47 protein-coding genes (1 of these 47 running past the window's edge) are annotated in these 57671 nt (G+C 46.0%); 23 read left to right on the top strand and 24 right to left on the bottom strand.

The genetic code is table 11. The annotated features are described in order from the left end of the window. A protein-coding gene (locus NDI35_RS23950; protein ID WP_445314896.1) for a response regulator crosses the window boundary here: on the bottom strand, nt 1–981 show its 5' portion. It extends 306 nt beyond the left edge of the window; 981 of the gene's 1287 nt are visible here — the first part of the coding sequence; it begins with the start codon at nt 979–981; its stop codon lies off the left edge, out of view. Nucleotides 982–1403: 422 nt separating this feature from the next. Between NDI35_RS23950 and NDI35_RS23945 the strand changes: the two genes are divergently transcribed. Further along, nucleotides 1404–4430: a PAS domain S-box protein gene (locus NDI35_RS23945; RefSeq protein WP_445314895.1), complete on the top strand. Its 3027-nt coding sequence runs from the start codon at nt 1404–1406 to the stop codon at nt 4428–4430. 453 nt (nt 4431–4883) lie between these two features. Here NDI35_RS23945 and NDI35_RS23940 read toward each other — a convergent pair whose 3' ends face one another. From NDI35_RS23940 to cobA, 7 genes are all read right to left on the bottom strand, one after another. Next, entirely contained in the window at nt 4884–5060 is a 177-nt protein-coding gene (locus NDI35_RS23940; RefSeq protein WP_445314894.1) for a hypothetical protein, read from the bottom strand. Between the two features lie 305 nt (nt 5061–5365). Continuing rightward, complete coding sequence (locus tag NDI35_RS23935; protein ID WP_445314893.1) at nt 5366–5944, bottom strand: Uma2 family endonuclease; 579 nt, start codon at nt 5942–5944, stop codon at nt 5366–5368. An 87-nt stretch (nt 5945–6031) separates the two neighbouring features. After that, complete coding sequence (locus tag NDI35_RS23930; RefSeq protein ID WP_445314892.1) at nt 6032–7222, bottom strand: trypsin-like peptidase domain-containing protein; 1191 nt, start codon at nt 7220–7222, stop codon at nt 6032–6034. An 81-nt stretch (nt 7223–7303) separates the two neighbouring features. Next, nucleotides 7304–8512: a trypsin-like peptidase domain-containing protein gene (locus tag NDI35_RS23925; protein WP_445314891.1), complete on the bottom strand. Its 1209-nt coding sequence runs from the start codon at nt 8510–8512 to the stop codon at nt 7304–7306. Between the two features lie 237 nt (nt 8513–8749). Beyond that, the gene (locus NDI35_RS23920) at nt 8750–9106 is read right to left on the bottom strand and encodes a type II toxin-antitoxin system death-on-curing family toxin (protein ID WP_445314890.1); all 357 of its coding nucleotides are present in this window, start codon (nt 9104–9106) and stop codon (nt 8750–8752) included. A gap of 16 nt (nt 9107–9122) precedes the next feature. Further along, on the bottom strand, nt 9123–9314 hold the full coding sequence (locus NDI35_RS23915) for a hypothetical protein (protein ID WP_015177921.1): 192 nt from the start codon (nt 9312–9314) through the stop codon (nt 9123–9125). Nucleotides 9315–9346: 32 nt separating this feature from the next. Beyond that, entirely contained in the window at nt 9347–10912 is a 1566-nt protein-coding gene (gene cobA, locus NDI35_RS23910) for a uroporphyrinogen-III C-methyltransferase (protein WP_445314889.1), read from the bottom strand. A gap of 184 nt (nt 10913–11096) precedes the next feature. Between cobA and NDI35_RS23905 the strand changes: the two genes are divergently transcribed. Next, nucleotides 11097–14300 carry a glycosyltransferase gene (locus NDI35_RS23905; protein WP_445314888.1) on the top strand — a complete coding sequence of 1068 codons (3204 nt, stop codon included), beginning with the start codon at nt 11097–11099 and terminating at the stop codon, nt 14298–14300. A gap of 73 nt (nt 14301–14373) precedes the next feature. On the opposite strand, the gene NDI35_RS23900 is transcribed toward NDI35_RS23905, so the two are convergent. Genes NDI35_RS23900 through NDI35_RS23885 form a run of 4 tightly spaced genes read right to left on the bottom strand, consistent with a single transcriptional unit; the run spans nt 14374 to nt 26517 of the window. Next, a complete protein-coding gene (locus NDI35_RS23900; RefSeq protein WP_445314887.1) occupies nt 14374–24231 on the bottom strand; it encodes a tetratricopeptide repeat protein in 9858 nt (3285 codons plus the stop codon). Nucleotides 24232–24281: 50 nt separating this feature from the next. Next, complete coding sequence (locus tag NDI35_RS23895; RefSeq protein ID WP_445314886.1) at nt 24282–24485, bottom strand: hypothetical protein; 204 nt, start codon at nt 24483–24485, stop codon at nt 24282–24284. Beyond that, entirely contained in the window at nt 24470–25528 is a 1059-nt protein-coding gene (locus NDI35_RS23890) for a homogentisate phytyltransferase (protein WP_445314885.1), read from the bottom strand. Before NDI35_RS23890 ends, NDI35_RS23895 begins: the two co-directional genes overlap by 16 nt. Nucleotides 25529–25563: 35 nt before the next feature. Next, a complete protein-coding gene (locus NDI35_RS23885; RefSeq protein WP_445314884.1) occupies nt 25564–26517 on the bottom strand; it encodes a methyltransferase domain-containing protein in 954 nt (317 codons plus the stop codon). Nucleotides 26518–26739: 222 nt separating this feature from the next. Between NDI35_RS23885 and NDI35_RS23880 the strand changes: the two genes are divergently transcribed. Together NDI35_RS23880 and NDI35_RS23875 are read left to right on the top strand one after the other, a co-directional pair. Continuing rightward, nucleotides 26740–28074: a TrkH family potassium uptake protein gene (locus NDI35_RS23880; protein WP_445314883.1), complete on the top strand. Its 1335-nt coding sequence runs from the start codon at nt 26740–26742 to the stop codon at nt 28072–28074. Nucleotides 28075–28214: 140 nt separating this feature from the next. Beyond that, the gene (locus NDI35_RS23875; RefSeq protein WP_445314882.1) at nt 28215–28913 is read left to right on the top strand and encodes a potassium channel family protein; all 699 of its coding nucleotides are present in this window, start codon (nt 28215–28217) and stop codon (nt 28911–28913) included. Between the two features lie 336 nt (nt 28914–29249). On the opposite strand, the gene NDI35_RS23870 is transcribed toward NDI35_RS23875, so the two are convergent. Further along, entirely contained in the window at nt 29250–29483 is a 234-nt protein-coding gene (locus NDI35_RS23870; protein WP_445314881.1) for a hypothetical protein, read from the bottom strand. Nucleotides 29484–29793: 310 nt separating this feature from the next. On the opposite strand from NDI35_RS23870, the gene NDI35_RS23865 reads away from it, so the two are divergent. Beyond that, nucleotides 29794–30393, top strand: a complete 600-nt coding sequence (locus NDI35_RS23865; protein ID WP_445314880.1) for a sulfite oxidase-like oxidoreductase — start codon at nt 29794–29796, stop codon at nt 30391–30393. A 623-nt stretch (nt 30394–31016) separates the two neighbouring features. Then, nucleotides 31017–31709 carry a PEP-CTERM sorting domain-containing protein gene (locus NDI35_RS23860; RefSeq protein ID WP_445314879.1) on the top strand — a complete coding sequence of 231 codons (693 nt, stop codon included), beginning with the start codon at nt 31017–31019 and terminating at the stop codon, nt 31707–31709. 407 nt (nt 31710–32116) lie between these two features. Here NDI35_RS23860 and NDI35_RS23855 read toward each other — a convergent pair whose 3' ends face one another. Both NDI35_RS23855 and NDI35_RS23850 read right to left on the bottom strand, forming a co-directional pair. Beyond that, on the bottom strand, nt 32117–32332 hold the full coding sequence (locus NDI35_RS23855; RefSeq protein WP_445314878.1) for a hypothetical protein: 216 nt from the start codon (nt 32330–32332) through the stop codon (nt 32117–32119). Between the two features lie 29 nt (nt 32333–32361). Beyond that, nucleotides 32362–32637 carry a mechanosensitive ion channel domain-containing protein gene (locus tag NDI35_RS23850; protein WP_445314898.1) on the bottom strand — a complete coding sequence of 92 codons (276 nt, stop codon included), beginning with the start codon at nt 32635–32637 and terminating at the stop codon, nt 32362–32364. 360 nt (nt 32638–32997) lie between these two features. On the opposite strand from NDI35_RS23850, the gene ahcY reads away from it, so the two are divergent. From ahcY to NDI35_RS23835, 3 genes are all read left to right on the top strand, one after another. Next, on the top strand, nt 32998–34275 hold the full coding sequence (gene ahcY, locus NDI35_RS23845) for an adenosylhomocysteinase (protein ID WP_333035008.1): 1278 nt from the start codon (nt 32998–33000) through the stop codon (nt 34273–34275). Between the two features lie 174 nt (nt 34276–34449). Beyond that, on the top strand, nt 34450–35052 hold the full coding sequence (locus NDI35_RS23840) for a DedA family protein (RefSeq protein ID WP_333291967.1): 603 nt from the start codon (nt 34450–34452) through the stop codon (nt 35050–35052). Nucleotides 35053–35218: 166 nt separating this feature from the next. After that, nucleotides 35219–36643 carry an NADP-dependent isocitrate dehydrogenase gene (locus tag NDI35_RS23835; RefSeq protein WP_445314877.1) on the top strand — a complete coding sequence of 475 codons (1425 nt, stop codon included), beginning with the start codon at nt 35219–35221 and terminating at the stop codon, nt 36641–36643. 262 nt (nt 36644–36905) lie between these two features. On the opposite strand, the gene NDI35_RS23830 is transcribed toward NDI35_RS23835, so the two are convergent. Further along, a complete protein-coding gene (locus NDI35_RS23830) occupies nt 36906–37514 on the bottom strand; it encodes a glutathione S-transferase N-terminal domain-containing protein (RefSeq protein WP_445314876.1) in 609 nt (202 codons plus the stop codon). Nucleotides 37515–37651: 137 nt separating this feature from the next. Between NDI35_RS23830 and NDI35_RS23825 the strand changes: the two genes are divergently transcribed. Beyond that, nucleotides 37652–38044: a C6orf136 family protein gene (locus tag NDI35_RS23825; protein ID WP_445314875.1), complete on the top strand. Its 393-nt coding sequence runs from the start codon at nt 37652–37654 to the stop codon at nt 38042–38044. Nucleotides 38045–38344: 300 nt separating this feature from the next. Beyond that, nucleotides 38345–39517, top strand: coding sequence for a TRC40/GET3/ArsA family transport-energizing ATPase (locus tag NDI35_RS23820; protein WP_172188640.1), 1173 nt, complete (start codon nt 38345–38347; stop codon nt 39515–39517). A gap of 159 nt (nt 39518–39676) precedes the next feature. Here NDI35_RS23820 and NDI35_RS23815 read toward each other — a convergent pair whose 3' ends face one another. The 4 genes from NDI35_RS23815 to NDI35_RS23800 all read right to left on the bottom strand — a co-directional run bounded on the left by NDI35_RS23815 (nt 39677) and on the right by NDI35_RS23800 (nt 40996). Continuing rightward, nucleotides 39677–40123, bottom strand: coding sequence for a GNAT family N-acetyltransferase (locus NDI35_RS23815; protein ID WP_445314874.1), 447 nt, complete (start codon nt 40121–40123; stop codon nt 39677–39679). A gap of 26 nt (nt 40124–40149) precedes the next feature. Continuing rightward, nucleotides 40150–40551: a nuclear transport factor 2 family protein gene (locus NDI35_RS23810; RefSeq protein WP_445314873.1), complete on the bottom strand. Its 402-nt coding sequence runs from the start codon at nt 40549–40551 to the stop codon at nt 40150–40152. 114 nt (nt 40552–40665) lie between these two features. Next, nucleotides 40666–40851, bottom strand: a complete 186-nt coding sequence (locus NDI35_RS23805; RefSeq protein ID WP_445314872.1) for a hypothetical protein — start codon at nt 40849–40851, stop codon at nt 40666–40668. Between the two features lie 10 nt (nt 40852–40861). Then, nucleotides 40862–40996: a type II toxin-antitoxin system HicA family toxin gene (locus tag NDI35_RS23800; protein WP_445314871.1), complete on the bottom strand. Its 135-nt coding sequence runs from the start codon at nt 40994–40996 to the stop codon at nt 40862–40864. A 336-nt stretch (nt 40997–41332) separates the two neighbouring features. Between NDI35_RS23800 and ffh the strand changes: the two genes are divergently transcribed. From ffh to NDI35_RS23785, 3 genes are all read left to right on the top strand, one after another. Then, entirely contained in the window at nt 41333–42772 is a 1440-nt protein-coding gene (gene ffh / locus NDI35_RS23795; protein WP_445314870.1) for a signal recognition particle protein, read from the top strand. Between the two features lie 979 nt (nt 42773–43751). Next, nucleotides 43752–44177 (top strand): 5-formyltetrahydrofolate cyclo-ligase, encoded by a 426-nt coding sequence (locus NDI35_RS23790; protein WP_445314897.1) that lies wholly within the window; start codon nt 43752–43754, stop codon nt 44175–44177. Between the two features lie 102 nt (nt 44178–44279). Further along, complete coding sequence (locus NDI35_RS23785) at nt 44280–45056, top strand: fumarylacetoacetate hydrolase family protein (protein ID WP_445314869.1); 777 nt, start codon at nt 44280–44282, stop codon at nt 45054–45056. A 97-nt stretch (nt 45057–45153) separates the two neighbouring features. On the opposite strand, the gene NDI35_RS23780 is transcribed toward NDI35_RS23785, so the two are convergent. Both NDI35_RS23780 and NDI35_RS23775 read right to left on the bottom strand, forming a co-directional pair. Beyond that, nucleotides 45154–45627 carry a Tic20 family protein gene (locus NDI35_RS23780; protein WP_333077581.1) on the bottom strand — a complete coding sequence of 158 codons (474 nt, stop codon included), beginning with the start codon at nt 45625–45627 and terminating at the stop codon, nt 45154–45156. 142 nt (nt 45628–45769) lie between these two features. After that, nucleotides 45770–45967 carry a hypothetical protein gene (locus NDI35_RS23775; RefSeq protein ID WP_006631916.1) on the bottom strand — a complete coding sequence of 66 codons (198 nt, stop codon included), beginning with the start codon at nt 45965–45967 and terminating at the stop codon, nt 45770–45772. 168 nt (nt 45968–46135) lie between these two features. Between NDI35_RS23775 and glyA the strand changes: the two genes are divergently transcribed. From glyA to NDI35_RS23735, 8 genes are all read left to right on the top strand, one after another. Further along, nucleotides 46136–47419 carry a serine hydroxymethyltransferase gene (gene glyA, locus NDI35_RS23770; protein WP_333184014.1) on the top strand — a complete coding sequence of 428 codons (1284 nt, stop codon included), beginning with the start codon at nt 46136–46138 and terminating at the stop codon, nt 47417–47419. Nucleotides 47420–47872: 453 nt separating this feature from the next. Next, entirely contained in the window at nt 47873–48928 is a 1056-nt protein-coding gene (locus NDI35_RS23765) for a glycosyltransferase family 4 protein (RefSeq protein WP_445314868.1), read from the top strand. Beyond that, the gene (locus NDI35_RS23760; protein ID WP_445314867.1) at nt 48894–49166 is read left to right on the top strand and encodes a hypothetical protein; all 273 of its coding nucleotides are present in this window, start codon (nt 48894–48896) and stop codon (nt 49164–49166) included. The genes NDI35_RS23765 and NDI35_RS23760 overlap by 35 nt, the downstream gene beginning before the upstream one ends. Continuing rightward, the gene (locus NDI35_RS23755; protein WP_445314866.1) at nt 49124–50380 is read left to right on the top strand and encodes a competence/damage-inducible protein A; all 1257 of its coding nucleotides are present in this window, start codon (nt 49124–49126) and stop codon (nt 50378–50380) included. Before NDI35_RS23760 ends, NDI35_RS23755 begins: the two co-directional genes overlap by 43 nt. 299 nt (nt 50381–50679) lie before the next feature. After that, nucleotides 50680–50817 (top strand): hypothetical protein, encoded by a 138-nt coding sequence (locus NDI35_RS23750; RefSeq protein WP_333054680.1) that lies wholly within the window; start codon nt 50680–50682, stop codon nt 50815–50817. A 112-nt stretch (nt 50818–50929) separates the two neighbouring features. After that, a complete protein-coding gene (aroQ, locus tag NDI35_RS23745; RefSeq protein WP_445314865.1) occupies nt 50930–51370 on the top strand; it encodes a type II 3-dehydroquinate dehydratase in 441 nt (146 codons plus the stop codon). 174 nt (nt 51371–51544) lie between these two features. Beyond that, complete coding sequence (locus tag NDI35_RS23740) at nt 51545–52693, top strand: ADP-ribosylglycohydrolase family protein (protein WP_445314864.1); 1149 nt, start codon at nt 51545–51547, stop codon at nt 52691–52693. Between the two features lie 432 nt (nt 52694–53125). Continuing rightward, a complete protein-coding gene (locus NDI35_RS23735; protein ID WP_445314863.1) occupies nt 53126–55684 on the top strand; it encodes an HD family phosphohydrolase in 2559 nt (852 codons plus the stop codon). Between the two features lie 129 nt (nt 55685–55813). On the opposite strand, the gene NDI35_RS23730 is transcribed toward NDI35_RS23735, so the two are convergent. Continuing rightward, complete coding sequence (locus NDI35_RS23730) at nt 55814–55966, bottom strand: hypothetical protein (RefSeq protein WP_445314862.1); 153 nt, start codon at nt 55964–55966, stop codon at nt 55814–55816. A gap of 90 nt (nt 55967–56056) precedes the next feature. Then, nucleotides 56057–56974: a carbohydrate ABC transporter permease gene (locus NDI35_RS23725; RefSeq protein WP_333294360.1), complete on the bottom strand. Its 918-nt coding sequence runs from the start codon at nt 56972–56974 to the stop codon at nt 56057–56059. Between the two features lie 15 nt (nt 56975–56989). On the opposite strand from NDI35_RS23725, the gene rpsF reads away from it, so the two are divergent. Next, on the top strand, nt 56990–57325 hold the full coding sequence (rpsF, locus tag NDI35_RS23720) for a 30S ribosomal protein S6 (RefSeq protein WP_015176119.1): 336 nt from the start codon (nt 56990–56992) through the stop codon (nt 57323–57325). The last annotated feature ends 346 nt before the right edge of the window (nt 57326–57671 follow it).

Below are 57671 nucleotides of genomic sequence, written 5' to 3'. Positions count from 1 at the left end.
GATCGCCTCAATTAGTCGCTGCTCAAATCCTCGACGGTTGATTAAACCCGTCAGAGCATCGTGACTGGCTTCCCAAGACAGTTGACGAGCAAGATTGCGCGATTCGGTAACATCATGAAAGACGATGACTGCCCCGATAATTTGACCTTGGCAGTCTCGAATTGGTGCTGCTGAGTTCTCAATGGCATACTCCGTCCCATCGCGCGCAATCAGTATAGTATGGTTAGCTAAGCCCACAATTCGCTTCTCCAACAGAGCCTTGTTGATCGGATTCTCTACTGGCTTTCGCGTTACTTCATTGATAATTTTAAAGACTGTAGACAGAGGGAGTCCCTGAGCCTCATGAGCCTTCCAGCCTGTCAGTTGCTCAGCGATAGGATTGAAAAATCGCACATTACCTTGAGCATTGGTAGTAATCACTGCATCACCAATCGATTGGAGAGTCACTTGAGCGAGTTCTTTTTCGGCAAAGAGGGACGCTTCGAGACGTTGGCGTTCTTCCATTTCTCTCAAGAGACGTAAATTCTGCTCTTGGAGGCTTTGCTGCAACCGTCGGATGGTTAGGTGAGTTTCGACACGAGCTAATACTTCTTCGACTTGAAACGGCTTAGCAATATAATCTACGCCACCAACAGCCAGCCCCTGAACCTTATTGAAAGTTTCATTGAGAACACTCAAAAAAATTATCGGAATGCCTGTGGTTTGCTCGTCAGATTTTAATTGTTTACAAACTTCATAGCCATCCAAATCTGGCAATTTAATGTCGAGTAAAATTAGTTCCGTCCCTGGCGATTGGGCGGCTCGGATCGCCATTTCACCTGTTGTGGCACAGCGAACTTTATAACCATGTGCGCTCAAAGTACGGCCCAGAAGACGCAGGTTATCAGGCCGATCGTCAACAATTAAAATATTGCCTCGGTAGTTGGTAGCTGGATCGCTAACTATATCGCTAGTTATATCGAGAATCCTACTGCTTTCCATACTTTTCTGGTAGAGGACTACAACCCTATGAACAAGAGTATACTTGAATTATTAGGTTATCCACTCACTTGACGTAGAAACAAGTCATGCGATCGCAGAGTTCTAGGAGTGGCACGCTGGCACAGCCCCTACAATATCTGACTTGTTGAGGTAGGGATAATCCCCCCGTGGTTGCCCTTATTCGTTTCGGGTAACATGAGGAGAAGATTTTTTCAACCCAAGCAGCCGATTTATGAACAAGCACATTTATTAAAGGGCAAGCCTACTCGTCATTGCGATCGGATGTCTCGTACTGCTGGGTTGGCAATTTGACATCTCCCTACTCAAAAGTGGTTTTCCCGGTATGACTTCGACCATGAAGCGGGCAATGGCAGAACTCAATCGCTAAGCACTTCAGCACTCATGAATAATGCAGGTTAGATATGATTACACAATTTTTTGAGACTGGAGAATTCATTCCTCATGGTCACTGCTATCTCTGGCAAACAAACTTAGTAGGATTACATATTTTATCCGATGGTTTAATTGCTTTAGCTTACTACTCCATCCCAATCATGCTAATCTACTTTGTGCGACAGCGCCAAGATACTCCTTTTCAGAAAGTATTTTTTCTGTTTGGCGCCTTCATAATTGCCTGTGGTACAACTCATATCATGGAAATTTGGACGCTTTGGTTTCCTACTTATTGGGTTTCTGGAGGACTTAAAGCTATTACTGCTCTGATTTCTATATATACTGCATCTGAGCTAGTTTTGTTAATTCCATCAGCCTTAGCTTTACCTAGTCCAGCTCAACTTATTGCGGCCAATCAAGCCTTAGAGAAGGAGATCAACGAGCGCAAGCGGGCTGAAAACGAACGCAAACAAATTGAGGTGGCATTACGAAACAGTGAAGAGCAGTTTCGCAATGCCTTTGAAAATGCGTCTATTGGAATGGCGATCGTTTCACTTGATGGGCACTGGGTTAAAGTCAATCCTGCTTTATGTCAGATTCTTGGCTACTCCTCAGAAGAGTTGTTAGCGTTAACTTTCCAAGACATTACCCATCCCGACGATTTAGACCTGGATCTTAGCTATGTACATCAGTTATTAGCAGGAACAATTTCAACTTTCCAAATGGAAAAACGGTATTTCCATAAACAAGGACATATAATTTGGATTCTTCTTGATGGAGCGATAGTACAAGATGAACAGGGAAATCCACTGCATTTTATTGCTCAAATCCAAGACATTACCGCTCGAAAAGAAACTCAAAAGACGCTCGAACTTCAGAGTGTTATTATGCATAACATGGCAGGTGGAGTGTGTTTAATTAAAGCCTCAGAGCTGACGATAGTCTACACCAATCCCAAATTTGACGCTATGTTTGGCTACACAGATGGCGAACTCGCAGGTCAACCCGTTGGTATCTTGAATTATGTCGATACAGAGATTACACCAGACGCAAGCGTTCTAGATATTGTCACTCAAATTGAGCAGAAAGGAGAAGCAAAATATGAAGTGTACAATAAGAAAAAAAATGGAAGACTTTTTTGGTGTAGGGTTCATACATCTAGGTTTGAGCATCCTGAATATGGAACTGTATATGTTGCGGTTCAGGAGGACGCAACAGAGCTAAAACTGGCTGAGCAAGCCTTGCAAGCTACCACAAATCGCCTCAACTTTCTCCTGAACTACAGCCCAGTCGTTATTTTTAGCTGTAAACCTGGTGGGAATTATGAAGGAACGTTCATCAGCGAAAATATCAAAGATGTATTGGGCTATGAAAGCATTGCGTTTTTAGAAGATTCTGAATTTTGGGTGCATAACTTACACCCAGATGATGTAGAACGAGTGCTTAATGGCTTAGCCAATCCATTCATCAATGATTTTTATTTACATGAATACCGTCTTCGTCGCTCAGATGGGGTTTATCGCTGGATACTCGGTCAACTCAGACTAATTCGAGATCCTGCAGGTAGACCAGTGGAAATGTTGGGATATTTAATTGACATTAACGATCGCAAACAAGCCGAGTTGGAACTTCAGCAAGCTAAAGAAGCAGCAGAAACAGCAAACCGAGCCAAAAGTATGTTCCTGTCCAATATGAGCCACGAACTCCGTACTCCTCTCAATGCTATTTTGGGATTTACGCAATTGATGAGTTACGATCCGGTTCTGACTCCCGAACTCCAACAAGATCTGGCGATCGTCAATCGTAGCGGCACACATTTATTGGAATTGATTAACGACATTTTAGATTTATCCAAAATTGAGAGCGGACAGATGACACTCTCTCTTTCTGATTTTGACCTCAAATTTTTGCTGATTTCTATTGAAGAAATGTTGCAAATTAAAGCCCAATCGCAAGGATTGAAACTAATTGTCGAGCGAGAACCCAATCTGCCCCCATTTGTGCATAGCGATGAGAAAAAACTGTATCAAGTCTTAGTCAATCTGCTCGGTAATGCGATTAAGTTTACTAATCAAGGAAGCGTCACCTTACGAGTAAGATCAGAACAGATCGACCCAACGTCCTGTCGCCTATGTTTTGAAATTGAGGATACTGGAGTGGGAATTGATCCAACAGAACTTGACAGTTTATTTAAGGCGTTCGTGCAAGCTGAAGCTGGGAATAAATTGAATCAAGGTACTGGTCTAGGTCTAGCTATCAGCCAAAGATTTGTCCAACTCATGGGTAGTCAGATTCGGGTTCAAAGCACATTGAATCAGGGCAGCATTTTTTACTTTGAAGTTGGGGTAAAGTTACCTCAAACAGTCTGCCTTGCCTCAGAATTCCTTAAACAAAGAGTGATTGGTATAGATCGAGGACAACCAACTTACCGCATCCTTGTGGTTGAAGATGTAGAGGAAAATCGCCGCTTATTGGTCAAACTCCTTACCTCAGTCGGTTTTGAGGTGCGCCAAGCAACACAGGGAGTTGAAGCACTATCCCTGTGGGAAAGTTGGTCCCCACACCTGATTTGGATGGATCTACGAATGCCGATTATGGATGGCTACACAGCTACTAAACGCATTAGAGAACACCCTCATGGACAAAAGACTGTCATTATTGCTTTAACTGCCAGTGCTTTTGAAGAAGAACGAGAGAAAGCTCTTATTGCTGGTTGTGACGACTTTATGAGCAAGCCATTTCAGGAAGATCTCGTCTTTGACAAACTCGCTCAACACTTGGGAGTAGAGTACATCTACACAGTGGTAGGAAAAGATTCCCAAAAACTATTTGTTGATTATTTATCTCCAGAAGATCTAGCCGTGATGTCTTCTCAGTGGTTAGAACAAATGTATCAAGCTGCCTACTATGTTGATCCTGAAGTCATGAACGAGCTAATCAAACAAATTCCCGCATCTAAATCAACCCTTTCCAGTGCGCTAATTGATTGTGTGAATAACTTTAACTATGACAAAATTGTGGAGTTAATTCTACCTCTGCTCCCGAATCCAGTTTAGTTATCGAGTTTGTGGCTATATCTCCAATAAACCTCTCCCATAATTCCCAATCTCTTTACCCGCTGGGTTTTCGGCAGGTACCTTAAAGGCTCGGCAGCCTCCATAAACCCACGCTTAAATAAGGGTTTTAACGGTCGATCAATAATACTAAATGCGGCTTAATTATCTTTTTTATAGATGGATAAAAAAATTACCCTAGGTATTATTTTAACACACCCAATATGTGGTAAAGTTGGAATAAAAACTGTCACAAACTGTAGTAAGTATGCTGTAACTAGGTTTGTCCGGGTTGGGATTTGCCAGCATATAAGCTAAGATTTGCGCCAAGCCCGCTTCGAGCGAAAACACAACTCATTTCGATTCTATTACCATCAGCAAAAACTGCTCTTTTAAAACTTAAGTGTTGATGCTGCCTTTGATGATAATGCCTTCATCTGCTTCGGAAATTTAGACTTATTTTTTGGGTTTAATGTAGAAAGGATGCAGATAAAACTCGCCGACAAATAACAGCGGATAGGCGAGGGACAAACTGATGGTTTTTTCCAGCATTGGCGGATACTCTAGCAAGTTGAAGTAACCCGCTTTAATCTGATCTAGCTGTCGTTTTTGAAAGTCGGTGATTTCTGGCAATTGGTCTTGCCATTCTCTAAAAAACTGGTCGTCTGTGACAAGTTGCAGGTCAAGAAGCGTTTTTAATTCTTCTAATGTGACATTTTTAGCGTGAATTGTTTGAACTCTAATTCTAGCACATTAATTTTATGGATACTTATAATTTTATCCCATTCCCAGCTAATATTATCTCGCTCAAACGATAGCGAAATTGGTTCGTAGTTAAGACGAAGAGTCGCGCTCCAAATCGCTCTGACTTCCATTCTTTAGTACGAAATGGTAACGGTTATTTTACCGAAGATGATATAAGTCAAAATTAAATTATTCTACTTCCAAATTTTTTGCAAATTGAGAACAAATCCAGGCAAAACATTTTCCCCAGAAAGGATGAGAGGAGATTGTAAAACTTCCACTTCTTGACCGGGACGATAAATTTCTACTTCTTGTTTTTTGCGGTTAATCAACCAACCCAAACGGCAGCCATTTTCCATATATTCTTGCATTTTTTCCTGAGTTTTTTTCAAACTGTCGCTGGGCGAGACTAATTCAATGACAAAATCGGGACAAAGCGGGATGAATTTTTCTCTTTGTTCGGGCGTCAAAGCTGACCAGCGGGATTTTTCTACCCAGGAGACATCAGGAGATCGATCGGCTTTATTGGGCAGAGTAAAACCTGTGGAGGAATCAAACACTTCTCCGAGTTCGGTTCGATCGTTCCACGTCCAGATTTGAGCATTCGCTGTTGAGTTGCTTTTTCCCGTTTCTCCTCCGGTTGGGGGCATGACAATTAATTCTCCGTTGGCATTCCGTTCAAGTTTCAATTCCGGGTTTTCTTCACACAGTTGATAAAACTGTTCTGAAGTTAGTTTGATGATGGAATTGAGGTTTAAGGTGATAGCAGTCATTGTTATTTACCTGCTGTTTGTAGGAACTTGATTAAGAATTAAAAATGGGATTAGTCATTTTTAATTCTTAATTATTAACTTCTCATTCTACTGCAATTGTTTGATTCTGCTGAGCGCGTCTTGATAGGCACTCGTTCTGCCGCCTTGCTTGTAAAGTTCTGCTGCTTTTTGAAAGTCGGCAATTGCTTTCGGTTGGTCTTGGTTGTCCAGGTAAGCTAAAGCTCGGTTGTAGTAAGCGTCCGCAAAACCGGGATTGGCTGCGATCGCCCGCGTGTATGCTTGAATCGCAGTGGAACCGCGTGTGGGTTCGGTTTGAGGCAAGCCGGCGGTGATGAAAGTGCGGGCATTACCGATATTAAAATACAATTCAGGGGTATATTTGGGCTTGAAAGCGAGTGCTCTGGTGAAATCCGCGATCGCCTCCCAAGCATCTCCTTGATCTAACAGCGAAAGTCCTCGAAAATAATAGGCTTGGGCGTCTTGGGGATTGGCGGTGGATACCGGGCCGATCGTTGCGGGAGTATGGTCTACTTTCAACTCAGATTTGTTGATTCCCGCCGCCACCAGCTTGGCGATAAATGTATTGATGGGAACTGCTGCGTTAAATCCGGTTTTAATCGGGGCGACTTCGCCGGAACTCGTTTGCGCGAAACCGAATTCGCCTTGTCCGTGTAAACCGATAACTCGACCTTCGGAGTCAAAAACTGGGCCGCCACTCATGCCACTCCAAGTTACTGCCTGATACCGCAAAGTGTAACCTTCCGGGCGGTTGCCGGGGCGGCTGGTAACGAGTCCGGGAGAGAGTTCTGGTTCTCGTTCGGCGCCGAAAAGTCCGCCCGTAGCGGGATAGCCGTAAACGAAGATTTGAGTGCCGATGACGGCTTGATCGGAATCTGCGATCGTCGCGACTGGATATTCTTCGGGGCTTTCAAATTTGACTACGGCTAAATCCGGGTCAGTTTCGGCGGTTTGCAAGCGGGTGACGGCAGTTGCTTGATAGTTTTTGCCTTTAGAGGTGCGAACGGTGTATTTCACGTCTGCTTTTTCTACGACGTGATTGACTGTTAAAACTGTGTAAGTTTTGCCTTTTTTGGCAATAATTACGCCAGAACCGTCTCCGAGGGAACTGTTAATTTGTACTGTCAGCGGCCCGGCAATGCTGGCGACTTCTTGGGGCGTTTTGGCGATCGCACTTTGGCTGATGACTATGGTTAAGGCTGCTGTAGTTCCTGCTAGCAGGGTGGTTAAGGTGTCGTAACGAGAAAAATTTATATTCATGGCTATTGCTAATTAGTAGTTGGGTAGGGATAATTTGCGGATTTAGGGCGATCGATCGTTTTAATTCTTAATTCTTAAATTCTAATTCTCCTGCAATTGTTTGATTCGGTTGAGCGCGTCTTGATAGGCACTTGTTCTGCCGCCTTGCTTGTAAAGTTCTGCTGCTTTTTGAAAGTCGGCAATTGCTTTGGGTTTGTCTTTTTTTACAAGGTAAGCTAAAGCTCTGTTGTAGTAGGCGTCGGCAAAACCGGGATTGGCTTCGATCGCCTTCGTGTATGGTTCAATAGGGTTTGGATAGCGGCCGTTGTCCAATGCGGGATCGAGTAGGGCGACGTATAAAGTGCGGGCATTACCGATATTAAAATACAATTCAGGGGTATATTGGGGCTTGAAAGCGAGTGCTCTGTTGAAATCGGCGATCGCCTCCAAAACCCCCGAAGCATCTCCTTGATCTAACAGCGAAAGTCCTCGAAAATAATAGGCTTGGGCGTCTTGGGGATTGGCGGTGGATACCGGGCCGATCGTTGCGGGAGTATGGTCTACTTTCAACTCAGATTTGTTGATTCCCGCCGCCACCAGCTTGGCGATAAATGTATTGATGGGAACTGCTGCGTTAAATCCGGTTTTAATCGGGGCGACTTCGCCGGAACTCGTTTGCGCGAAACCGAATTCGCCTTGTCCGTGTAAACCGATAACTCGACCTTCGGAGTCAAAAACTGGGCCGCCACTCATGCCACTCCAAGTTACTGCCTGATACCGCAAAGTGTAACCTTCCGGGCGGTTGCCGGGGCGGCTGGTAACGAGTCCGGGAGAGAGTTCTGGTTCTCGTTCGGCGCCGAAAAGTCCGCCTGTAGCGGGATAGCCGTAAACGAAGATTTGAGTGCCGATGACGGCTTGATCGGAATCTGCGATCGTCGCGACTGGATATTCTTCGGGGCTTTCAAATTTGACTACGGCTAAATCCGGGTCAGTTTCGGCGGTTTGCAAGCGGGTGACGGCAGTTGCTTGATAGTTTTTGCCTTTAGAGGTGCGAACGGTGTATTTCACGTCTGCTTTTTCTACGACGTGATTGACTGTTAAAACTGTGTAAGTTTTACCTTTTTTGGCAATAATTACGCCAGAACCGTCTCCGAGGGAACTGTTAATTTGTACTGTCAGCGGCCCGGCAATGCTGGCGACTTCTTGGGGCGTTTTGGCGATCGCACTTTGGCTGATGACTATGGTTAAGGCTGCGGTAGTTCCTGCTAGCAGGGTGGTTAAGGTGTCGTAACGAGAAAAATTTATATTCATGGCTATTGCTAATTAGTAGTTGGGTAGCGGGATTTGGTGGAGGAAGGGCGATCGGCGGTTTGTGCTTTTTTCTGTTTAGTTTTATTACTGATTTGACGCAAAGGATCTCGGCTTTGTTCTTTAGTGATGATAATTTTACTCGCTTTTTTGTTCCGCGATTCCCTTTTTCACTATATGGTGCGGGGGTGCACCTTAATTAATCCCAATGTAGCGCACTGCCCAACTTACTTATTAAAACTAAACAATACATGACTCAAACTCGGTGGTTAGTTCTTCCTTAGTCATGGTTCCCCGTGCGACTCGCATGACTAAATCATATGCTCGATCGTCCGTCAAATTCAGAGTGGAACCATTTAAACGCAAAAAAGTATCTGTCACCGCAAAAGCCGATCGCTTGTTACCGTCAATAAACCCATGATTCATCGCTATGTGATAGAGATAAGCAGCAGCTTGTTCGGCAATTGTCGGATGCAACAATTGACCGCTAAAAGTTGCTTGCGGTTGAGCCAAAGCCGACTCTAACAAGCCTTCATCTCTGACGCCGGGAGTGCCACCAAATCTTTCTACCTGTCTGGCGTGGATATTGACAACCATACTTTTGCTGACAAAATTAGGAGTTGGCAAGGCGACGATAAACCTCCTTTCTTTCGCGTTCTGAATCTAGATATGCCTGCCATGCTTTGGCTTCTAGTTTTTGTTGTTCTTCTTCAGTCTTTAAGGAACGGACAAATTCAAGCACTTTCAGCAGCAAGGGTTCTGGCACTTGGTCGAGTTCTTGAAGAAGTTGGTCTTTTGCGGTCATGTTTCTTTCCTCCTAATGATCGTACAACTATTTTACAACCTCGCTTGTGCCCATTCAACGATCGCCTCAGTCAGCCCATCCAAGGTATATTCCTTAGCTTCCACATCTAACTTACCCAATAAATTTTGGCAGCTTTTGGAAGTTTCCGGGCCAATGGATGCAATGCAAACGCTTTGCAACCAATCCTTAGACAAGGACAATTTTGGGCTTTGTTGTATGAGATTGCAAAAGTTATGTACGGTTTTGGAACTGGCAAATGTTATGATATTTACGGCTTGATTTTGGAGTGCGGATAGGGCGATCGGCTCGATAGTTTCGGGACAGCAAGATTGGTAAGCTGGTACTTCTATTACTTGCGCTCCTTTGGCGGTGAATTCTTTAACTAAAACTTCTCGGCCGCCGCTTTCTACTCTCGGAAATAGGATTTTGCAGTTTTGCAAGTTATCGGGGAAGTTCTCGACTAGGGAATCGGCGACAAAGTTGGGGGGAATAAAGTCTGGTTGTAGAGAGTGCGATCGCAAACTTTCTGCTGTTTTTTTCCCGACTACTGCGATTTTAATACCAAACAAGCTGCGGGCGTCTTTGCCTTTTGCTTGTAATCGTTGAAAAAAGCAGTCTACAGCGTTGTGGGAAGTGAGAATTAACCAGTGAAAGCTTGACAATTGTGCGATCGCACTGTCTAATGGTTCCCAAGTGGACGGCGGCCCAATTACCAAGGCGGGCATTTCGATAACGCGGGCTCCTTGTTGCTGGAGTCGATCGCTAAATTCAGCCGACTGAGAAACCGATCGCGTGACTAAAATGGTTTTTCCTGCTAGTGGCAATTTGCTGCTATTAATGGTGACAGGTGTATCGATCATATTTGTGGTTTCTGGCTGGATTAAATATTCGCGCAATCTAACTACTTCGCCAATTACGATCACGCAAGGCGATAGAGATTGACCGGCTGTTTGGTGTACAATGTTGGAGAGAGTGCCGAGCCAAATTTGCTGTTCGGGGCGGCCGCAATCTCGGATAATGGCGATCGGAGTTTCGGTCGATCGTCCGTGCTTTTGCAATTGCCAGATGATCTCGCTTAAATTGCGCCCTCCCATCAATATTACCAAAGTTTCTATCTGCACTAGAGCTTCCCATTCAAGAGCATCAGGTTCGTGGGCGCTCATCACGGCAAAACAGCGACTCATTACCGGATCTGTGAGAGGAATTGCTGCTAGTAAAGGTGCGGATAGGGCGGAAGAAATTCCGGGTATTACTTCAAACTCGCAGCCCGCTGTTTTTAATGCTTGAATTTCGGAACTGGAACGACCAAAAATAAACGGATCGCCACTTTTTAAGCGGATTACTTGTTTTCCTAATTGGCAATGTTCTACCAGCAAGCGGTTGATTTCTTGCTGCTGCGTGGAAGGTTTGCCGCCGCGTTTACCGACTTCGATTTTCCGACAAGTTGCTGGGATTAATTCGAGTTGCGGGATGTCGATTAGAGCGTCGTAGATTAAGACTTCGGCTTGGGATAGCAGTTTGTGCGATCGCACTGTCATCAAGTTACAATCTCCTGGCCCGGCACCGACTAGATAAACTTTCCCTTTGTCGTTTTTCACAATTCCTCCTCCGTGGTATACTTTCTCTCAGAGTAGTTGGTTATATCTCAAATATTTCACCATTCTCAAGAAGGGGCAAGATGCCCGTTCCACAAAGAGTGAATTTTCTTGTGGCGTGGACCGAAGAGCCCGCCCATAAAAAGCTTCTTGAGAATCGTGCAATATCTCAGTTATATTTAATTTTATGCAGATTATCATCATTACGGCCGCCGATGCAAATTACTTTGAATTGGTGCAAGGTACTATTTTATCGGTGCGGGAAAAACCAGAGGGTGAAAATGTGGCGATCGGCTTTTTCGATCTCGGCTGCACTCCCGAACAGTTGCAGTGGCTCAAAACAAAAGTTAATATCATTCAAAAGCCCGATTGGGACTTTGACTTTCCTGGCAGAAATGAAGCTCCCGAACATTTAAAAGGACTATTAGTTAGACCTTGTTTGCGAAAATACTTTCCCAATTTTGATATATACCTTTGGATAGATGCAGATGCTTGGGTTCAAGACTGGTCAAGTGTCGAACTGTTAGTTAAAGGCGCGGCGAAACGGGGGCTGGCAATAGTTCACGAATTAGATCGAAATTATAATTTACCTTACGGCAAACAGGCTTGGTACTGGCAATTTGTTTACCGCGATTATCAAGCAGTTTTTGGAGATGAAGTAGCCCAGCAGTTATACAGCTACCCTACCATCAATGCCGGGGTGTTTGCCCTGCACAAAACCGCGCCGCACTGGAAAATTTGGGCAGAATACTTGGAACAGGGATTGCAAAATTCCGTTTTAATGACAGATCAAGTAGCATTAAATCGGTTAGTTTACGGTACTGAAATGTTCGACAAAACAGAGATACTTCCAGCTCGCTGCAACTGGAGCTGCAACTTTGGATTGCCGATTTGGGACAAGCAAAAAGCCTGTTTTGTGGAGCCGTACTTGCCGCAGGAAAAAATTGGTATCCTGCACCTGACTGGATACAAACACGATCGAGTTAAACTAACCGCAACAGACGGAGATACAGTAGAAATTAGCCTCCGCTACCAACCCATTAAAGCGAAAAAAATGACAGCACAAGGACAGTCGCAAATCGCCAATAATACTTTATTACCTACTGGAGATTACGTCTCGCCCGGATTGAAAGTTATTCTCCCAGATGCGTACTTTCCAAACATGATTGTTGGGGATACTCAGACTTCTTCGTGGCCTTATTTGCGCCGGGAAATCAAGCACAATTGGTATGTCGATCGCCGTGCTAATTCAGTCGGATTTCTCAGCCGCGACGAAGCACACATTCTTTACAATACAGCACTGCAATTCAAAGGTAAAAAAGCCTTAGAAATCGGCTGCTGGCTGGGTTGGTCTGCTTGTCATTTAGCACTCGCCGGAGTTGAATTAGATGTTGTCGATCCGCTGTTAGAAAGAGAAGACATCAGACAAAGCGTCATCGCTTCCATTCAAGGCGCTCTCAATGCGTCGGGAGTTCAAACGACCGTCGAGCTAATACCGGGCTACAGCCCCCAAAGAGTCGAAGAATTTTCCGCTCAATTCAACCGCAAATGGTCGTTAATTTTTATTGACGGAGAACACGGAGAACCGGGGCCGTTAAATGACGCAATTGTTTGTGAAAAATTGGCGGAGGAAGATGCAATAATTTTATTTCACGACTTAGCGTCTCCCGCTGTTGCTAAAGGTTTAGATTACTTGAAAGAAAGGGGATGGAATACTGTAATTTATCAAACAATGCAAATTATGGGGGCTGCTTGGCGGGGCAAGGTCGAGCCAGTAAAACATCAACCAGACCCCAATATTTCCTGGCAGTTGCCAGCACATTTGCACGGCTACAATATTAGCAGTTTAGAGGCAATTAATTCTCAAACAGGCCGCCAAACAAATCAAAACCAACAGTCATCTTATACAAGAAATTTTTACCAATTAATCGGAGAAGGAACTCGCACTTCTGCTAGAGAAATTATTCCCCTGCTGTTAGACTTGCTGCAACCCATTTTACCTAAAAGTGTGGTGGATGTGGGCTGCGGTACGGGAAGTTGGTTAGCTGCTTTTCACAAGTTGGGAATTGCTGATTGTTTGGGAATAGATGGCGATTATGTCGATCGCACTCTTTTAGAAATTCCTTTAAATCAGTTCCAATCCGCCGATTTAAAGCAACCGCTGCAAATAAACAGAAAATTTGACTTAGCAATTTCTCTGGAAGTTGCCGAACATTTGCCGGCTACCTGTGCCGAAAACTTTGTTCATTCTCTCACTCAACTAGCACCAGTAATTTTGTTTTCAGCAGCAATACCATTTCAAGGCGGTGTCGAACACGTTAACGAACAGTGGCCACAATATTGGGCTTATTACTTTCAGCAAAATGGTTTTGCAGTCATTGATTGCTTGAGAAAAAAAATCTGGAACAATGAAAAAGTAGAGCCTTGGTACGCTCAGAATATCTTAATCTTTGTCAAACAAGAATACTTATCGAAATATCCCAGGTTAGTAAATGAGTATCAAAATACCGATTTAAATCAATTAGCGATTGTTCATCCAAAGATTTATTTTTACGGCTTACAAGCGGCTCGAAATTCTAGCGAAAATTCACATTCACACCATCCTGAAAGCGTTCAGCAAATTGCGGCTTCGCCACAGCTTGAAAGTCAACCTTTGATATCTGTGATTATTCCCTGTTACAATCAAGCTCATTTTTTGTCGCAAGCAGTAACTAGCGTTATCAATCAAACTTACAAAAATTGGGAAATAATCATTGTCAATGATGGCAGCTTAGATACTACTAGCACAGCAGCCAAAAATTTGATAGCAGCCAATCCCCAGCATCAAATTAGGCTAATAGAACAAGCTAATCAAGGGATATCAATGGCTAGAAATACTGGCATATCGGCAGCAAACGGCGAATACATAATTCCCTTAGATGCCGATGATATTTTAGCTCCAAATGCCTTGACTTGTCTTTTAGAAATTTGTCTAAAATCCAAAGTACCTTGCATAGCATTTGGTTCTTATAAACTTTTTGGCGGCCCGGAAAATCACACAATACCCAGCTATGATTTATATTCACCAAAAAAGATCAAACAATTTAATATGATTTGCACGTCTTCATTGTATCACAAATCAGTTTGGAATTTGGTCAACGGTTACAAAGCAGAGATGAAAGAAGGTTATGAGGATTGGGAATTTTGGGTTAATTGTCACAAACATAGTATTCCTTTTTTTGGGACGAGAGAAATAGTTCTTAATTATCGTCGCGTTCATGGTTCTAGGAATGAAACTGCTCAAAGTTACCATCATAAATTGGTAGCACAAGTTGTTTCTTACAATCCCGAACTATACGATGTTGAAAGTGTAAACAGTGCTAAGAAACTATTGGAATCAATTGGAAATTAATCTTTTTTATAAGGACTAAAGTCTTTACTACGAACAATTTTCCTAAATTTTCTAGTCAGGACTTTAGTGTTATCTACATATCGGCAATCACATCCAAAAAACGCTTAACCTGTTTTTCCCAAGTCCAATCCAGCATATAGTTAGCCGCCGCTAAACCGATCCGTTTTGATTCTTCGCGATTAGTATAAACTTGTTCCAAAGCCTCGACAACTTCTGCAACCTCAGACTCTCCCCAACCTTCTACACCGGAAAAAGGAGCAGTAAGTTTAACTCGTCCTTGACTCCATAAAGGATAGCAAATGTTGCTGTAAATCAAGTCTAAATGACCAGTGTTTGCTGATAAAATAGTCGGAATTCCGCAGGCCATACTTTCCATCGCGACTAAATTAGTGCCACCTTCGCAGCGGTTAGTGAAAACAGCACAGTCGGCTTCTCGCAAAATTTGTCCCGCGAGGTGATTGGGAATTAAGCCGATGTCGATAAAAGAGTCAACCGGCAAACCATTAGCCACTAACCATTGGGAAATTCCTAAACTTCCGTCGCAGTTGATATTGGGAAGTCCCGCAACGTTTCCGGTTTGTTCGATTCCTAGCATATACTGAGGCCAGAAGTTGTGCCATGTTGTTAGTAACAAAGCCTCTGGATGTTTGGCGCGAAATCGTTTGAAAGCGGCAATTACAATATCTTGACCTTTGCGATATTCCAGTTTGCCGCCGGAGAAAATGACGAAGCGATCGCCAAATAGATTAGATTTAGGTGCAGGATGGAAAATTGTTGGGTCAATTCCTTGATGTACCATCGCCACATTAGTCAAGCCACAGCTTTTCAAAACATCCGCATTCCAGTTGGAACCTGCGACAATCGCGCTATATTTTTTGGCTGTTTCTAGTGCTTCTGCTGTGATTCGCGTGTCTTCAAAAAATATGACTCCTATTTGACAAGCGCTGGTAATTTGATTGTCTACTCCAGAGGATGCTAAATTATTCCCCAAAGCGTAAAGTACGGGAAAATTACAACTGATTTGTTTGTCGGAATTTGCTCCTACTAATTCCTGAAAACTTTTTTGCTTTTCAATTACAGGTAGTAACAGGGATTTATGCAGCGGATTCATCGATTCGGAGGTGATTGATGGCGGTGCTAAAAGTGCAACTTCCCAGGCGGGCTTTTGCCGCAGTTGTAGGGTTAAATTCAGGGCGTAAATTCCCCAGCCGCTGGTTATACTGAGGGGCCAAGTAATGCCGATTCCGGTAATTTGTGCGGGAGTTTCTGGGGGTTGGATTTGAGGCTGAGCCTCTGGATTGGCGTTACCAGGCTGAGCCTGGGAACGAGTAGATTGTAGAGGTGGTGCCCCGGTGTCCGCTTTTATAGAACTAGAAATTAACTCTTCTAAGGCTGCTTTTATACGATCGCAAACTCCATCCCAATCACCGGCTTTTTGCTGCCTAAACAACCGCGCAGTGGGATACCAAGGGCTATCTTCGCGTTCCAGCATCCAGCGCCAATCGGGAACAAAAGACAGCAAAATCCAGACGGGTTTGCCCAAAGCACCGGCCAAATGCGCGACAGAAGTATCTACGCAAATTACTAAATCGAGTTGCGAAATAATTGCTGCTGTGTCGGCAAAATCGACGCAATGTTCGCTCAAATCTTCAATTTGGTGCTGCTTTAATAAAGTGCGTGAAGCGCAGCTATCCTGTAGGGAATCCCCCGCTGACAAATCTTTCTGAAGACTGTAAAAACTCACTCCCGGAACATCTACAAATTTCAGAAAATCGCTCAATTTACACGATCGCCGATGATTGTTGCGGTGCAGCGGGCCGCCTGCCCACACAATACCTACTTTTAGTTTATTGTTCGGCTGTAGGGAAAATTTAAAATCCTGTGGCGGAGCTAAATAAGGAATATTCGCCGGTATATTTTCCAAAGTCGTTCCCAGAATTCTGGGCAAACTTAGCAGCGGGGCTTGCACTTGAAAATCTATCAAATCGCTCGGCCTGACTCCTACTCGATCGACTCCTGCAATTCCTTCAAATAAACGCTTCAGCAACACATGACAAGCAACAATAATTTTGCCACCTTTTTGCTTAACTAAAGGAGCGTAGCGGATAAACTGTATCGTATCGCCAAAACCTTGTTCAGGGTGCAATAAAATTGTTTTTCCCTGCAAATCCGAGCCGTCCCAAAGTGGTTTCTCAAAAGAGCGCCGATCCAATTGTTGAGTTTGCCAGCGCGATTCGTACTCTGCAAAACCAGCATCAAAATTCCCAGTTAAAAGCAAAGCTAATGCTAGTCTCAAGCGCCAATTTGGGGAGTTGGGACGTAGTTGAATTGCCTTATTATAAAAGTCGATCGCCTCTGCGACTTGTCCCTGTTCTTCGAGGGCAGAACCCAAGTATAAGTTTGTTTCGCTCAGGTTGGGATTGGTTTCTAGCGCTTGTTTGTAGTGCGAAATAGCCTCGCCTATTTGCCCGTTTTCCTGTTTGAGATAACCTAAATAACTGTGGGCTTCGGCGTGGCTAGGTGAGGCGGCAATTACTTGTTCGTAACGAGCGGCTGCCTCTGCTTTTTTACCTTGTTTTTCTAAGGCATTTGCTATGTGAAATTGTACCTGTGCGGGCGATAAAGAAAATCGAGGCGGAGCCTCTGGATCTGCGTTACCAGGCACAGCCGGGTAACGAATAGAGATTAGGTGTTTTAAGGCTATTTTTACGCGATCCAATACTTCCTCCCAATCGCCCGGTGTTTGCTGCCGAAACAGTCGCGCCGTCGGATACCAAGGACTGTCTTCGCGTTCCAACATCCACCGCCAATCCGGCATAAAACACAGCAAAATCCATACGGGTTTACCCAAAGCACCGGCTAAGTGCGCGACAGCGGTATCCACGCAAATTACTAAATCTAGTTGCGATATCACTGCCGCCGTATCGGCAAAATCGTTCAAATTGTCGCTCAAATCTATCACGGGAATTTGAGTTAACAAACTACGATTGTCAGCAGACACTTCTTTCTGAAGACTGTAAAAACTTACACCGGGAATATCTAACAATTGCAGGAAATAGCTTAAATCGCTCGATCGCTGAAAATCCTTCAAATGTTCCGCACTTCCCGCCCACGCAATCCCAACTTTAAACTGACCATCGGAATTTAGAGAAAATTGCCAATTCGGCGGCGCAGCTAAATAAGGAACATTTGTCGGTATATTTTCTAAATTTGTTTCGAGAATATACGGCAAACTCATCAGCGGTGCTTGCACTTGGAAATTCGGCAATTCATCCATCCGAATCACCACTTGTTCAATCCCAGGAATCTGCTTAAATAAACGCTTCAGTTCGTGATAGCAAGAAAGGATTACTTTGCCGCCTTTTTGCTGCACAATTGCGGCGTATCGCACAAATTGAATGGCATCGCCCAAACCTTGTTCGGAGCGGAGCAAAATAGTTTGCCCATTCAAATCTGAACCGTCCCAAACTGGTTGGTTAAAATTCAACCGTGGCAATTTTTTCGCCTGTTCTGTTTGCCACCGCCACTCGTATTCTGCTAAACCGCGCGACCAGTCACCAGTCAACAGCAAGACTAAGCTTAAATTGAAGTGAGCTTTAACACAATTTCCATCAAGTTCGATAGCTTTCCTGTAACACCAAATTGCTCGATTTACGTCTCCTAATTGTTCAACAGCACTGCCTAAATTAGTAAGAGATTCTAGATAATTAGGGTTCAAAGATATGGCTCGTTCCAAGCTCGAAATTGCCTGTTCTATTTTTCCCGCCCCCAAGCATAACGTTCCCAGGTGATAGTGCCCTGTAGGATTGTTTGGTTCTACTCCAATTGCACGCTCGTACAGCCGTTCAGCGTCGTCTAGCTGAGATTGTGTTTGCATCGCCGCACCCAAATTTACCAGCGCAGGCACGTAATTGGAATTGACAGAAAGTGCTTGATGAAAACACGCGATCGCACTCGGCAACTCGCCCTGCTGCTGGAGTATCGCGCCGAGATTGTTGAGAGCTTTGACGTAAACGGGATTCAGGGCGATCGCCTTTTGAAAGCAAGATATAGCAGCCATTATATTGCCTTGATCTTGCAGCAAAATACCCAAGTTATTGTGAGATTGAGCGCAATTATGGTCGATTTCTATCGCGCGCTGATAATAGGCGGCAGCTTCGGCTAAATTGCCTGTTTGGTGCAGCGTTACTGCCAAATTAGTGGTAGCCTCTATCGAATTCGGCTGCAAAACCAAAGCATTTTTAAAATAAACTATCGCCTCGGAAAATCTTCCTTGCAACTTGAGAATATTGCCCTGAGTGAACTGTTTTTGAGATAGTTCAATATTAGTTTGAGTTTCTATTTGCGGTAGAGCTTTTTGATGCTGACAAATTCTTTCTCTCAGCGCCAAAGCAGCCCGAGCTAAAACTCCTTCCCAATCTCCCGCTGTTGACTGCCGAAACAGCCGCGCCGTGGGATACCAAGGACTATCTTCGCGTTGCAACATCCACCGCCAATCCGGCACAAAACAGAGCAAAATCCACACGGGTTTGCCCAAAGCACCAGCCAAGTGTGCCACACAAGTATCTACAGAAATCACTAAATCCAGAGCGGAAATTGCCGCCGCAGTATCCGCCAAGTCGTGCAAATAAGAGCTTAAATCTGTTACAGGCATTGGCTCTAACAAAGCGCGATCGTCTGCTGTCATTTCCTGTTGCAAACTGTAAAAATCTGCTCCCGGAATATCTAACAGTTTTGTCAACAAATTTAAGGGTAACGATCGCACCTTATTTTGGGAATTTTTAGGATTTCCAGACCACACAATCCCCACTTTCAAATTAGTAGTTGGATTGAGAGTAAATTCCCAACCGGGCGGCGGAGCTAAATAAGGAACTTTCGCCGGTATAGTTTCTAAAGTTGTTCCCAGAAGGTGTGGCAAACTCATTAGCTGCGCCTGAACTTGAAAATCCGGCGCATCCTCTGGATTAACTATTAGCCCATCGATTCCCGAAACTTGTGCAAACAAGCGCTGCAAGTGCGGCAAACACCAAACAATTACCCTACCGCCTTTTTGCTTGACTAAATCTGCGTAGCGGATAAACTGAATTGCATCGCCTAAACCTTGTTCCGGGCAAAGCAAAATAGTTTTTCCCTGCAAATCTTTGCCATCCCAAAGCGGCTGAATAAAGTTGTGGGAGCGGAACTGTTTTTCTTTAACTAGGAGCCGCCATTCGTACTCGTAAAAACCGCGCTGAAAGTCTCCCGCCAGCAGCAACGCTAAACCTAAATTTAGGTGAGATTCAGGATGGCCGACATTAAATTTAACTGCTTGGCTGTAGCAGGTGACAGCATCTGCAAATTGGCCGCGATCGTGCAAAGCAGTTCCCAAATTGGTGAGGGGATTGATATAACCGGGTTTGAGTTCGATCGCCCCACGGTAACAATCGATCGCCTCTGCCATTTTTCCCGATTCCTCAAAAGCTTTGCCAAGATTGTTCAAAGCTTCAGGAAAGTCGGGTTTCAGGCTCAAAGCTTGCTGATAGCAACCGATCGCATCTTCAATTTTGCCCTGTTTGTGCAGGACAATTCCCAGATTGCAGTGAGCCTGTGCGCTGGCTGGCAATTGCTGAATCGCTTGCTGGCAAACAGCTAGAGCCTCATCTAACTTGTCTTGCTGTTGCAGGGAACTCCCCAAACCGATCAGAGTTTCTGCTAAATCCGGTTGCAGTGCAGTCGATCGCTCGTAGTATGCGATCGCGCGGTCAATTTTGCCCTGTCGGATCGAGGCGTATGCTAAGTTGTGCAGGGCCTCCACATAATTTGGATCGATCGCGATCGCCCGTTCATAATTCGCGATCGCCTGTTCGTAATTCGCGCCCGCTTCCTCCCCTTGTGCCTCCAAAGCAATTCCCAAATTCAAATAAGCCACCGCGCAGTTAGGATTGACTTGAATCGCTTGCTCGTAGCAGCTTATAGCCTCCGCCACATCCCCTTGCTCTTCCCGCAACAGGCCCAAATTAATCAGCGCTTCCGCGCAATTCGGGTTCAAAGAAAGCGCCCGCTCATATTGTGCGATCGCCTCTTCAGTCTCTCCTGCTTCCGCGAGCGCGCTGCCCAAATTGCTCGCAGTTTCCGCCAAATTCCCGTCGATTGCTAGCGCTTGTCGGTAGTGCGCGATCGCCTCTGGGAGCCTGCCCGCTTGCTGTTTGACAACGCCTAAATTGCTGTGCGCGGCTGCGTAATTAGGATCGATCGCGATCGCTCGCTCATAACATTCGATCGCACCGCCCAAATCGGCTTGCTGTTGCAAATCCACCCCCAACCGAAACTCTGCATCCGCCGAATCCGACGGCACAAATGCTGCAGCAACCGCGCCTAGAGCTTCCGCCACCCGATCGAAAACATCCTCCCAGTCGCCCCGCTGATGCTGCCGGAACAGCCGCGCCGTCGGATACCAAGGACTATCTTCGCGCTCCAGCAGCCACCGCCAATCCGGCGAAAACGCCAGCAAAATCCACACTGGTTTGCCCAAAGCGCCCGCCAAATGGGCGACAGCGGTATCGACACTAATGACTAAATCCAGTTTGGCGATCGCAGCCGCAGTATCGGCCAAATCGCCAAAATACGGGCTCAAATCTACGATCGACGTTTGATTCAACAGCGCGCGATCGGCCTCGGAAACCTCTTTCTGCAAGCTGTAAAAACTTACCCCCGAAACCTCTAAAAGCGGCAGAAACTGGCTTAAACTGCACGAACGCTGCTTGTTTTTGCGGTGTTTTGGATTCCCCGCCCAGACAATGCCAACTTTCAAAGTCCGATCGGGCAGAAGCGTAAATTCAGCACCCGCAGGCGGAGATAAATAAGCAGTATTTGCCGGTATTGTTTCCAGCTTTGTACGCAGAATATACGGCAAACTCAACATCGGCGCTTGCACGTCAAATTCCGGCAGTGGCTCGCCTTTAACTATTAGCAAATCAATGCCATCAACCGTTGCAAATAAACGGTGCAATTGCGGGTAACAGCCAACAATGACCCTACCGCCTTTCTTTTTGACGATCGCAGCGTAGCGGATAAACTGAAGCGAATCGCCTAAACCTTGTTCGGCGTGCAGCAAAATAGTCTTTCCCACCAAATCAGAACCGTCCCACAGCGGTCGGTATTCTCTCGCCGAAACAGTATTATCCGGCCCCGTCAAAAAACACGAGTGACCAGTGTGAAATTCTTTGATTTGCCAGCGCCACTCGTATTCAGCGAGACCATTTTCCAAATCTCCCACCAACAGCAAAGCCAAGGATAAATTCAGGTGAGCGCTAGCGTGATTAGGACTTAAATGAATTGCTCGTCTGTAGCAGGATATCGCATCTTCTACCGCGCCTTTTTCCAGAAATGTCCTGCCTAAATTGTTGATAGCTTCCACAAAATCCGGCAGCAATTCTAGAGCTTTGTGATAATACTCCAGCGCCTCTTCTAAATTGCCCTGTTCTTGCAACACTGTTGCCAGATTGTTGTAAGCTTCCCAGCTATGCGGATGAATTTCCAGCGCTCGTCTATAAAGGTTTACAGCCTCTAAAAGTTCGCCTTTTTCTTGCAGCGCCACGGCTAAATTAATCAGGGCGGGTACGAAATCCGGTTGAGCTACAAGAGCTTGCTCGTAATGTGCGATAGCCTCTTCCACTTGACCTTGTTCCTCAAAAATCTTTGCCAAGTTGTAAGCTGTTTGAGGAATATTTGGATCGATGGCTAAAGCTTCTCGGTAATGGGGGATAGCGGCTTCCAATTCGCCATTTTCCTGCTTGAGAAAACCAAAATTAATCCGCGCTTGAACGCAATTTGGCTCAAGATATATGATGTGTTCGTAAAGGGCGATCGCCTCTTCCCGATCTCCTGTTTCCATTAAGTGTTCTGCTTGTCGCAATAAATCCTCTAAAACAACCGGGTTATCCCCACCCGTTGCGATCGCAACCGATGTCTCAATTCCCTGCGATTGCTTAGCTGCGGAGCCTTCTGCTAAGCCTTCGCTCGCCATCACAAATATTTGTTTACTCTCTTTAACCACGCTTGCATCTGTCATTGTGAGCGCCACATAATCGAGGGAAGCCGTATGATTAGCACTCATTGCGAGCGAAACGAAGTCAAGCTGCTTGTGGGCAGAATCCTCGGAATAACTAGCAGTATTGGCGATCGCAAATAAGCTCAAAGCCGCCTGTACTTCCTCAAACAATTCTTGCCAACTTTCCGGCTGACTTTGGCGGAAAAGCCTCGCAGTTGGATACCAAGGATTATCTTCACGATCCAGCAGCCAACGCCAGTCAGGAGCAAAAGAAAGCAGCACCCAAACTGGTTTTCCTAAAGCACCGGCTAAGTGCGCCACAGCCGTATCGACACTAATGACTAAATCCAGTTGAGATATAGCCGAAGCGGTATCAGCAAAGTCGTTCAAATGCGGAGTTAAATCCGGCACTAAGTGTTGGTTCAACAAAGTGCGATCGCTCTGGGACAAGTTTTTTTGTAAACTATAAAAAGCAATTCCCGGAACATCCAAAAATCGAATAAAATCGCTCAAGCTGCAAGAACGCTGATTGTCTTTCCGGCGCTGCGGACTCCCCGCCCAAACAATCCCTACCTTCAATTTTGCATCCGAAGAAAGCGCAAATTTGCACTCAGCAGGCGGATATAAATAAGGAACATTTGCCGGTATTGTTTCCAGAGTTGTCCCGACAATTCGCGGCAAGCTCATCAGCGGCGCGTGAACGTCAAATTCTGGCAAACCTTCCAAACTAACTGATAAATATTCAATACCAGCAACTGTCGCAAACAACCGCATCAGTTCTGGATAGCAAGCCACCATAACTTTAGCACCTCGGCTGCGAAGAATCGGGGCGTAGCGAATAAACTGAATAGAATCGCCAAAGCCTTGCTCGACGTGCAGTAAAATAGTTTTTCCCTGCAAATCCGAACCATCCCAAACCGGCTGTTTAAATTGCCTCGGTTGTAGTTGAGGAGTGCGCCACCGCCACTCGTATTCAGCAAAACCGCGCTGAAAATCTCCGAACAATAGCAAAGTTAAACCTAATTCCAGGTGTGCGGTGGCGTTGTCTGGCTGCAATTCCAAAGCTCGACTGTGACAAGAAAAAGCCTCTTGAAACTCTCCTAAATCGACCAAAGCGTGTCCGAGATTGTTAATAGCCTCCACGAAGTCGGGCTTTAAGTTTAATGCTTGTCGGTAGTGGCATATTGCTGCTTTTGCATTGCCTTGTTCGTGGAAAAATGCTCCTACATTGTTGTGAGCTTCGGGATTGTTTGGATCTAGTTTTACAGCTTGCTGGTAGCAGTTGAAAGCTTCGGCTAATTTACCTTGCTGCTGCAAAACTGTTCCCAAGCCCATCAGAGAATATGTCAAATTTGGATTTATTTTTAAAGCGTGGAGGTAATAAGCTATTGCCTCGTTTAATTGATTTTTTTGTTTACATAAATGTCCTAAATTGTGCGCTGTTTCGTGCAGGTTGGGGTCGAGTCGCAACGCTGTTTGGTAATATAAAATAGCCGCGTCTATTTCGCCTAATTGCTGTTTAATCCAGCCCAAATTATTGTAGGCAAGTGCGGAATTTGGCTGGATTGTGATTACTTGTTCGTAACTGGCGATCGCCCTTTGATACTCGCCTACATCCAGTAAAAGATTAGCCTTATTTAAATGTGCTTCTACAAAATCGCGGTTTTGGGCGATCGCCTTTTCGTAAAAGTCGATCGCCTCTGCAATTTTTCCCTGCTGTCTCGCCGCTATTCCCAACAAACACAGCACGTTTGCTGATTCCGGCTGCACTTCTATTATTTGCCGGTACAAATTCTCAGCGTCTAACAAACGTCCCGCTTGGTGATGTTCCCAAGCTAATTTCAAAGAGTCTTCGGCACCCAGTTTGCAGGCAGATTTCCGCGATTTTTTTTGAGAAGCCATAGTTGTCTTGGTTGTTTGGGAGTTGGCTCAGTTGTAATTGCCAGCTTTTTCTAATTTGTTAACTCTTCCTTCTTTCTTCCTTCTTCCCCCTTCCCCCTTCCTTCTTCCCCCTTCCTTCTTCCTTCTTCCTTCTTCCTTCTTCCCCCTTCCTTCTTCGGGACATCCGTTACATCCGTTACATCCGTTACATCCGTTACATCCGTTACAGAATCCGTTGCCGAACTTTCTTCTTCCCCTTCTACCCCAACAAACAAGCTGCCGGAAAAATCAGATATTCTAAGAAAAACAACTTCCAGATAAACTGATAAAATGCAGCAATTTCTATTTTATCGTCCAAATCAACTTTGGTGCTCCAAAACCACATCAAACCCAAAGCCGCCAAATGAGAAACTGCCAGAAACACTAAATTAACATTAGACAATACGATCGCTCCCGCCAAAGTCGCGCCCAAATAACAAACCGTCAACACCCAGCGAGATAAATTAAAGACGGCCGGCTTGCCCAGCTCAATCGTAAACGTAGTAATATTATATTGCTTGTCCCCTTCCATGTCGGGGATATCTTTAAAAATGGCGATCGCAAATGTAAACACCACAACAAAAACCGTCAGTACCCAAACTTCCGCAGGAATCGCAAAAGACACACTCTGCAAATTCCCGCCAGAAAAAGCGCTTTTCGCCCTTCCCAAACCCAACACCCAATTAAAGTGTAAAAATAACCCTAAATTTACGATCGCACCCCGCACCGTAAAAATGCACAGCGCCGCCCAAAAAGGAAACCGTTTCAGCCGAATTGGTGGCAGAGAATAAGCAGTCCCGATCGCCAAACTAACGCCCACGGTAGCCAGCAAAAACGGACCTTGTAAAACAGCAGTCAAAATTGCTATAATTCCCGTTGCAATTACAATTAATTCCCCGGTTTTCCGAGAAAATACTCCCGATGCGATCGGCAAATACGGCTTATTTATTTTATCAATTTCAACATCTTCTAACTGGTTCAATCCCACAATATAAATATTCCCGCAAATGCAAGCCAACCAGGCAAAAGCTAGGGGCCCAAATACAGGATTCACAAACAGCCTCGTGCTTTCGGCGATCGCGTACAAAGCCAATACACTCAAGCTAGTACCCACAATTGTGTGCGGCCGAGAAAACTCCCAAAATGCCCTCACCCAGCTTTGCGGAGCCGAGCCATTTTTATCAATCCAAGACTTGCCAATCGAATCATTGCCCATAAATCTCACACCCGCACCAAACAAATAATATTCTCTAGGGTGTGCAATGCACACCTTACTCATCCATCAAGACTCAAAAATCCTCTGATATATGCCTGTTATTTTACAGCACTAATCAGCCCAAAACGAATCAACCCGCTCTGATATCCACGGCTCATCAATCCGAGAGCAAGTGCTGCTTGAATAGTCGTCCAACCACTCGTTAGCAAACCCCAAATCGCGCTCGGAGTCAAAGCCGAATCGATCACCACATCCCAAAAAGGAGCAACAGCTTTTGACCAATCAGCGCTGCGAATAGTTGTCAAAGGCAAACTGCGAACAATTTCCTCGTATTCCGGCAAAGAAATCACATAAGGCAAAGCATAAACTCGGTAAATTTCTGCCAATTGCTTTCTCTCTTCATCAGTTAATTCTCCCGCCGTTTCTCCCACCGGGCGGTGACACCAAGTTGCCAAAATCAAAGTTCCTCCCGGCTTGAGTACGCGGCAGCATTCCTGCAAAAACTTAATTTTGTCGGGCATATGTTCGCCACTTTCGAGCGACCAAACCAAGTCGAAGGACTCGTCGGGAAAAGGCATATTCAAAGCATCGGCCACCAAAAAGTTCACATTGCTTTGAGCATGGGCAATTTTAGCGCGTTCGGTCGCTCTGTTGGCCTGTACCGGACTCAGAGTAATCCCGGTCGCTGTAACGCTAGCGCCCGTTTTGTTTAGTTCGGGCGATCGCCTACCCTCTCGATCGACCTCCCCATCCAACTTTAAATTATTTTGAGCGATCGAACTAAACTTTTCGGTCAAATACAGCGTGCTGCCGCCGATCCCGCAACCGACATCGAGAATGCGGTAAGATTCACACAGTGCCTTGTCTGACGGTACTCCAGCCCAAGCCAGCAGTTCTTCTATCAAATCTATCTGAGCCTGTCGGCGCTCTTTTTTCAAATTGCCATCCGGGCCGTAGTAACCGTGGTGCATATGTTCGCCCCACACCTGCTCCCACAAGCCGCTAGAAGCGTCGTAAAGTTGCTGAATTTGCTGGTAAAGTGTTGATGTCATCGCCGGATCGCAAGTTATTAAAGGAATTCTACCGTTATTTTCCCGCTGTTGTCATAGAATTTGGCGATTGAGTTCGATCTGTCTCCGGTCTTCGCCAGACAGAGATGTCCTGATTTCAAGCCCGATGATCTATTTGTGGGTTCCCTCTCAAACCTCAAATCTAAAATCGATTTGTGGGTTCCCTCTCAAATCTAAAATCTAAAATCTAAAATCTAAAATCGAATGACTGTCTCGCGAACCATTGCTTTGGGCTTTCTCGCTGTCATCCTCGCAGGTGCTCTCTTACTGATGATGCCTTTTTCCACAATTGATGGAACTTGGAGCGATCCAATAACAGCACTGTTTACCTCTACTTCCGCTGTCTGCGTCACGGGCTTATCGGTTGTAGATGTGGGAAAATATTACTCTTTTTGGGGGCAACTGTGCCTAGTTTTACTGGTGCAAATAGGAGGCTTGGGCTACATGACAGCCACGACTTTCTTGCTGCTGTTATTGGGCCGCCGCTTTGGCTTGAAAGACAAAGTTGCCCTGCAACAATCTCTCGACAAATCCGGGCTAGCCGGCGTAGTACAACTCGTGCAGTCAATTCTAGCAACAACGCTTTTGTTTGAATTAACAGGAGTGTTTTTGCTGATGACGGTTTTCGTCCCCCAATACGGATTTAAAGAGGGTGTGTGGTCGGCTATATTTCACAGCATTAATTCCTTTAACAACGCGGGTTTTAGCATCTATTCAGAGAATTTGATCGGCTACATTAGTTCGCCTATGGTTAACTTCACAGTCAGCGGTTTAATCATATTTGGGGGAATCGGCTATCAAGTAATTATGGAAATGTACCTGTGGCTGCGCGATCGTTTCAACAAAAGCCCTATCTGCACAGTTTTTTCCCTGAACTTCAAAGTTGTTACCACTACAACGGCTGTCCTTTTAATTTTAGGAACGCTAGCTTTTTTGGTGCTCGAATACGACAACCCAAACACTTTCGGCGCTCTAAATTTTCCTCAAAAGGTGATGGCAGCTTGGTTTCAATCTGTTACTCCCCGCACGGCGGGGTTCAATACAATTAGCATTGGCCAAATGAGCGAAGCCTCGCTATTTCTGACGATCGCGCTGATGTTTATCGGCGCCAGTCCTGGCAGCACCGGCGGCGGAATCAAAACCACAACTTTTAGGATATTGTTTTGCTGTACCACAGCAGTTCTCGAAGGCCAGGAAGATGTGGAGTGCTATCAGCGTCAAATCCCGCCCGCAATGATTCTGAAAACCATTAGCGTAGTCTTCGGTTCCCTGTTGGTCGCGTTCACGTCTGCAATTTTAATTGAGCTGACCAATCCCGAACTAAAATTTATCGAAGTGCTATTTGAAGCAGTTTCAGCTTTTGCCACGGTCGGCCTTTCCACAGGGATTACAGTCAAGATGTCAGCGCTTGGTAAGTTGATTTTGATTGCTACAATGTACATAGGTCGGGTTGGGGTGCTGCTGCTGATGAGTGCTGCATTCGGCGATCCAAAACCCAGGTCTTTTAAGTATGCTGAGGAAAGTTTGTTAGTGGGATAAAAAAATCCTGCCTACTTGCTGATAATCTAAACAATGGGTGACAACCCAAATCAACTTTTACTACTTACCTAAAAACCAAAAGGAGGCGGCGCTGTCTCTGCTAAAATTTAAACAGCAAGACGCTCAGCGCTGGATATTCAGTGAACCTGTCATCTTTAAATTTTTTTCGCACTTTGCGCGCCGACAACAAGCAGTTTGCAGTTATTGGTTTGGGACGCTTCGGCAAAGCTGTGTGTTCTACTCTGCACGGTTTGGGTTACGAAGTCCTGGGAATTGACACCGATGAAAAAAAAGTAACTCAAGCTTTGAACGATCGTATTGCTGCTCACGTTTTGCAGTTAGATTCTACTGAGCCTAGCGCTCTTCAGGAAGCTGGTATATTTGAGTTTGAAACAGTGATTGTTGCGATCGGCAATTACCTAGGAGAAAGCATTACCACCGCCCTAAATCTTAAGGAAGGCGGGGTAAGCAACGTAATCGCCAAAGCTTCTTCGGAAACTCACTTAAAACTGTTGAAAAAAGTCGGCGCAGATCATGTAGTTTTTCCCGAACGAGAAATGGGCTGCTCTTTAGCCCGCCTTCTTACAAAACCCAGCATTTTAGAACGCTTTGACCTCGACCCAGATCACAGCATTGTTGAGTTGCTCGTTCCTGAAAAGTTTGACGGTAAAACCATCTCCGATTTGGAACTCCGGCGCAGGTATGGTTTGAACTTGCTAGCAGTCGGTCGCGCCGACAACAAGTTCGAGATAAATCCCCAGCCCAGCGAACGCTTGAGAAAGGGCGAGGTGATGGTAGTAATTGGTTCTAATAAAGATATCAATCGCTTGCCAATTTAACAGCCCGCCATTTCACGCACATACAGCAACACTTCTGGACTCAGAAACCCGGTTTATTGGGTTCCAAGTGCCTAAGTCCTAAGCAAGTATTTTGGGATGTGTGAAAATTTGCGACCCCTACCAACCCGGTTTATCTTAGATAGGCCGGGTTTCTCTGTCGATCTTTATGTTCTAATTTTTAACCGAAATATCTAAATAGAATTTCACCAATCCTGGGGTTGCTTCCGCCTTTGCGAGCCCCTCTCAGAACATTGCCAGACAAATAGCGAAAATTTCAACAACGTAGCAGCACCCGATCGCGCTCCCGCAAATCCTAGGAGCGCTAGCCCTGACAATTCAGCCGACTTTCAAGATTTTTTGCAAATAAGCTTTGCCGAAAAACAGCACCGCCAAGACTAGAGCGAGTTCAACAGGCCAAGGACACACCGCCACCAACCAAATTAACGAACACATTCCAATAATTGCAGCTATGGGAGCCGGAATTCCATCTAGCGTTCTGTTGTCAGTCCCGGCCGTCACCCACCAAGCAATTAAGCAGATCGTCAACGGAATCAAGCAACTTGTGATCATGATTTTTACCCCATCAAATTTTTTACATCTGGCATCTGAGCATATTGTAACAATACATCAAAGGTTCGGAAATGCACCATTAATTACGATAAAATTTAAGGTTAGGTAATTCATACGCTGGGGTGATAAATTTTTTAAATTTTTAGCTTCTGCTCTCTCCGAAGGCAGAATTAGGCGGGCATCAAGCAGGATTTGGGGATTTTTATTTCGGCAGAAGTGCTTTTTCTTTCTACCTTGAGATGAATTGCGATGCGCTCATCTGTGCAAGTTATACTCAGGATTGCAGTCAGTTACTGTAGAGCGTGAATCAATGCTGGGAAAATTTTTTCGCAAGCCAGAATCAGAAAACAGCGATCGCGTCCCCCCGGGTCAATACCTCGCCAACGGCTTTCCTGTCCTGACCTACGGCGATACACCCTCCGTCAGCATAGAGAGTTGGGAATTTAAAGTCTGGGGATTGGCACAACCAAAAATCTTCACTTGGTCGGACTTCCAGGCTATGCCCCAAACTAACTTTACGGCGGATTTTCACTGCGTCACCCGCTGGTCAAAACTCGACGTGCAGTGGACGGGAGTCAAAGTCACAGATTTTATGAAGTATGTAGAAGTCGATCCAAAAGCTCTGCACGTCCTGGAACACTGCTACGGCGGCTACACTACCAACATTGCGATCGCCGACTTCCTCCGAGAAGAAAACTTTTTCGCCCACACCCTCTTCGGCGAACCTCTATCTGCAGACCACGGCGGCCCAATGCGGCTCGTAGTTCCCCACTTGTACGCTTGGAAAAGCGCTAAATGGATTAACGGCCTGGAGTTTACAGAAACCGAAGAACTCGGTTTTTGGGAACGCAACGGCTACCACCAGCGGGGCGAACCTTGGGCCGAGGAACGCTACAGCGGTCTTTTTTGATGCGGTCGATCGGGAGCAAGGACGGGGCCACAGCTTCTCTATACAATCTTTGTTGAGGAACAATCCGGTATTTTACCGCTTCAATCTGCGGAAATTGCATCTCCTCGATCGCATCTTTGGGATATCTCACGCCACGGGATCTATTTAATTACCAAAATACCTAGACCCAACGATCGCATTTTGTACGTAATTTACCCGATAGATAAACTACTTTAACTCCCCTACACAAGCCCCAAAAAACAAATATTCCCAGTTTCGGGTTAATAGAAACGTCCTTTAACTGTCAGTACCCACGAATATTACCGTATTTATACTTAAGTGTTTGCTGTTGAGGATTTAGACTTGATAATATAATAAAAAATTAGCATAAGCCAGATCCAAATCAGTTTGTCTGACCCGCGCTCTCATGCCCGCGGCTGCAAGGTTTCAAGCCACAATTTTTATAATTATTTAGTGGGTATTATTAGGGAGCGATCGCCCGCGAGCCGAGGCGATAGACAGCATTTGTGAAGGTTATGTAAAGGCTTGATAAAGAATATGTCAAACTTTACCTAAAGTGAACCAAATACAAAAAAGTATCGCATAATGAAATTATTAAGACTCTCGCACAAAAGGAACAGGTTATGAATACCAAACTCTTATCCGCCCTAACAGCTACCGCCGTCGCCACAGCTCTGTTTGGCGCCGGAGCTCCAGCTCAAGCCTTCTCCTTTGGTACCAACGGCATCACATTCAGCCAAGATACAAGCGTCAAGTTTAACTTCAAACAATCTCACGGAATGTACCAATCCTCTTTGGGAATCTACAGCGTGAAGGACTCGGCGGTTTCTCTAGTTAGCACCCTGTTTTCGGAAACTAAATCCTCAGACAACCAGTGGGAAAACGAATGGAAAGGAACTCTGGGCAATACAGTCGAGGGTTCTGGCTCGGCAGTATTCACATTCCTGGCTAATCAAATTTACACTTTGGGACTCGACAGCGGCTGGGGTGGCAGTGTCTACTCGACCTCAGCGTTGAACAGCGGCAGCCAGCAAGCAGTGTTTGGCCCGCAATCGCAAGTGTGGGACGCACTCGACAAAGAAACCACGAACGTCTTCCAAGCTGCCGGACAATTCACAAACGGATACGCTTCTCTGTTTAACGGAGGCACGCTAATTGGCTTCGACGATCGCGGTAACAACAACGACGCAGACTTCCAAGACTTCACAGTGAGCGCAGAAGCAGTTCCCGAACCGATGACAATGACTGGTTTGGCTCTCGGTTTGGGTGGCTTGGTTGCCGCGCGTCGCCGCCGCGCTAGCAAGACGACTTCATGATTTTGTCAACCGGAACAATCTCCTCTTTTACGTTTTACAAAAGAAAATTCAATTAGGAGGCGCGCTAATGAGAAATCGGCTCGCCTTTTGCTTGATTTGAAAAGTCAGAAGGGAGAAGTCATATCAATTCTGGTTGCACTCCTCATGATTGTTGACTGTTGACTGTTGGCTGTTGACTCGGGATCGCCAAACTCAATGATGGTTGAGTGTTGGATGTTGACTCGATTTTACACCCGACGATGAAGCGCGGATTTGATGTCAGGGTGAATTTCGGGAACGCGCAGTGTACGAGATTTAACGGATTTTACGGATGGGTGTTGAGGGAAGAAGTCAGGCGTGAAGCAAGAGGATTTTTCCCACTCTCCCACTCTCCCACTCTCTCCCTCTCCCAACTCAAAATTCAAAACTCACTCACGGTAAATTGTTCGATCGTACAAAGTCACCGCTACCGATTGAATAATTTTAATGTCCGCCCAGACGCACGCTACTTTAATCGCCACCACAACCACGGTTTTTGTCCGTCGCACCTGTGCTTGTTCCTGCAGCTTCCAATAGGGGACAATAAGATGCAAAGAATCTTGGTTAATGCCTGAAATATCAACTTCTGGAGTTGTTTGGGACAAAACGCCTTCGACTTCGGAAATAGCTTTAACTAATGTTTCAATTGCTCAGGAAGGCCGATCTCGTAGGCTAAAATTAAACCCAGGTTGGTTGGCCTGTGTGTAATGGTTGTTAGTACCCGCACTGAATTGGTAAATACGATCGCCTTCGGCACGATAACTGGCTCTCCCCGCTCACTAATAATTTGAGTTGAACGCCGCAAAATCTTTTCAACAGTACCTTCAAAGCCTTCTACAATTATCCGATCGCCCAATTGCAACGGTTCGTGCAACAGCAACAATATTTCCCCTAAAAAGTATTTGAAGATGTCTTGGAACGCGAAACTAATCCCTACTCAACCAAGTCATAACAAACCAATGATATCTGCCGGACGCCAAGCCGGAAACGCAATCAGGCAGGCGCTCAAACTGCCCACAGCCCAAGTGAGAGTGTCAAATAATTCAAGAATGCCACGCTAACACAAAAGATTGAGATCCATCGGCCGACAGGAATGTTTGACTCTCACTGTGGCGGTGACTCCATCGACTCGTTCGCTAATCATTAAAACACAATCAAAATTTAAGATGAGCAGCGCCGACCCCGATCGAGTAAAATCACAGCACTTGCCCGCCGATGACTTAATCTGCTAAAACTAACAAAGTTTGATGATTTCTGAGAAATAACATACATGGTTGCTACATCCGTCAAGATTAAACACGAAGTCAAAGACTTGTCCCTCGCCCCCTTGGGAAAGCAACGCATCGAGTGGGCCGGCCGGGAAATGCCCGTTTTGCGGCAAATTCAAGAACGCTTCGCTAAAGAAAAGCCTTTCGCTGGCATTCGCTTGGCTGCTTGCTGCCACGTAACCACAGAAACCGCTCATTTGGCGATCGCCATCAAACTCGGCGGTGGCGACGCCGTACTGATCGCCAGCAACCCCTTGAGCACTCAAGATGACGTAGCGGCTTGCTTAGTTCAAGACTACGGCATTTCCGTCTTCGCCCTCAAAGGAGAAGACGCGGCTACCTACGAACGTCACGTCTACACAGCCCTAGACCACCGCCCCAATATTATCATCGACGACGGCAGCGACGTGGTAGCCGCACTAATCCAGCACCGCCCGAACCAAATTTCCGACTTAATCGGAACTACCGAAGAAACTACCACAGGCATCGTGCGCCTGCGGGCCATGTTGAAAGACGGCGTGCTGACTTTCCCCGCAATGAACGTCAACGACGCCGACACCAAGCACTTCTTTGACAACCGCTACGGCACCGGTCAATCTACCCTAGACGGCATTATCCGCGCTACCAATATTTTGTTAGCCGGTAAAAATATTGTGGTTGCAGGTTATGGTTGGTGCGGCAAAGGCACGGCACTGCGCGCCCGTGGTATGGGTGCTAACGTAATTGTCACCGAAATCGATCCGATTCGGGCGATCGAAGCAGTGATGGACGGTTTCCGCGTCATGCCGATGGACGAAGCAGCAACAGTCGGAGATATATTCATTACCGTTACGGGTAACAAACACGTCATTCGTGCCGAACATTTCGAGACAATGAAAGACGGCGCAATTGTTTGCAATTCCGGTCACTTCGACATTGAAATTGACCTCAAATCTCTCGGCGCAAAAAGCACCGACGTGAAAACAGTCCGGTCTTTCACTCAAGAATATCACCTCAATAATGGCAAATCGATTATTGTGTTGGGCGAAGGCCGTTTGATCAACTTGGCAGCAGCCGAAGGACACCCCAGCGCCGTGATGGATATGAGCTTTGCTAACCAAGCTTTAGCCTGCGAATATCTGGTTACGAACAAAGGCAAACTAGAGCCTGGTATTCACTCAATTCCCGTAGAAGTTGACAAAGAAATTGCCCGTCTCAAATTGGAAGCAATGGGTATTCATATTGATACCTTGACTGCCGAACAAATTGAGTACACAAACTCTTGGACTTCGGGAACTTAATCATCGTTTATCGTTCCCCGGCTGTGCCGGGGAATGAATACAAGGAGGCTCTGCCTCCCTCATAGGGAGTCGAGGCAGAGCCTCTAGATATGTGTTCCCAGGCACAGCCGGGGAACGAGCAATGACTAATGACTAATGACTACTGACTTCTTCTTACCAAATTAGTGAATCAAAATGGTTGAATGGATAACTAACACAATGCAGTCGATGGGCTATCTCGGAATAGGGCTGTTGATGTTTTTAGAAAATCTTTTCCCTCCCATACCCTCAGAATTGATTATGCCGCTGGCAGGATTCACGGTATTCCAGAACAGAATGGAGTTTTCACCGGCGATCGCAGCAGGAGTAATCGGTACAGTTCTGGGGGCGCTTCCCTGGTACTATGCTGGTAAATTATTGAGCGAAGAACGCTTGAGAAATTTAGCCGACAAATACGGTAAGTGGATCACAGTATCGGGCGCCGATATTGACAAAGCAAATAGATGGTTTAACAGACACGGCAACAAAGCCGTGTTTTTGTGTCGCCTAGTACCCGGAGTTCGCACCCTAATTTCCCTGCCCGCTGGCATCAATAATATGCCTTTAATTCCTTTTTTACTATACTCAACAGGAGGCACTCTTTTATGGGTAAGTTTCCTGACTTTTGCCGGATATAAACTAGGAGAAAATTATACACTTGTAGAGGATTATCTGGGCCCGGTTTCCAAAATAGTTGTGGTGATTATAGTCATCTGGTGTATTTTGTGGATTGTGAAGAAGAATATGCAAAAAGAATAAAATCCTAGATAAATGCAGACATCCCCAAAAACATCTGCGTTTATCTGCGTTTATCTGCTGTTAAAAATCAATTTATCAAAAATTCATACAAATATTTAGGATTGATTGAGGTTTAGGCAGACAATCGTGGCAAAATAGGGAACATTCCTATCCCCACTGTTAAGATATGTACGAAAAGATTGTCGCCCCAACAACAGGTTCTAAAATTACTTTCAAAGACGGTTCGCCGATCGTCCCCAATGACCCGATTATTCCCTTCATTCGCGGCGACGGTACCGGCGTTGACTTGTGGCCTGCATCCCAGAAAGTCATGGATGCTGCGGTAGAAAAGGCTTACGGTGGCGATCGAAAAATCAACTGGTTTAAAATCTATGTAGGCGACGAAGCCTGCGATGTCTACGGTACTTACCAATATCTGCCCCAGGATTCCTTAGACGCCATCAAAGAATACGGAGTCGCCATCAAAGGGCCACTGACAACCCCAATCGGGGGCGGCATTCGATCGCTAAACGTAGCTTTGCGGCAAATCTTTGACCTTTACGCCTGCGTGCGACCCTGCAAATATTATGCTGGAACACCATCGCTACACAAAACTCCTGAACTCCTAGATGTAATTATTTACCGGGAAAATACAGAAGATATTTACCTCGGAATTGAATGGGCCAAAGGCAGCGAAATCGGCAAAAAATTGATTGAATTCCTCAATAATGAGTTAATTCCAGCAACACCAGAACATGGCAAAAAACAAATTCGCCTTGATTCGGGAATCGGAATTAAACCCATTAGCAAAACAGGTTCTCAGCGTTTAGTACGGCGCGCCATTACCCACGCTTTGCGGTTGCCAAAAGAAAAGCAGCAAGTAACTTTGGTGCACAAAGGTAACATCATGAAATATACCGAAGGAGCTTTCCGAGATTGGGGTTACGAATTAGCAACCACCGAATTTCGCGCTCAGTGCGTAACGGAAAGAGAGTCTTGGATTCTGGGCAACAAAGAAAAAAATCCCGACATTAGCTTAGAAGATAATGCTCGCCAAATTGATCCGGGATACGATGCTTTGACCCCAGAAAAACAAGCCAAAATTCGTCAAGAAGTCGCCGACGTTCTGTTTGCAATTTGGGAGACTCACGGCAGCGGTCAGTGGAAAGAAAAAATCATGGTCAACGACCGAATTGCTGACAGTATTTTTCAACAAATTCAAACCCGACCGGCCGAGTATTCGATTTTGGCGACAATGAATCTGAACGGGGATTATTTATCCGATGCGGCCGCCGCCATTGTAGGTGGATTGGGCATGGGCCCCGGTGCGAATATTGGTGATGAATGTGCAGTTTTTGAGGCGACTCACGGCACTGCACCTAAACACGCTGGTTTGGATAAAGTCAATCCTGGTTCCCTGATTTTGTCTGGGGTGATGATGTTAGAATACATGGGATGGCAGGAAGCAGCAGACTTGATTAAGAAGGGTTTGGGAGCGGCAATTTCTAACGGTGAAGTTACTTACGATTTGGCGAGGTTGATGGAACCCCCGGTTCCTGAGTTGAAGTGTTCGGAGTTTGCTGAGGCGATTATTAAGCATTTCGCGGATTGAGTTTGAGGGCTTTTTTTGAACGGGCTAGAAGCCCGTTCCACAACCAGTAAACTTGCTTTATGGGCCGTTGCTCCTAGCCGGCCCGCTGTTTATTCAGAACTGGCTAGAAGCCTGTTCCACAAAAGTCAACTTGCTTGTGGGCCATTGCTCCTAGCCCGCCCGCTGTTTATTAAGAACGGGCTTCTAGCCCGTTCCACAAAAGTCAATTTGCTTGTGACCCGTTGCTCCTAGCCCTCCCGAAAATACAATTTAGATGCGGGGTTTATAATGATGGAACAGCCATTCCGCGCTCAACTGCTGGACGGTTCTGCAAGGTTTCTACCCAACGTTTGAGGTGGGGGTGGTTGTCGAGGGTTAATCCTTGAAATTCGTAAATAGCAACCCAGGGATAGGTAGCAATGTCGGCTATAGAATAGTCGCCGCAGATGTATTCATATTTTGCTAGTTGAGTGTCTAATACTCCGTAGAGGCGCAAGGTTTCTTTTTCGTAGCGCCCAATCGCATAGGGAATTTGTTCGGGTGCAAAGCGTTTGAAGTGGTTTAGCTGACCAAACATCGGGCCGACGCTGGCCATTTGAAACATCAGCCACTCTATAACTTGAAAGTATTTTTGTTTGTCTGTGGGAAGAAATTTGCCGCTTTTTTCGGCAAGATAGATTAGAATAGCGCCGGACTCGAAGACGGTGATGCCGTTATCTCGATCGACTATCGCCGGAATTTTGCTGTTGGGGTTGATTGCGATGAATTCTGGGCTAAATTGGTCGTTTTTGGTGATGTCGATGACGTGCACGTTGTAGGGTAAACCTATTTCTTCGAGCATGATCGAGACTTTGCGACCGTTCGGTGTGGTAAAAGTGTAGAGGTCAATCATAGTTGTGATGTTAAGGTGAAAGTTGGCAAGGCAGGAAATAACCCGATATACTATCACAATTTGGACGAGAATTGCAGATTTTCGATCTATTGTGTTAAAATTATATTCTAATAATATAAGAATAACGATCGCTCGAAATGGACATTATTGAAATTCTCAAAGACGATTATCAAAGATTTCCCGATAATCAGACTTACAGCATCTATGCAAAAGATGTTTATTTTGAAGACCCGGTGAATCGATTTACAGGAGTCGATCGCTACCGCAAAATGATCGGGTTTATGGGGACTTTTTTTCAGGATGTAAATCTCGATTTGCACGGGATTTCGCAGTCGGGAGATACTATAGAAACTCGCTGGACTCTGAGCTGGATCGCACCGCTACCTTGGAAACCGAAAATGGCGATCGCCGGTAGGAGCGAACTGAAAGTCAACAGCGACGGTTTAATTGTTTCTCACATCGATTACTGGGACTGTTCGCGGTTGGATGTGCTCAAACAGCTTGTATTTCCTGTGAAAACTAATGTTTGAGAATTTTTCTTAGGTTTTTTAGCAATAAAAAATAGTGTTTCAAGAGCGAGAGCCCTTTTTTAAGCGCAGATATTAACAGATAAACACAGATGAACGCTGAGGGATTTTTATGCGTCGCAATTGATATTTGAAATAAATAATTTTAACTTATCTTGACATGGCCGCAATTTTGTGAAACACCGGAAATGTGCGTTGTCAGGTGGCTGCTTGTCGCCCCAATTAATTCCCCTAGCAAATTAATTTTTGTTACATAACGTTACAATATAAGAGTAAACTACTTTCAGGCGAGCTAAACAATCAATGCGCTTAATATTAATGACTGGAAAAGGCGGCGTCGGCAAAACCTCCGTAGCCGCTGCGACTGGGCTGCGATGTGCCGAATTGGGATACAAAACCCTAGTGCTGAGTACAGATCCGGCTCACTCCTTAGCCGACAGCTTTGACATGGAACTCGGACACGATTCGCGGCTGGTGAAACCGAATTTGTGGGGAGCCGAATTAGACGCTCTCAGGGAATTAGAAGGCAATTGGGGAGCAGTTAAGCGCTACATTACTCAAGTTTTGCGTGCCCAGGGGCTCGAAGGCGTGCAAGCTGAAGAATTAGCCATCTTGCCAGGAATGGATGAAATCTTCGGTTTAGTGCGAATGAAGCGGCATTACGACGAAGGCGAATTTGATGTTTTAATTATCGATTCTGCCCCAACTGGCACTGCATTGAGACTGCTAAGTTTGCCGGAGGTTGGCGGCTGGTACATGAGAAAATTTTACAAGCCACTGCAAGGCATATCAGCCGCCCTTCGGCCTTTAGTGGAACCTATTTTTAGACCAATTGCGGGTTTTTCTTTACCAGACAAAGAGGTGATGGATGCACCTTACGAATTTTACGAACAAATCGAAGCTTTGGAAAAGGTTTTAACTGATAATACTGTTACTTCGGTAAGGTTAGTTACTAATCCCGAAAAAATGGTAATTAAAGAGTCTCTGCGCGCTCATGCCTATTTGAGTTTGTACAATGTAGCCACTGATTTAGTAGTAGCTAACCGGATTATTCCCGCAGAAGTAACTGACCCATTTTTTAAACGTTGGAAAGAAAGCCAGGAGCAGTACCGTCAGGAAATTCACTCAGATTTCATGCCACTGCCCGTTAAGGAAGTGCCACTTTATTCTGAAGAAATGTGCGGTTTGGCAGCTTTGGAACGGTTGAAAGAAACGCTTTACAAAGACGAAGATCCAAGTCAAGTTTATTACAAAGAAAATACGATTAAAATCGTGCAGGAAAACAATCAATATAGTCTTGAACTGTATTTGCCCGGAATTGCTAAGGATCAGATCCAGTTGAGCAAAACTGGAGATGAGTTGAATGTTCGGATTGGGAATCACCGCCGTAATTTGGTGTTGCCGCAAGCTTTAGCGGCCCTGCAACCTTCCGGGGCGAAGATGGAGGATGATTATTTGAAGATTAAGTTTGCTTAATTTAACAAAACTTAGGCAGGCACAATATAAATAGTTTGCCTGTCTAAGTCCTGTATTTTTAGCTTAGTCGTTCTAGAGACTACTTAACTAAGGCAAACACCTGAACTCAAGGCTATTTTAGATTTCACTCAGCCAAGTAACCAATCAGTTTTAGCAAGTTCATTTCACCCACTTCATTGGTGTTCCCCATATTCCATTTTTGAAGAAGCGATCGCCACTTTGGACAAACCCTACTTTTTGGTAAAAGCCTACTGCCGCATCAGATGAGTTAACCGTAATTTCCTCAATATCGTTGCTGCATCGAGTGAATAGTTCTCTACCGATTCCTTGCCCACCAAATTCTCTTCGGACGAACAACAATGACAGATGATTTCCTCTCCGAAATGCAATAAAACCAACAATAATCCCATTCCACGTAGCGACTAGCGTTTTCTCGCTACTCAAAATTCTGGCTCTTAATTCTTCTATGTCAGAAATTTTTTTCCATTCAGCAACACTTTCTGGTGTTCCATCTGTGAGTTCCCATAGATCCGCAGCAGCCCACATACAAGCACTGATTTGGTGTTCATCCCCAGGTTCTGGATGTCTATAGGTAATTGCATTCATCGTTGTGATCCGAGTGCTGAGAGTAGTCAAGGTTGAAACGGTGTACCCTGATGAAAGCGAAGTACCCAACCGCTTGCCGTTCGCGACCAAATAGAGCTTCTGTGTGTATGTTCAACAACGCCGTCATAAATAAATGCACTGTCATAGGTAACCTGAACAATGTTCTCATCGAGCAGGCGAATGTGAAATTCAGGTAGCGGAAAGATGACATCTATTGATGAAGGCTCTGCCACAAGTGTATCTTGTCTTTGCCAGACACGTCCAGAACGTCCAAATTCAAAGAAGTCCGGTGCGAGGAGTTCATTCATGCGCTGCTTGTCAAGGCGAGTTTCTTGACGCCATAGCTCTTGCTCTAGGCATTCGAGGGTGTCTCTGTCTTCGCTGCTGATTTCCACAACTATCACTCCAACTAAACCTAAAAATATCACAATTTTGTCCGCTCCAATGATTTGTTATGCCCGATCTCTTAACAATTATTTATGCTCGTGCGATCGCTAATAACTTCTCTGGAATCAAGAACGAATCAACCGATACATCGATGACTATTCCTCCTCTCTTAAAGACATAACTTCCCCTCCCTCTTCTTTCCCATCCTCTGTGCTCTCTGTGTCCTCTGCGGTTCGTTCACTCTTTCCTGCATTAATCTCAATTTTTCGCGCCTGACGTTCCGACGCATTTGTTTGCAGCATTTTCAACCTTTCTGGGTCAGCATTCGATCGCCAAAACAACTTATAATCCTTAATTTATACACAGTTTCGCATCATCGCCATCATTTCCAGCAAAAGTAATTGGTTCATTAGGTAGTAAAGGATGAACCCATCTTGTATGGCTGCCTTTTGCCGAACGATAAGTAAACCCAGCTTTTAGCAGCAAGCTTTTGAGTTATCGAACCTTTTTGGGCATAAGCAGACATTAAAATTGTGCCAACGTGACGGAAATACTTTAATCGTATTCCCGAAAGTAGGGTTTGTCCAAACGTACCCTACTACATAAAATTGAATTAATTTAAGCATCAATTAGGCTAAACAATCACATTTTCTACCAGTTTTAAGAACAGGCAAGATGCTTGTTCCACAACACATGAATAATTAGCTTGTGGGGTGGGCTTATAGCCCGCCCTGAAAGGATTATTGAAAAATTAGCAAAACATTAATCCAAACGTCCGCATTTAGCCTAAAATTAAAAATACTGACTAGCCAACAATGCCCTATGTTTGAAGCCCTCGCCGATCGACTCGAATCCACCTGGAAAAAACTGCGCGGACAGAATAAAATCTCCGAGTCCAACATTCAAGACGCCCTCAAAGAAGTCCGCCGCGCCCTCCTGGAAGCCGATGTCAACCTCCAAGTCGTCAAAAACTTCATCGGAGAGGTAGCGGCAAAAGCACAAGGCGCAGAAGTAGTTTCAGGCGTCCGTCCCGACCAACAATTCATTAAAATAGTCCACGACGAACTCGTCCGCGTCATGGGCGAAACCAACGTACCCCTAGCCACCGCAGACTCCGGGCCCACAGTTGTCCTGATGGCTGGTTTGCAAGGAACCGGGAAAACCACAGCTACCGCCAAACTAGCGCTGCACCTCCGCAAGCAAAATCGTACCGCACTGCTAGTGGCAACCGACATTTATCGACCTGCCGCGATCGACCAATTGCTGACTCTCGGCAAACAAATCGACGTACCAGTATTTGAATTAGGCAAAGATATTGACCCCGTAGAAATAGCCCGCCAAGGCATCGAACACGGCAAACAAATTGGCATTGATACCATCATCGTCGATACAGCAGGTCGCCTGCAAATCGACCAAGACATGATGGCAGAATTGGCCCGCATCAAACAAACAGTACAACCCCACGAAACGCTGTTAGTTGTTGATGCCATGACCGGCCAAGAAGCAGCAAATTTAACCCGCACCTTTCACGAACAAATCGGCATTACCGGCGCAATTTTAACCAAATTAGACGGCGACAGCCGCGGCGGTGCAGCCTTATCCGTGCGGCAAATATCCGGCGCGCCGATTAAATTTGTCGGCGTCGGCGAAAAAGTGGAAGCCTTGCAACCATTTTATCCCGATCGCATGGCATCCAGAATACTCGGCATGGGCGATGTCTTGACGCTAGTAGAAAAAGCGCAAGAAGAATTCGACATCGCCGATGCCGAGAAAATGCAAGAGAAAATGCTTACGGCAAAGTTCGACTTTACCGACTTTCTCAAACAAACCAGACTGCTAAAAAATATGGGTTCCCTCGGCGGCATCCTGAAAATGATTCCGGGGATGAACAAACTCTCAGACGAACAAATGCGGCAGGGAGAAGTGCAGCTAAAACGCACCGAAGCCATGATTAATTCGATGACAGTTGAAGAACGCCGCAACCCCGAACTTTTAGCAAGTTCTCCATCCCGCCGCCGCCGCATCGGCAAAGGCGCAGGCTACGCTGAAAACGACGTAACTAAGCTGGTCAGCGATTTCCAGAAAATGCGTACAATGATGCAGCAAATGAGTCAAGGCAACTTCGCCGGCATGGGAGGAATGCCGGGAATGCCGGGAATGGGTGGCCCCGGAATGCAGCCCGGTTCCCGTGGGTATATGGGTGCCCAGCAGAAGAAGAAAAAGAAAAAAGATAAGCCTAAAAAAGGTTTCGGACAGTTGTAGAAAACGGGCGGGGGTTTCACTAATAATTGCCTAAAACCCCTAATCTCGTAAACTCGCCCCCACAGCTAGATTGCACCATGAGCAAAAATTTGTAGGGCGGGTTTCACCAACAATAATGGCCAAAAACCAATAATCTCGTAAACCCGCCCCACCCAGCCCAAGATTCCTTTATTAGTATTGGTGGAATATGTAAGAAATATCAAACTTTAACTCTTTTCTTGTTGCTGGGGTAACAACCAGGCTGAAACAAACAGGGAGTAAGGATTGAGCCAATCCGCTGCTCAAAAAAGATAGGCAGCAAAATTGTTATACGCTTGCCTATCCCAAAAATTATGATACCAACATTCTCCCGCATTCCTGAGAGAAAAAAAACTAACGTTAGCTCAGTTTAAGCTGATTGAAATCTTGTTACCCGTGATACAATCCGAAAAACAAATCTGATGAGAACGGCTCTCCCGCGTATTTCCCTCTCTAATTACCAGCGAAAGTCGGCGACGTAAGTTACAAAGATTTTTGGATTTGCCAAACTTAACTATTTCATTAATTTGGTTCCCATTCATTACTTATTGCAATACTCCGGACTGTTTTTAAAGAGGGATGCGAGGCCTTCGGCAAGCAACGCTTACGCAATAAAGCACAGAAGCGAAAAAAGTGAGTGCAATCTCAATTTAAAATGAACCGAAAAAAAGGCGCTCTTTTACCAATAGTTCGGACAGTTTTTATATAGCCCAATGGCTTATGCTCGCTTGACTTTGAGCTACTGTGGATAATTAAATCAATGTCAGCTCCATCCCTGACGCGACATTTAATTTGACTTTTTTATGATCCTTGCCCCGCGTAAGCTTGTAGTATCGTTCCCAAAACTGTGCGGAGTATGGGTAGCTGATAATTTCAAAAATACTATGGAAGTTGTTTTTGACGAATATTTGCCCAAATGGAATTATCGAGCCGTACCTCAACCTGAGTAATTGATTAAGTTATTTATTTTTCATTCCTAAGTCCCGTATTTGTAACTCCCCGCAAATGGGGATTTCCCCGCTGTGTCGGCAAAGAGCTATCCTGGCCCATCTGGCAGCCCGGAAATGCTTTACATAGTGGAGCTTATGGGATACTAGAACCCCTGCCGGATGCTCCTAAAATAGACCACTCAGAAGTAGATTTAATGCTCGTACCCGCTGTAGGCTGCGATGTTCGTGGCTATCGCTTGGGCTACGGCGGCGGCTATTACGACAGAATGCTCAGTTTAGCTGAGTGGGAATCAAAAAGTACGATCGCCACAATCTTTGAATTTGCCTTGCTGGCCCAACTACCAGTTGACTCCTGGGACAAACCGCTGCACGGAATTTGCACAGAGAGCGATTTGACAATCGTACAGCAAAAATCAAAAAGGTCGATCGAGCAATAAATTTTCAGAAATTATCCCTAGATCCATGTTTATATATATTCTATTTAGGACTTGCACAAGTCTTTTTGAATCTAGAATCTAAAACCTAAAATCTAAAATACTATGGCCCAGCGCTACGTTCGAGTTAAAACAACACAAGGACACATCCATTACGGTTTACTGCAACTGGGCCACAGCGTTCAAGTATTTGATGCACCGCCCTGGTTAAAAGGACAACCAACCGATTTGGAACTTTCACCAGATACTTACCAAATTCTCGCCCCGTGTTCTCCCTCAAAAATTGTAGCCGTAGGAAAAAATTATGTCGATCACGCCGCCGAGATGGGAACCCCTGTACCGGAAGAACCCCTGCTGTTTTTCAAGCCTCCGAGTGCTGTCATCCCTGCAGGTGCAGCGATTCGCTATCCGCAGCAGTCGGAAAGGGTAGACTACGAGGGAGAATTAGCCTTGGTAATTGGCGAACATTGTACCAACTGCACTCCCGAACAAGCACACAGCAAAATTTGGGGCTATACTATCGCCAATGACGTAACAGCTAGAGATTTGCAAAAGCGGGACAACCAGTGGGCCAGGGCCAAAGGGTTCGATACTTTTTGTCCCTTGGGGCCTTGGATTGTCCGCGAACTGAGTCCTGCTGCACAATTGCAGACTTTTGTCAATGAGAGCGAGCGACCGGTACAGTCATCCCAGATCGATCGCATGGTATTTTCCCCAGACTATCTCGTCTCCTACATCAGTCAAATAATGACCCTAATTCCCGGCGATGTGATACTGACGGGAACGCCGCAAGGAGTAGGGCCGCTACAAATAGGCGATCGAGTCCGCATCGAAATTGAAGGCATCGGCAGTCTTGAAAATACAGTAGTTATTGGTAATTAGTAATTAGTAATTGGTAATTGGTAATTGGTAATTATCACCAACAACTAACCACTGTCAACTGTCAACTGCCAACTGCCAACTGCCAACTGCCAATTGACTAACGTACCTGCATATAAACAGCATCCGAAAGCGGAGGAATCTCTGCATAGCGTCCCAAAAGCGACTGCACGACTGCATAGACAAATGCAGCAAAAGCGCCTAAAAACACCATGTTATACAGAGTTTCCGCAATAAATGCGACTTGGACGCCGTTAGAAAAAATCGGCAAAACCAGACCGCACAGCATCAAAACAATGTCTAAAAGAATTGCCTGCATCGCATTAAAACGAATGAAGTGACTGATGTTTTCGTTTCTAACTACTCCTAAGTACAGGGCAAAGAAGATAATCAAGCTAGCAAAGGGCAAACTATAAATTTGCATCAATGGAGCTAGCGGTATCAACAACAGTTGCAGGACAGGAAACTGTGTAAACAGAAACCTGCCAAAGGCAAGCCCGTCAACCAACGGGAGCAAATAAGGCAAAGAAGCAAAAATCCGGTCTGGAACAGTTGTAGATCCGCGCCAAGTCATAATGAACTCTCCTGAGTCGATCGATTAACTATTAATTCCATTAAACTCAGGATAACGCAGCAGCAGGGTTTGTGTTTCGACTCTGCCGGAACTTGCTTTTCACTCAGCGGGGAGCAGCCTCAACTACCAACGGCAGGCATTCTTATTTAATATTGGCAATGACGAAGCCCATTTGACACTCGTACCGATCGGGCAAATTTTCCGTAGGTTTAGCAACTGGATGTCCACAGCGAAGCTCTCCACCACTCCAGCGCGGTTGGCCAGTGCGATCTGCCAGCAAACAACTTTGGCAAACACACTGAGGGGCAAGCATCTGATTTTCCATTAAAATGACTAACATTTGATACCTCCGGCAGGTTTCACACCAGTAATTTCATTGTATGTCAGGATTTGGGGACAAACCGCTTAACCTGAACACAACGTAATATTTATGTGAATCGTGCGAAATCCGTAGTACGGTATAAGATCCCCAATTCCCAATCCCAAATTTGTCAAGAGGTTGATTATTGTGACGGACACTAACTTAGAATTCCTTTCCAAAACTGATCCGCTGATTGCCGATTTAATCGGGCAAGAGCTCCAGCGGCAGCGAGATCACCTAGAACTCATAGCCAGCGAAAACTTTACCTCCGCAGCGGTAATGGCAGCTCAAGGCTCAGTGCTGACCAATAAATACGCCGAAGGACTGCCAGCGAAACGGTACTACGGCGGCTGCGAATTTATTGATGGTATCGAGCAAATCGCGATCGATCGCGCCAAACAGCTATTTGGAGCCGCTCACGCCAACGTCCAGCCCCACTCCGGCGCTCAAGCCAACTTTGCAGTATTTTTGAGCTTGCTGGAACCCGGAGACGGAATTATGGGCATGGATTTGTCCCACGGCGGGCACTTGACCCACGGTTCGCCGGTCAACGTATCCGGCAAATGGTTCAAAGCTTTTCACTACGGCGTCAGCCAAGAAACAGAACAGCTCGACTATGACGAAATTTTGGCACTTGCCAAAGAAAACCGACCGAAATTGCTAATTTGTGGCTATTCAGCATATTCGCGAATTATCGACTTTGAGAAGTTTAGAGCGATCGCTGACGAAATTGGAGCCTACCTGCTCGCCGATATCGCCCACATCGCCGGGTTAGTCGCCACAGGGCATCACCCCAACCCCCTCCCTCACTGTCACGCAGTCACCACCACCACTCACAAAACCCTGCGGGGCCCCCGTGGTGGCTTGATTATGACCAATGACCCGGAATTAGGTAAAAAATTTGACAAAGCTGTTTTCCCCGGCACTCAAGGTGGGCCCTTAGAACACGTCATTGCGGGCAAAGCAGTAGCTTTCGGCGAAGCATTAAAGCCTGAATTTAAAACTTATTCCGGTCAAGTAATTGAAAATGCGCGCGCTTTAGCGGAACGGTTGCAGCAGCGGGGTTTAAAACTCGTTTCCGGCGGCACGGACAATCACTTAATGCTAGTTGATTTGCGCTCGGTAAACATGACAGGCAAGCAAGCGGACCAATTAGTCAGCGGTGTGAATATTACTGCTAATAAAAATACCGTGCCTTTCGATCCGGCATCGCCCTTTGTCACCAGCGGTTTGAGACTCGGTTCGCCGGCGATGACCACCAGGGGAATGGGAACAGCAGAATTTACCGAGATTGGCAATATTATTGCCGATCGCCTGCTAAATCCAGATGATGAAAGCGTCGCAGCCGACTGTCTGCGACGAGTAGCAGCACTGTGCGATCGCTTCCCGTTATATCCACACTTGTACTTGAAAGTGCCGGCATTAGCTTAATTTTCCTGATCGGCAATGGGGAATTGGTAGTTGGAAGTGTACGGGTAAAAGGGTAAAAGAGCAGGAAAAGATTGAGAGTTGCCGGTAGCGATATTGACAAGCGGTTTTCACCAAAAATATCGATCGCCAATACGGTTTTTAGTAAAGATATTTGTCGGGCGGGGCTGGTTTGACTAACGGTATTTGTCGGTTGCGAAAGATACCGCTCAACTGGACCCGCTCGCCAAATATCGACTTTTTTGCTCGCGAAATAGTCGATATTTCAAATCGTTAATTCGAGAGTTATGAATGAAAAACCTGACAATTCGCCCCAGGGCAACTGCCATTGTGGCCAATCTCCGACTCCCAAACCCCCAGTCGCTCTTCAAGATGTTTCCTTGTTATAAGCCATCTGAAATGTAGTAGACTCTGCCTGACAGCCTAATTGCCCCGCACTATTAAAATTGATTTCAGATGCCGTACCAGTATCTGTACCACATACTCGCTTTCCTGGTTTCTGCGATCATCGTCCTCTGGAGTACGCCAATAGTCAAAAAAATTGGTCTCAAAAGTGGGCGAGTCGATCGGCCAGGCGATCGAAAAGTCCACAAGCGCCCGATGGTGCGCTTGGGAGGAGTTTCCATCTTTCTCGGCACTATCACTGCCCTCTTATTTGTCTGGCTCTCAGGAGGCTTCATCGATGCTAACGGACAAGTTCTCAATCCCAAAGACGAATACGAAATTTGGGGAGTCACCCTCGGCGGCATCGGATTCTTCCTCATCGGTTTAGCAGACGACCTATTTTCGCTCTCGGCATTAAAACGCTTGCTCATGCAAGTTGGCGTATCCAGCATCGTTTGGATGGCAGGCGTACAAATTGAGTTTCTCACAGTTCCCTCCCTGGGACTGACTAATATTGGCTGGCTGAGCTTGCCAATTACCGTGATTTGGCTTGTCGGCATGGCCAACGCCATCAACTGGATTGACGGTTTGGACGGTTTAGCTGCCGGAGTTTCAGGGATTGCAGCAGTTGTAATGCTGATTGTCAGTCTGTCGATGCACCAACCGGCGGCGGCCCTGATTGCAGCGGCTTTAGCTGGCGGTGCCTTGGGATTTCTGCGCTACAACTTCAATCCGGCTCAAATCTTTATGGGAGATGGCGGGGCTTATTTTATCGGGTTTACTCTGGCTGGAGTGGGAGTAATTGGATTAGTTAAAACTACGGCTGTTACTTCTGTGTTACTGCCCTATTTAATTTTAGCTGTACCGATTTTAGATATGTCGGCGGTGATTCTCGATCGACTTCGCAACGGCAAGTCACCGTTTATTGCTGACAAGCGCCACCTTCACCACCGACTTCTACAAGCCGGACTATCCCATCGATTTGCGGTTTTATTTATTTACTCGCTGACACTGTGGGTGGGAAGTTTAGCCCTAGCTTTTTCGGTTCCCAGTGGCGTAATTTACGCTATGGGTGCGACAAGTTTGCTGGGATATGCTAGCTGGAAAGTTTGGAGACACGCTAGGTGAAGGAAGTTCGGCAACGGATTCTGTAACGGATGTAACGGATGTCAGTCCGATGTCCGTCGGAAGAAGGAAGAAGGAAGAAGGAAGAAAAATAATTTCTAATGCCCAATGTCCAATGCCCAATACCCAATTCCCAATGCCCAATGCCCAATACCCAATTCCCCAATCCAAAATCCAAAATCTAAAATCTAAAATTGAATGGTTGCTGAAATTATTTGTGTTGGCACTGAATTGCTGTTAGGCGATATTCTTAATAGCAATGCCCAGTTTTTAGCCAAAGAATTAGCGAGTCTGGGAATCCCTCACTACTATCAAACAGTGGTGGGGGACAATCCAGAACGTATCAAACAAGTGTTAGAAATCGCCGTCAGTCGATCGCAGCTTTTGCTCTTCACCGGAGGCCTGGGCCCCACACCAGACGACCTGACAGTCGAAACGATCGCCGATTTTTTTGGGGTTCCTCTCATCGAAAAGCCGGAAATTATCGCAGATATCGAATACAAATTTGCCCAGCGGGGACGCACCATGAGTCCCAGCAACCGGAAACAAGCTTTAATTCCAGAAACTGCGGACATTCTGCCAAACCGCAGCGGTTCTGCACCGGGGATTATTTGGCAGCCGGTTTCTAACGTGACAGTAATGACATTTCCCGGCGTACCGGCGGAAATGCACTTGATGTGGCGAGAAACCGCCGTTCCTTACCTGAAAAATGGCGGCTGGTGCAGCGAAACTATTTACAGCCGCACGCTGAAATTTTGGGGGATTGCTGAGTCGGCATTGGCGGAAAAAGTAGATAGTTTTCTGAATTTAACTAATCCTACTGTGGCTCCCTACGCCAATCACGGCGAAGTCAAACTGCGGATTTCGGCCCGCGCGGAGTCGTCGGTGGCTGCGAAAAACTTGATTGAGCCGCTCGAACAACAATTGCGGCAAATTGCCGGCTCGGACTGTTATGGTGCTGATAGCGATACCCTCGCTTCGACTGTGGGCCAATTGTTGCTGGATGCTGGGCAAACTCTTAGCGTGGCTGAATCCTGCACCGGAGGAGGATTGGGGGCCATGCTGACTGGTGTTCCTGGCAGTTCTTGCTACTTTTTAGGGGGGATTATTTCTTACGACAATCGAATTAAGGAAGAATTATTAGGTGTTAATCCGCAAGATTTAGCCGAGTTTGGGGCAGTCAGCCACCAAGTGGCAAAACAAATGGCTGCGGGAGTTCGCGCCAGCCTCAATACAAATTGGGGATTGAGCATTACAGGCATCGCCGGGCCCGGAGGCGGCACAGACGCTAAACCTGTCGGACTGGTTTATGTTGGTTTAGCTGGGCCCCACGGCGACGCAGAAAGTTTTGAATACCGCTTTGGCGATGCCAGAGGTCGCGATTGGATTCGGAATTTGAGTAGCTGTACGGCGCTCGATCGGCTCCGGCGTAAATTATTGTTGGCAAAAGCGTAGAAAAAATCCTACGATTGGTCAATTGTCAACAGTCAACCGTAAGCTTAAGCTTTATTTAACACTCTATACTCCGATATAATTCGGCAATTTTCCTTTTCCCTCTTGATTATCTGTAAAGATTCGTTATGATAATAAGATAGGACTGATTGGCCAATATACTGACTCTCTCCATTGCTCAAAACAACCAGCAAGCGAGAAAGCAAGTTTGATCTTTGGTTTCAAAGTCGTGCTTGCTTATTTTCAGATATTTAGCCGTCGGTTTAGCAATCTAGACTATAAGAAAAGGAGCTATCCGTTCAATGGAAGACATTGAAAAGGTGCTGGAACAAATTAAAGAATGGGTTCGCAAGCTGATAGAAGGATTGCTGAATCCTGAAGCTCAACCGGAACTCGAACCGATTCGTATTCCTGTCAACCAACCGAGAAATCGCCGATAGTCGGGACTGGATTGGAAGTTTGAGCTTTCAGCTTTGAGCTTTGAGGTTGGAGACTGGTTCTAAATACCATGTCAAAACTCTCCTAATTTTTGTTGCGCTGGAAATTTTAAAATTGTTAAATATCCTGGTACTTCACGGCCCTAATCTGAATCTATTGGGTCAGCGAGAACCTGGAGTTTATGGTTCTGCAACTTTAAATGATATCAACAAGTTGCTAGAACGAGAAGCGCAAGCCCTCCAGGTGCAAGTCTCAATTCAGCAGTCGAATCATGAAGGGATATTGGTGGATGCAATTCACTCAATGTTAGGCCAGCACCAAGGCTTATTGATTAATGCTGGAGCTTATACTCATACGAGTGTGGCAATTAGAGACGCGATCGCCGCGGTGAATATCCCTGCGGTAGAAGTTCATCTGAGCAATATTTACCGACGGGAAGCTTTTCGCCATCACTCGTTTATCGCAGCGGTGGCGATCGGGCAAATCAGCGGTTTTGGCTCAGAAAGTTATCGGCTGGGGCTGCAAGCTCTAGTGAGTTACCTGATTAAAAATTAAAAATTTACCGATTGTAGCGATCGGATGAGGGCAGGTTTTAGATGGAAAACCAGCCCTTATATGTTTGGGTTGAATTCAAATTAATCACAAGAGTTAGGCTAAGAAGCACACCAGGAAGAATTCTAAATTACCAATTACCAATTACCAATTACTAACAACTTGAGTTAAATTCAAATGCGGCATTCCCTGTTGAGCAAGTTTCAAGGAACCATCCTGGGCGCAGTTTTAGGAGACTCTATAGGCCTGGAATACCAGAGGCAACTCGTGGGTATTCCCCCCCAAAAAGAAGACTTGCAGCCGATTTTACAACTGACTAAACACCAACAATTGACCCTAAGAGGGGCAACATTGGCGTTGAATTCTGTCAACAGTAAAATCCCAAGTGGCAAAGACTCATCCGCATCCGGGAGACTTGCGGTAGCGTGTACTCAAAGTTTAATTCGGTGTAGGGGTTTAGATTTAAAAGATTGGCGCGATACTTGGGAAGCATTTGCCAAGTCGGAAATCTACCATCCCCGCAACAGTCAGTTTACCACCCTGCTTAACCCCGGTGAAGCTGCCGTTGCTGCGCTGCCACCCGCGATGTTTTTTCACGAAAATAAAGCCAAGCTGCGAGAAAAAATCATGCTGGCGATAGAGGTTTGGCACCACGAAAACCAGCCAGAATGGGAAACAGCAATTTTAGCAGTAGCATATACGATCGCCCGATCGCTCAAAGAAAGACTTGACCCCGCGACAGCGATCGAGCAAACACTTGCTTACCTGAAAACAGATAATGCCTTAACAGAGCTGCTGCTGCAAGTGCAAATACTACTAGAAAAAGGAGCCGATTTAGAAACAGCCGCCACTCATCTGTGCAAAAGCGCCACAGCTTTGCGAGAAAGACAGGGCGAAGGTGAAAAAAAATTACAAACCAAGTCAACTGTCAACCCTGAAAATTTCATTCCCATTGCCTTAGCTTTCTACTGCTTTTTGAACACCCCAGAAGACTTGCGCTTGTCAGTGGTGCGCGCTGCCCGTTGTGGTATAGCCGGACAAATAACCTGCGCTTTGACGGCAGCTTTGTCTGGAGCCTATAACGGCGTTGCTGCGATTCCTGTAGAATGGCGACAGGTATCTTCGACTGAGGTTAAACCGCAGCAGCTAGCCGAGGGCCGAGAACCCTCGCTCTGGGGAACGGGCAGCGATGCAAAAATTGTAGAGTTAGCAAATAACCTGTTTGCTGTTTGGGCGGGAGTTTACAAGCCCGATGTCGGACTGGATTCCGCAACGCTAGCCCGATCGGTGGCTGCACCTTATGTCATTAGACCTCGTAAAATATAAAGTTTGGAGCTTTTAACGGTAAGGGGAAACCAGAAATTAGTAATTCGCCATTAACAAGTCAAAAGCGAAAGTGGAAGGAGAGCGACAATTAAAGATTAAAAAGTGAAAAATTAAATGTGAAAAATTAAATCGGACGCGCTTGCCCCAACAAGCCAGGTTTAAACGAGAATATGGGGTTGGGAAACGAAGAATCTACGGAGAAACAAGGTTTTTAGCCCTCGCGCGCGATTTCTGTTCAAGATGGACAAGGGAAGCAAATAAGCTGCTTGCGTTGTTGGTCACCGTTAGGAAAGCCAACTGCTGGCGATAGTCAGGCAAAGTAGTCTGGGGGGTTGAATATTCAGCCAGGGTAGTTCGGATAAAATCAATCAAGATGCATAGTCAGAAATTCTGACAAAGCTGCTGGATAACAGTGATATATCTTCGACACAAATGAATACGCTCTCCTCATTGATGCGGCAGATTGAGCAGCTAGGGGCTGCGCGCTCACTGCGCCAACACATTGCTAAAGTGCAAAATGGCTGCAGCAAAGCAGATACAGATCGCGCTGGCGGACCTCTCCTGAGCCGTTTGTCGCGCCCGAAATGGATTCTTCCCGAGACTTTTACTACTAGATTTACAAGTAAAACCTCCAAATCAAGCCTCAAAAATCAAGCTCGTTCCCCTATGTTGGCGCTGGTCGCGGTAGTTTCTCTCAGCAGCACTCTGGGCCACCGCTTCTACAACCAGCCGAAACTGGATGTGGGGACGAAAGCTCCTCAGACGATTAAGGCTCCTGATACTGCTAGCGTCCCGGATTACAAAACTACTGAAGAACAGCGGAAAGCAGCGCGGATCGGGGCTGTAGCCATATTAATGCTAGATCCTGCGGTCAATCGACAAATTTATCAAGAATTGCAACAATTTTTGCAGCACGGGAGCGATCTACGCGAGGCGGTAGGGCAGTTTCCGTTTGCGAAATCTTCGGCGCTCTCACTTGCTGCACAGGTTTACTTGCGGGGCTGTCCCGAGTGGGAGTGGCGATCTATTTTGGCGCAAGCGAGAGAAAAAAGTCCCACTTCCGATCGGTTGAGTTTGGATTCCCCCGCAGTTGCTGGGCAGACCGAGAACAAGTCTCAGCAGGATGCTATCGCTCAATTGCAAGCTTACAGCCGATCGGTCCGGGCAGCAGAGTTTCAAAGCCTGACAGACAGTATTTCCTCTGCTCGCCAGCGCTATCTCAATGCTGTGGAGGCGCTGGAAAAACCGTTGGTTTCCGGGTTCCCCCAGATTTACGATACTTCGCTGTTTGATTTGTCGGATGCAGCTTGGCAGAAAACCCAAACCGGTATGAATCGCGCGGCAAGAAGGATGGTGGCTCAAGGTATCCCGCAGGGGTTGCCAAAAGAGATTTTGAAAGAAGCCGTGAAGCTGCAAGTGGCTGAGGAAGTGCCGTTAGAGTCCCAAGCTTGGGCGGTGGAGGGTTTAGCAGCGATTTTGCAGCCAAATCTGGTGAGAGATCGCGAGGAAACCAAACAGCTAGCTGAATTAGCGGCGCAAAAAGTGAAACCGGTGATGATCGCAGTAGATCAGGGCGAGATAATTGTTGCACAAGGACAAGAGATCTCGCAGCAAGATTTCGTGTTGCTGGACTATTTTGGTTTAAGCCGGCGGGGGGTGAATTGGCTGGGGCTGACGGGTTTTGTTTGTTTAGTCGCGGGGGCAATTGCGATCGTACTGCTGGTGGAAAGGCACTACCGCTTGCGCCGCAGAGATCATTTGCTATTGCTGCTGCTGACTTTGAGCGCCCCAGTGCTGGTGAGTTTGGGCCTGCCTTGGACGAGTTTGCCGGCGATCGGGATTTTAGCGGGCGGCTTCTACGGTTCGGCAGTGGGAGTGACTGTGGTGGGGCTGCTGTCGGTGCTGCTGCCCGTTGGCTTAAATGTGGAGTTGATTCATTTAGTCGCTAGCGGGGCGGGGGGATTGCTGGGCGCTTTTATGGCCGGGCGGCTGCGATCGCGCGAGGAATTGGCTCTTTTGGGCTTGGCTCTTGGGTTGACTCAGGGCACGGTTTATCTGGTGGGGACTTTGATTGCCAGCGCCGCTGTCGGTGCGATTTGGTACGTTGTGCTCGGTACTGTGGGCGCGCAAAGTTTGGCCGGTTTGGCTTGGAGCGTTGTGGCGATCGGCATCAGCCCCTATTTGGAACACGTTTTTGACTTGATTACGCCGATCCGGCTGGCGGAACTTGCCAATCCCAACCGCCCGCTGTTGAAGAAATTGGCTGCCGAGGTTCCGGGGACTTTTCAGCACACGCTGTTTGTGGCGAGTTTGGCGGAGGCTGCGGCCCGGGAACTCGGCTGCAATGTTGAGCTGGTCAGAGCTGGTACATTATACCACGATATTGGAAAAATGCACGATCCGCTCGGATTTTGTGAAAATCAAATGGGCGGGGGTAACAAACACGATGAAATCAATGACCCTTGGGCGAGCGCGGAGATTATTAAAAAGCACGTTAGCGAGGGCTTGGTGATGGCGCGGAAACATCGATTGCCGAAGGCAATTCAGGCGTTTATTCCCGAGCACCAAGGTACAATGTTAATTGCTTATTTCTACCACCAAGCGCAGCAAATTGCTGCAAAAGAAATAGAAGATTTAAAGATTGCTTTGCCAGCAGATGCGAATAATTCCAAGTTAGCAATCGCAAGTCGCCAAGTGAGGGAGGAGGATTTTCGCTACGATGGGCCGATTCCGCAGTCGCGGGAAACGGGGATTCTGATGCTGGCGGATTCTTGCGAGGCTGCTTTGCGATCGCTCAAGGATGCTACTCATGAAGAGGCTTTGAATATGGTTAATCGGATTCTAAGGGCTCGCTGGCAGGATAATCAGTTGATGGATTCGGGTTTAACGCGGGAGGATATGTCTCTAATTGCGGAGATTTTTGTGCGGGTTTGGGAACAGTTCAATCACAAGCGGATTGCTTACCCTAGTGCAGTTTTTACTCCTAGGTAAGAGGAAATTTTTAGTTAGGGAAAATCAGCTCGCATTTCAGTTGTGAATGAGATTTCATTGCGATTTGCCCCGCGAATAGCGATGCACTTCAGAATTGTCGCTGACAATTACCACAGGTTGTTTGGTTCCTCAAAACTCCGAAGAGTCGATATCTCTTTCGCAGGCTAGGTGCGATCGCAATTTTTGCCAGTCTTGGGCATCGATCGCATTTGCAAAAGCGATGATAGTATCTACAACCCCAGCGCGGTCAACAATCCAGTGGATATCTGGCAGTTCGTACATAAAAAATAAATTTTGTGAGTTTTGAGTTCCACATCTTTTAATTTTTAACTGCATATGTACGCGGATAAACGCCGATTTTTTATCTTGATTCTATCCTTTGACTCCCGCAGCAGTTTCTGTTGGCACAATGTATTTTTGCAAAAGCAAAAATAGTCCTAAAACTGGAACAATAGAAATAATAGAACCCGCCGCCACCAAACGCCAATCCAAAGAAAATGTCCCGGCTAAATTGGCTACCCCTAAAGGTAAAGTGTAATATTCCGGCCTGTCTAAAACTAGCAGTGGCCACAGAAAGTCACTCCAAGAACCGATAAATACAAAAATTCCTAAAGTAACTAAAGCTGGTTTAATTGCCGGAATCATGACGTGCCACCAAATGCCTAATTCGCTGCAGCCGTCGATGCGGGCGGCTTCTTCTAGTTCTTTGGGAACTGCTAGAAATGCTTGTCGTAATAAAAATATGCCGAAGGCTGAGGCTAGTCCGGGAAAGATTACGCCTAAATAACTATTTTTTAGTCCGAGTTGTACAGTCAATATGTATAGGGGAATCATGACTATTTGGAAGGGAATCATGATTGTGGAAATGATCGTGATTAAGATGGCTTCGCGGCCGCGAAATTTGAGTCTGGCTAAGGGGTAAGCGGCGAGGGCGCAAAAGAGGACGTTGATGCTAACTGTGAGGCCGGCAATTAGGGTGCTGTTGAACAGGTAGCGGCCGAAGGGGTTGGTTTGCCAAACTTTGATGAAGTTTTCGAGGGTTGGCTGTTGGGGCCACAGTTGCGGGGGAAATTGAAAGATGTTTTCGTTGGGGGATTTGAGGGAGGTACTGAGCAGCCACAGCAAGGGAAACAGCATTAAAAGTGCGATCGCGCTCATGATGCTGTACGTCCACAGGGTGCTCCACGGCGAGGGAGTGTTGTTTGGGGAATTTGGTTTTTTAGTTTTGAGATTGTTCATTGTTGGGATATGATAATAAGTCCTTGCTTCGTGAGAAGCCTTGTTGTCCATAAGGGGATTATTGCCATGAAACCGTTTATTTACGAAACTATGTACATTCTGCGCCCAGATTTGGGTGAGGAAATGACAGACCAGGCGATCGCTAAATATCAAACTATTTTGCGCGATCAAGGTGCTGAAAACATCGAAACTCAGCACCGTGGCAAGCGCCGTTTGGCTTACGAAATCGGCAAGCACCGGGACGGAGTATACGTTCAAATGAACTATACAGCTCCGGGCGCTGCAATTTTTACCCTGGAGCGCGCGATGCGTCTGAGCGAAGAAGTGATTCGCTATTTGACGATCAAGCAAGATGTACCCGATGCACCTGAAGCGGAAGCTGAAGCTGAAGTCGCCGAGTAGCATTCCTGTCAACTTAACGTTTTATGTAGTACCACTCTACTGTTTGACGATTAGGGCCGCTTATTCCCCGGCACGCCTTTCTTAAGGGCTACCCTGTACACACAACTTGAAAAACTAACGTCAGAGCCTTTCGCTCCCCCTGGCATCCTCCTGAAAAAGAGGCTAGGGGGATCTCTGGGATTTTGGGTACAGCATAGTTTCTTAAGGGCGGGACTTGATGTTAATTGAAATTATAAGTAGGTAAGCGGGATTAAACCGAGCTATGTAACAATATGTAAACAGGGCTAACTTAGCCACGCTTAGGGCTAAGGATACTTTACAATCCTTAACATAAGTGTGTTTTACA

This window comes from Microcoleus vaginatus FACHB-2002 (assembly GCF_040004035.1).
GTDB classification, from domain to species: domain Bacteria; phylum Cyanobacteriota; class Cyanobacteriia; order Cyanobacteriales; family Microcoleaceae; genus Microcoleus; species Microcoleus vaginatus_C.
Note: the sequence above shows the minus strand (reverse complement) of the source record. Positions and strands in the feature narration are given on the sequence as shown.

Coding starts and splice junctions, on each gene's coding strand:
- NDI35_RS23825 (WP_445314875.1), top strand. CDS start 37,652: ATGGACATTATTGAAATTCTCAAAGACGATTATCAAAGATTTCCCGAT.
- NDI35_RS23900 (WP_445314887.1), bottom strand. CDS start 24,231: ATGGCTTCTCAAAAAAAATCGCGGAAATCTGCCTGCAAACTGGGTGCC.
- NDI35_RS23725 (WP_333294360.1), bottom strand. CDS start 56,974: ATGGACAACAAGGCTTCTCACGAAGCAAGGACTTATTATCATATCCCA.
- NDI35_RS23920 (WP_445314890.1), bottom strand. CDS start 9,106: ATGGTTGTCAATATCCACGCCAGACAGGTAGAAAGATTTGGTGGCACT.
- NDI35_RS23860 (WP_445314879.1), top strand. CDS start 31,017: ATGAATACCAAACTCTTATCCGCCCTAACAGCTACCGCCGTCGCCACA.
- NDI35_RS23740 (WP_445314864.1), top strand. CDS start 51,545: ATGCGGCATTCCCTGTTGAGCAAGTTTCAAGGAACCATCCTGGGCGCA.
- NDI35_RS23730 (WP_445314862.1), bottom strand. CDS start 55,966: ATGTACGAACTGCCAGATATCCACTGGATTGTTGACCGCGCTGGGGTT.
- NDI35_RS23750 (WP_333054680.1), top strand. CDS start 50,680: ATGGAAGACATTGAAAAGGTGCTGGAACAAATTAAAGAATGGGTTCGC.
- NDI35_RS23840 (WP_333291967.1), top strand. CDS start 34,450: ATGGTTGAATGGATAACTAACACAATGCAGTCGATGGGCTATCTCGGA.
- NDI35_RS23830 (WP_445314876.1), bottom strand. CDS start 37,514: ATGATTGACCTCTACACTTTTACCACACCGAACGGTCGCAAAGTCTCG.
- NDI35_RS23815 (WP_445314874.1), bottom strand. CDS start 40,123: ATGAATGCAATTACCTATAGACATCCAGAACCTGGGGATGAACACCAA.
- NDI35_RS23765 (WP_445314868.1), top strand. CDS start 47,873: ATGCCGTACCAGTATCTGTACCACATACTCGCTTTCCTGGTTTCTGCG.
- NDI35_RS23785 (WP_445314869.1), top strand. CDS start 44,280: ATGGCCCAGCGCTACGTTCGAGTTAAAACAACACAAGGACACATCCAT.
- NDI35_RS23925 (WP_445314891.1), bottom strand. CDS start 8,512: ATGAATATAAATTTTTCTCGTTACGACACCTTAACCACCCTGCTAGCA.
- NDI35_RS23865 (WP_445314880.1), top strand. CDS start 29,794: ATGCTGGGAAAATTTTTTCGCAAGCCAGAATCAGAAAACAGCGATCGC.
- NDI35_RS23820 (WP_172188640.1), top strand. CDS start 38,345: ATGCGCTTAATATTAATGACTGGAAAAGGCGGCGTCGGCAAAACCTCC.
- NDI35_RS23760 (WP_445314867.1), top strand. CDS start 48,894: ATGCTAGCTGGAAAGTTTGGAGACACGCTAGGTGAAGGAAGTTCGGCA.
- NDI35_RS23755 (WP_445314866.1), top strand. CDS start 49,124: ATGGTTGCTGAAATTATTTGTGTTGGCACTGAATTGCTGTTAGGCGAT.
- NDI35_RS23835 (WP_445314877.1), top strand. CDS start 35,219: ATGTACGAAAAGATTGTCGCCCCAACAACAGGTTCTAAAATTACTTTC.
- NDI35_RS23775 (WP_006631916.1), bottom strand. CDS start 45,967: ATGTTAGTCATTTTAATGGAAAATCAGATGCTTGCCCCTCAGTGTGTT.
- NDI35_RS23880 (WP_445314883.1), top strand. CDS start 26,740: ATGACTGTCTCGCGAACCATTGCTTTGGGCTTTCTCGCTGTCATCCTC.
- rpsF (WP_015176119.1), top strand. CDS start 56,990: ATGAAACCGTTTATTTACGAAACTATGTACATTCTGCGCCCAGATTTG.
- NDI35_RS23905 (WP_445314888.1), top strand. CDS start 11,097: ATGCAGATTATCATCATTACGGCCGCCGATGCAAATTACTTTGAATTG.
- NDI35_RS23885 (WP_445314884.1), bottom strand. CDS start 26,517: ATGACATCAACACTTTACCAGCAAATTCAGCAACTTTACGACGCTTCT.
- NDI35_RS23735 (WP_445314863.1), top strand. CDS start 53,126: ATGAATACGCTCTCCTCATTGATGCGGCAGATTGAGCAGCTAGGGGCT.
- NDI35_RS23945 (WP_445314895.1), top strand. CDS start 1,404: ATGATTACACAATTTTTTGAGACTGGAGAATTCATTCCTCATGGTCAC.
- NDI35_RS23915 (WP_015177921.1), bottom strand. CDS start 9,314: ATGACCGCAAAAGACCAACTTCTTCAAGAACTCGACCAAGTGCCAGAA.
- ahcY (WP_333035008.1), top strand. CDS start 32,998: ATGGTTGCTACATCCGTCAAGATTAAACACGAAGTCAAAGACTTGTCC.
- NDI35_RS23780 (WP_333077581.1), bottom strand. CDS start 45,627: ATGACTTGGCGCGGATCTACAACTGTTCCAGACCGGATTTTTGCTTCT.
- NDI35_RS23870 (WP_445314881.1), bottom strand. CDS start 29,483: ATGATCACAAGTTGCTTGATTCCGTTGACGATCTGCTTAATTGCTTGG.
- NDI35_RS23930 (WP_445314892.1), bottom strand. CDS start 7,222: ATGAATATAAATTTTTCTCGTTACGACACCTTAACCACCCTGCTAGCA.
- ffh (WP_445314870.1), top strand. CDS start 41,333: ATGTTTGAAGCCCTCGCCGATCGACTCGAATCCACCTGGAAAAAACTG.
- NDI35_RS23935 (WP_445314893.1), bottom strand. CDS start 5,944: ATGACTGCTATCACCTTAAACCTCAATTCCATCATCAAACTAACTTCA.
- NDI35_RS23890 (WP_445314885.1), bottom strand. CDS start 25,528: ATGAGTAAGGTGTGCATTGCACACCCTAGAGAATATTATTTGTTTGGT.